Annotated in this window: 43 protein-coding genes, 6 tRNA genes and 1 riboswitch (1 of these 50 cut by a window edge); of the genes, 27 read left to right on the forward strand and 22 right to left on the reverse strand. The window is 63.3% G+C overall.

What is annotated here, in order from left to right; all coding sequences use genetic code 11:
* The first annotated feature begins 48 nt into the window (after nucleotides 1–48).
* The 10 genes from tig (at nucleotide 49) to EV674_RS06035 (ending at nucleotide 7939) form a co-directional block, all read left to right on the forward strand.
* Nucleotides 49–1359, forward strand: coding sequence for a trigger factor (gene tig / locus EV674_RS05990; RefSeq protein ID WP_119012496.1), 1311 nt, complete (start codon nucleotides 49–51; stop codon nucleotides 1357–1359).
* A 127-nt stretch (nucleotides 1360–1486) separates the two neighbouring features.
* Nucleotides 1487–2095 carry an ATP-dependent Clp endopeptidase proteolytic subunit ClpP gene (gene clpP / locus EV674_RS05995; protein ID WP_119012495.1) on the forward strand — a complete coding sequence of 203 codons (609 nt, stop codon included), beginning with the start codon at nucleotides 1487–1489 and terminating at the stop codon, nucleotides 2093–2095.
* Between the two features lie 102 nt (nucleotides 2096–2197).
* The gene (gene clpX, locus EV674_RS06000; RefSeq protein ID WP_119012494.1) at nucleotides 2198–3463 is read left to right on the forward strand and encodes an ATP-dependent Clp protease ATP-binding subunit ClpX; all 1266 of its coding nucleotides are present in this window, start codon (nucleotides 2198–2200) and stop codon (nucleotides 3461–3463) included.
* Nucleotides 3464–3584: 121 nt separating this feature from the next.
* Nucleotides 3585–6017 carry an endopeptidase La gene (lon, locus tag EV674_RS06005; protein WP_119012493.1) on the forward strand — a complete coding sequence of 811 codons (2433 nt, stop codon included), beginning with the start codon at nucleotides 3585–3587 and terminating at the stop codon, nucleotides 6015–6017.
* 82 nt (nucleotides 6018–6099) lie between these two features.
* A tRNA-Gly gene (locus tag EV674_RS06010) sits at nucleotides 6100–6175 on the forward strand.
* A 55-nt stretch (nucleotides 6176–6230) separates the two neighbouring features.
* A tRNA-Cys gene (locus EV674_RS06015) sits at nucleotides 6231–6304 on the forward strand.
* 106 nt (nucleotides 6305–6410) lie between these two features.
* Nucleotides 6411–6486 (forward strand) — tRNA-Gly (locus EV674_RS06020).
* A 95-nt stretch (nucleotides 6487–6581) separates the two neighbouring features.
* Nucleotides 6582–6674, forward strand: a tRNA-Leu gene (locus EV674_RS06025).
* A gap of 66 nt (nucleotides 6675–6740) precedes the next feature.
* On the forward strand, nucleotides 6741–7373 hold the full coding sequence (locus tag EV674_RS06030; RefSeq protein ID WP_119012492.1) for a DUF6806 family protein: 633 nt from the start codon (nucleotides 6741–6743) through the stop codon (nucleotides 7371–7373).
* 35 nt (nucleotides 7374–7408) lie between these two features.
* The gene (locus tag EV674_RS06035) at nucleotides 7409–7939 is read left to right on the forward strand and encodes a M48 metallopeptidase family protein (protein ID WP_119012491.1); all 531 of its coding nucleotides are present in this window, start codon (nucleotides 7409–7411) and stop codon (nucleotides 7937–7939) included.
* A 77-nt stretch (nucleotides 7940–8016) separates the two neighbouring features.
* On the opposite strand, the gene murI is transcribed toward EV674_RS06035, so the two are convergent.
* Nucleotides 8017–8892, reverse strand: a complete 876-nt coding sequence (gene murI, locus EV674_RS06040; protein WP_119012538.1) for a glutamate racemase — start codon at nucleotides 8890–8892, stop codon at nucleotides 8017–8019.
* 105 nt (nucleotides 8893–8997) lie between these two features.
* Nucleotides 8998–10554: a fumarate hydratase gene (locus tag EV674_RS06045; protein ID WP_119012490.1), complete on the reverse strand. Its 1557-nt coding sequence runs from the start codon at nucleotides 10552–10554 to the stop codon at nucleotides 8998–9000.
* Nucleotides 10555–10700: 146 nt separating this feature from the next.
* Here EV674_RS06045 and fumC point away from each other — a divergent pair, with 146 nt between their 5' ends.
* Nucleotides 10701–12119 (forward strand): class II fumarate hydratase, encoded by a 1419-nt coding sequence (gene fumC / locus EV674_RS06050; RefSeq protein WP_119012489.1) that lies wholly within the window; start codon nucleotides 10701–10703, stop codon nucleotides 12117–12119.
* 43 nt (nucleotides 12120–12162) lie between these two features.
* Here fumC and EV674_RS06055 read toward each other — a convergent pair whose 3' ends face one another.
* Complete coding sequence (locus EV674_RS06055) at nucleotides 12163–12975, reverse strand: alpha/beta fold hydrolase (RefSeq protein WP_119012488.1); 813 nt, start codon at nucleotides 12973–12975, stop codon at nucleotides 12163–12165.
* A gap of 62 nt (nucleotides 12976–13037) precedes the next feature.
* Nucleotides 13038–14345: an O-acetylhomoserine aminocarboxypropyltransferase gene (locus EV674_RS06060; protein ID WP_119012537.1), complete on the reverse strand. Its 1308-nt coding sequence runs from the start codon at nucleotides 14343–14345 to the stop codon at nucleotides 13038–13040.
* Between the two features lie 129 nt (nucleotides 14346–14474).
* Between EV674_RS06060 and EV674_RS06065 the strand changes: the two genes are divergently transcribed.
* From EV674_RS06065 to EV674_RS06075, 3 genes are all read left to right on the forward strand, one after another.
* The gene (locus tag EV674_RS06065) at nucleotides 14475–14930 is read left to right on the forward strand and encodes a CBS domain-containing protein (protein WP_119012536.1); all 456 of its coding nucleotides are present in this window, start codon (nucleotides 14475–14477) and stop codon (nucleotides 14928–14930) included.
* A gap of 113 nt (nucleotides 14931–15043) precedes the next feature.
* Nucleotides 15044–16138, forward strand: coding sequence for a chorismate synthase (aroC, locus tag EV674_RS06070; RefSeq protein WP_119012487.1), 1095 nt, complete (start codon nucleotides 15044–15046; stop codon nucleotides 16136–16138).
* Nucleotides 16138–17949 carry a bifunctional metallophosphatase/5'-nucleotidase gene (locus tag EV674_RS06075; protein WP_193552671.1) on the forward strand — a complete coding sequence of 604 codons (1812 nt, stop codon included), beginning with the start codon at nucleotides 16138–16140 and terminating at the stop codon, nucleotides 17947–17949. Before aroC ends, EV674_RS06075 begins: the two co-directional genes overlap by 1 nt.
* An 87-nt stretch (nucleotides 17950–18036) precedes the next feature.
* Here the strand turns inward: EV674_RS06075 and nrdR are convergent, their stop codons facing one another.
* The 3 genes from nrdR to EV674_RS06090 all read right to left on the reverse strand — a co-directional run bounded on the left by nrdR (nucleotide 18037) and on the right by EV674_RS06090 (nucleotide 20871).
* On the reverse strand, nucleotides 18037–18486 hold the full coding sequence (gene nrdR, locus EV674_RS06080; protein ID WP_119012486.1) for a transcriptional regulator NrdR: 450 nt from the start codon (nucleotides 18484–18486) through the stop codon (nucleotides 18037–18039).
* A gap of 14 nt (nucleotides 18487–18500) precedes the next feature.
* The gene (glyA, locus tag EV674_RS06085) at nucleotides 18501–19745 is read right to left on the reverse strand and encodes a serine hydroxymethyltransferase (protein WP_119012485.1); all 1245 of its coding nucleotides are present in this window, start codon (nucleotides 19743–19745) and stop codon (nucleotides 18501–18503) included.
* 36 nt (nucleotides 19746–19781) lie between these two features.
* Nucleotides 19782–19944, reverse strand: a riboswitch (ZMP/ZTP riboswitch).
* A 48-nt stretch (nucleotides 19945–19992) separates the two neighbouring features.
* Nucleotides 19993–20871, reverse strand: coding sequence for a lytic transglycosylase domain-containing protein (locus EV674_RS06090; RefSeq protein ID WP_119012484.1), 879 nt, complete (start codon nucleotides 20869–20871; stop codon nucleotides 19993–19995).
* A 470-nt stretch (nucleotides 20872–21341) separates the two neighbouring features.
* Between EV674_RS06090 and EV674_RS06095 the strand changes: the two genes are divergently transcribed.
* Both EV674_RS06095 and EV674_RS06100 read left to right on the forward strand, forming a co-directional pair.
* Nucleotides 21342–25202 carry a DUF748 domain-containing protein gene (locus EV674_RS06095; protein WP_119012483.1) on the forward strand — a complete coding sequence of 1287 codons (3861 nt, stop codon included), beginning with the start codon at nucleotides 21342–21344 and terminating at the stop codon, nucleotides 25200–25202.
* Between the two features lie 134 nt (nucleotides 25203–25336).
* Nucleotides 25337–28078: a DUF349 domain-containing protein gene (locus EV674_RS06100; RefSeq protein WP_119012482.1), complete on the forward strand. Its 2742-nt coding sequence runs from the start codon at nucleotides 25337–25339 to the stop codon at nucleotides 28076–28078.
* A gap of 161 nt (nucleotides 28079–28239) precedes the next feature.
* Here EV674_RS06100 and EV674_RS06105 read toward each other — a convergent pair.
* Both EV674_RS06105 and EV674_RS06110 read right to left on the reverse strand, forming a co-directional pair.
* Nucleotides 28240–28324: transfer RNA gene (locus tag EV674_RS06105), tRNA-Leu, on the reverse strand.
* A 107-nt stretch (nucleotides 28325–28431) separates the two neighbouring features.
* Nucleotides 28432–28516, reverse strand: a tRNA-Leu gene (locus EV674_RS06110).
* A 34-nt stretch (nucleotides 28517–28550) separates the two neighbouring features.
* Between EV674_RS06110 and rnr the strand changes: the two genes are divergently transcribed.
* The gene (gene rnr / locus EV674_RS06115) at nucleotides 28551–30830 is read left to right on the forward strand and encodes a ribonuclease R (protein ID WP_241524883.1); all 2280 of its coding nucleotides are present in this window, start codon (nucleotides 28551–28553) and stop codon (nucleotides 30828–30830) included.
* Between the two features lie 95 nt (nucleotides 30831–30925).
* On the opposite strand, the gene EV674_RS06120 is transcribed toward rnr, so the two are convergent.
* Nucleotides 30926–32509: a methyl-accepting chemotaxis protein gene (locus tag EV674_RS06120; RefSeq protein WP_119012480.1), complete on the reverse strand. Its 1584-nt coding sequence runs from the start codon at nucleotides 32507–32509 to the stop codon at nucleotides 30926–30928.
* Between the two features lie 376 nt (nucleotides 32510–32885).
* Here EV674_RS06120 and EV674_RS06125 point away from each other — a divergent pair, with 376 nt between their 5' ends.
* Nucleotides 32886–33461 (forward strand): RBBP9/YdeN family alpha/beta hydrolase, encoded by a 576-nt coding sequence (locus tag EV674_RS06125; protein WP_119012478.1) that lies wholly within the window; start codon nucleotides 32886–32888, stop codon nucleotides 33459–33461.
* 183 nt (nucleotides 33462–33644) lie between these two features.
* Here EV674_RS06125 and EV674_RS06130 read toward each other — a convergent pair whose 3' ends face one another.
* A complete protein-coding gene (locus tag EV674_RS06130) occupies nucleotides 33645–34427 on the reverse strand; it encodes a MetQ/NlpA family ABC transporter substrate-binding protein (RefSeq protein WP_119012534.1) in 783 nt (260 codons plus the stop codon).
* 82 nt (nucleotides 34428–34509) lie between these two features.
* Complete coding sequence (locus EV674_RS06135) at nucleotides 34510–35589, reverse strand: isopenicillin N synthase family dioxygenase (RefSeq protein ID WP_119012477.1); 1080 nt, start codon at nucleotides 35587–35589, stop codon at nucleotides 34510–34512.
* A 290-nt stretch (nucleotides 35590–35879) separates the two neighbouring features.
* Between EV674_RS06135 and EV674_RS06140 the strand changes: the two genes are divergently transcribed.
* The 5 genes from EV674_RS06140 (at nucleotide 35880) to EV674_RS06160 (ending at nucleotide 40423) form a co-directional block, all read left to right on the forward strand.
* Nucleotides 35880–36884 carry a sulfate ABC transporter substrate-binding protein gene (locus EV674_RS06140; RefSeq protein ID WP_119012476.1) on the forward strand — a complete coding sequence of 335 codons (1005 nt, stop codon included), beginning with the start codon at nucleotides 35880–35882 and terminating at the stop codon, nucleotides 36882–36884.
* Nucleotides 36885–36887: 3 nt separating this feature from the next.
* Entirely contained in the window at nucleotides 36888–37781 is an 894-nt protein-coding gene (gene cysT, locus EV674_RS06145; RefSeq protein WP_119012475.1) for a sulfate ABC transporter permease subunit CysT, read from the forward strand.
* Nucleotides 37778–38701 (forward strand): sulfate ABC transporter permease subunit CysW, encoded by a 924-nt coding sequence (gene cysW, locus EV674_RS06150; protein WP_119012474.1) that lies wholly within the window; start codon nucleotides 37778–37780, stop codon nucleotides 38699–38701. Before cysT ends, cysW begins: the two co-directional genes overlap by 4 nt.
* A gap of 13 nt (nucleotides 38702–38714) precedes the next feature.
* The gene (locus EV674_RS06155) at nucleotides 38715–39839 is read left to right on the forward strand and encodes a sulfate/molybdate ABC transporter ATP-binding protein (protein ID WP_119012473.1); all 1125 of its coding nucleotides are present in this window, start codon (nucleotides 38715–38717) and stop codon (nucleotides 39837–39839) included.
* Between the two features lie 62 nt (nucleotides 39840–39901).
* Nucleotides 39902–40423, forward strand: a complete 522-nt coding sequence (locus tag EV674_RS06160; protein ID WP_374761668.1) for a disulfide bond formation protein B — start codon at nucleotides 39902–39904, stop codon at nucleotides 40421–40423.
* Nucleotides 40424–40475: 52 nt separating this feature from the next.
* Here EV674_RS06160 and EV674_RS06165 read toward each other — a convergent pair whose 3' ends face one another.
* From EV674_RS06165 to EV674_RS06175, 3 genes are all read right to left on the reverse strand, one after another.
* Nucleotides 40476–41159 (reverse strand): glutathione S-transferase, encoded by a 684-nt coding sequence (locus EV674_RS06165; protein ID WP_119012471.1) that lies wholly within the window; start codon nucleotides 41157–41159, stop codon nucleotides 40476–40478.
* 96 nt (nucleotides 41160–41255) lie between these two features.
* Nucleotides 41256–42602, reverse strand: a complete 1347-nt coding sequence (gene argA, locus EV674_RS06170; RefSeq protein WP_119012470.1) for an amino-acid N-acetyltransferase — start codon at nucleotides 42600–42602, stop codon at nucleotides 41256–41258.
* Between the two features lie 87 nt (nucleotides 42603–42689).
* The gene (locus EV674_RS06175) at nucleotides 42690–43187 is read right to left on the reverse strand and encodes a hypothetical protein (protein ID WP_132750381.1); all 498 of its coding nucleotides are present in this window, start codon (nucleotides 43185–43187) and stop codon (nucleotides 42690–42692) included.
* 134 nt (nucleotides 43188–43321) lie between these two features.
* On the opposite strand from EV674_RS06175, the gene hrpA reads away from it, so the two are divergent.
* Complete coding sequence (hrpA, locus tag EV674_RS06180) at nucleotides 43322–47599, forward strand: ATP-dependent RNA helicase HrpA (protein WP_119012468.1); 4278 nt, start codon at nucleotides 43322–43324, stop codon at nucleotides 47597–47599.
* Nucleotides 47600–47705: 106 nt separating this feature from the next.
* A complete protein-coding gene (locus tag EV674_RS06185; protein WP_119012467.1) occupies nucleotides 47706–48113 on the forward strand; it encodes a hypothetical protein in 408 nt (135 codons plus the stop codon).
* 154 nt (nucleotides 48114–48267) lie between these two features.
* Here EV674_RS06185 and EV674_RS06190 read toward each other — a convergent pair whose 3' ends face one another.
* The 7 genes from EV674_RS06190 to mhpA all read right to left on the reverse strand — a co-directional run bounded on the left by EV674_RS06190 (nucleotide 48268) and on the right by mhpA (nucleotide 55835).
* Nucleotides 48268–49137: an alpha/beta fold hydrolase gene (locus tag EV674_RS06190; protein ID WP_119012466.1), complete on the reverse strand. Its 870-nt coding sequence runs from the start codon at nucleotides 49135–49137 to the stop codon at nucleotides 48268–48270.
* Between the two features lie 125 nt (nucleotides 49138–49262).
* Complete coding sequence (gene dmpG / locus EV674_RS06195; protein WP_119012465.1) at nucleotides 49263–50318, reverse strand: 4-hydroxy-2-oxovalerate aldolase; 1056 nt, start codon at nucleotides 50316–50318, stop codon at nucleotides 49263–49265.
* A gap of 10 nt (nucleotides 50319–50328) precedes the next feature.
* Entirely contained in the window at nucleotides 50329–51270 is a 942-nt protein-coding gene (locus EV674_RS06200; RefSeq protein ID WP_119012464.1) for an acetaldehyde dehydrogenase (acetylating), read from the reverse strand.
* Nucleotides 51271–51283: 13 nt separating this feature from the next.
* On the reverse strand, nucleotides 51284–52258 hold the full coding sequence (locus EV674_RS06205) for a Bug family tripartite tricarboxylate transporter substrate binding protein (protein WP_119012463.1): 975 nt from the start codon (nucleotides 52256–52258) through the stop codon (nucleotides 51284–51286).
* Between the two features lie 42 nt (nucleotides 52259–52300).
* Nucleotides 52301–53089 carry a 2-keto-4-pentenoate hydratase gene (gene mhpD / locus EV674_RS06210; protein WP_119012462.1) on the reverse strand — a complete coding sequence of 263 codons (789 nt, stop codon included), beginning with the start codon at nucleotides 53087–53089 and terminating at the stop codon, nucleotides 52301–52303.
* 31 nt (nucleotides 53090–53120) lie between these two features.
* Complete coding sequence (locus tag EV674_RS06215; RefSeq protein WP_206613233.1) at nucleotides 53121–54065, reverse strand: 3-carboxyethylcatechol 2,3-dioxygenase; 945 nt, start codon at nucleotides 54063–54065, stop codon at nucleotides 53121–53123.
* 3 nt (nucleotides 54066–54068) lie between these two features.
* Nucleotides 54069–55835 (reverse strand): bifunctional 3-(3-hydroxy-phenyl)propionate/3-hydroxycinnamic acid hydroxylase MhpA, encoded by a 1767-nt coding sequence (gene mhpA / locus EV674_RS06220; protein ID WP_119012461.1) that lies wholly within the window; start codon nucleotides 55833–55835, stop codon nucleotides 54069–54071.
* Nucleotides 55836–55983: 148 nt separating this feature from the next.
* Here mhpA and EV674_RS06225 point away from each other — a divergent pair, with 148 nt between their 5' ends.
* Both EV674_RS06225 and EV674_RS06230 read left to right on the forward strand, forming a co-directional pair.
* The gene (locus tag EV674_RS06225) at nucleotides 55984–56820 is read left to right on the forward strand and encodes a DNA-binding transcriptional regulator (protein WP_241524882.1); all 837 of its coding nucleotides are present in this window, start codon (nucleotides 55984–55986) and stop codon (nucleotides 56818–56820) included.
* 46 nt (nucleotides 56821–56866) lie between these two features.
* Nucleotides 56867–57321 carry the 5' end (the start) of a cation diffusion facilitator family transporter gene (locus EV674_RS06230; RefSeq protein WP_119012460.1) on the forward strand. Its footprint extends 517 nt past the window's final position, so the window shows 455 of its 972 coding nt (coding positions 1–455); it begins with the start codon at nucleotides 56867–56869; its stop codon lies beyond the right edge, outside the window.

Raw genomic sequence — 57321 nt, forward strand, 5'->3', positions numbered from 1 at the left:
CCGCCTCGGGGCAAGCAGGCATGTTTGACTGACAAATTAGGAAGAGCCATGGCCGTTACCGTTGAAACCCTTGAAAAGCTCGAGCGCAAGATCACGCTGAGCCTGCCCCTTTCCGTGATCCAGACCGAGGTTGATTCGCGCCTCAAGCGCCTGGCTCGCACCGTGAAAATGGACGGCTTCCGTCCTGGCAAGGTGCCCATGAATGTGGTGTCGCAGCGCTATGGCTACTCGGTGCAGTACGAAGTGCTGAACGACAAGGTCGGCGAAGCTTTTGCCAGCGCTGCCAACGAAGCCAAGCTGCGGGTGGCAGGCCAGCCGCGCATCACCGAAAAAGAAGGCGCACCTGAAGGTGAAGTCACTTTTGATGCGGTGTTTGAAGTGTTCCCCGAAGTCAAGATCGGTGATCTGAACGAAGCACAAGTTGAAAAACTCACGGCTGAAGTCAACGACAGCGCTATCGACAAGACGGTGGACATCCTGCGCAAGCAGCGCCGCAGCTTTGCCCAGCGTGCCCTTGATGCGCCCGCCCAAGATGGCGACCGCGTCACTGTGGACTTTGAAGGCAAGCTCGATGGCGAGCCTTTCCAGGGCGGCAAAGCAGAAGACTTCCAGTTTTTGGTCGGTGAAGGCCAGATGCTCAAAGAGTTTGAAGATGCTGTGCGTGGCATGAAGTCTGGCGAAAGCAAGACCTTTCCGCTGGCCTTTCCTGAGGACTACCATGGCAAGGATGTGGCTGGCAAGACAGCCGATTTCCTGGTCACGCTGAAGAAAATCGAAGCAGCCCACCTGCCTGAAGTCAACGACGCGTTGGCCAAGTCGCTGGGTATTGCTGATGGCACGGTCGAAGGCCTGCGCGCTGACATCAAGAAAAATCTGGAGCGTGAAGTCAAGTTCCGCTTGATGGCCCGCAACAAGCAAGCGGTCATGGATGCGCTGCTGACCAAGGCCGAACTGGATCTGCCCAATGCCAGCGTGCAAGCCGAAATCGAGCGCCTGCTCGAAGCTGCACGGGCTGACCTGAAGCAGCGTGGCATCAAGGATGCTGACAAGGCCGAGATTCCTGCCGACATTTTCCGTCCACAAGCAGAGCGCCGCGTGCGTCTGGGCTTGGTGGTGGCCGAGTTGGTACGCGCCAACGAGTTGCACGCCAAGCCCGAGCAACTCAAGGCCCACATCGACGAGCTGGCTGCCAGCTACGAGAAGCCTGAAGACGTGGTGCGTTGGTATTTTGGCGACCGCCAGCGTTTGGCTGAAGTCGAAGCGGTGGTCATCGAAAATAACGTGGCCGATTTCGTCCTGGGCAAAGCCCAGGTGACGGACAAGGCAGTCTCGTTTGATGAGCTGATGGGCCAGGGCTGATCCAGTGCGCTGAAGCAGTGCTCCCAGCGCTGGAGCCTGCAAGGTGAATGGCATCCCGGGGGCTTGTGCTTTGGCGCACAAGCCCCAATTCGTTTGTGGGTACAGTACCCGCCTGACAGGAGAAAACATGAGCGCACTGGAAACACAAGGCCTGGGCATGATCCCGATGGTCATCGAGCAGTCGGGCCGCGGCGAGCGGTCTTATGACATTTATTCGCGTCTTCTCAAGGAGCGCGTGATTTTCCTGGTGGGGCCCGTGAACGACCATACCGCCAATTTGGTGGTGGCGCAGTTGTTGTTCCTGGAGAGCGAGAACCCTGATAAGGATATTTCTTTCTACATCAATTCACCCGGTGGTTCGGTCAGTGCAGGCATGGCGATTTTTGACACCATGAATTTCATCAAGCCCGACGTGTCCACTCTGTGTACGGGCATGGCTGCTAGCATGGGCGCTTTCTTGTTGGCCGCTGGCGCCAAGGGCAAGCGCTTTGCATTGCCTAACTCCAAGGTCATGATCCACCAGCCTCTGGGCGGCATGCAGGGCCAAGCTACCGAGATCGAAATCCATGCCCGCGAAATCCTGAAAACCCGTGAGCAACTGAACAAGATACTCGCTGAACGCACTGGCCAGCCACTGGAAAAAATCGAGCGCGATACTGAGCGCGACTATTTTCTGACGGCGCAAGAGGCCAAAGACTACGGTCTGGTCGATCAGGTGATCGACAAGCGCGCCTGAGCGTGCATGTGCACCCTGGACGGCGTTTTTCCCTCAGGGAAAGCGCCGTTTCTATTTGGTTATCATCCCGACAACTTATTCCCGTGACAAGGCATTCTTCCCATGGCCGATAAAAAAGGCTCTTCCAGCGAAAAAACCCTTTACTGCTCTTTCTGTGGCAAAAGCCAGCATGAGGTAAAGAAGCTGATCGCCGGCCCGTCGGTTTTTATCTGCGACGAGTGTATTGATCTGTGCAACGAAGTCATCCGTGACGAATTGCCAGGCACCGAGGCGGGTCGTGATGCGCGCGGCGACCTGCCCACACCGGCTGAGATCAAAGCCAATCTGGATAACTATGTCATTGGCCAGGATATGGCCAAGCGCACTTTGTCGGTGGCCGTTTATAACCACTACAAACGGTTGCGCCATAAAGACAAAGCCCAAAAAGACGATGTGGAACTGGCCAAGAGCAATATCTTGCTGATTGGTCCCACGGGCTCCGGCAAGACACTGCTGGCGCAAACCCTGGCGCGCATGCTGGACGTGCCTTTTGTCATGGCCGATGCCACCACACTGACCGAAGCGGGCTATGTAGGTGAAGACGTAGAAAACATCGTCGCCAAGTTGCTGCAAAGCTGCAATTACGAGGTCGAGCGCGCGCAGCGCGGCATTGTCTATATCGATGAGATCGACAAGATTTCACGCAAGGCAGACAACCCATCCATTACCCGCGATGTGTCCGGCGAAGGTGTGCAGCAGGCGCTGCTCAAACTGATTGAAGGCACCATGGCCAGCGTGCCTCCGCAAGGTGGGCGCAAGCATCCTAACCAGGACTTCTTGCAGATTGACACCACCAACATCCTGTTCATTTGTGGTGGTGCGTTTGCCGGATTGGAAAAGGTCATTGAAAATCGTACGGAAGCTTCTGGTATTGGTTTTGGCGCAGCAGTCAAGAGCAAGCAGCAGCGTTCGTTGTCTGACGTTTTCTCGGAAATCGAACCTGAAGATTTGATCAAATTTGGTCTGATCCCGGAGTTGGTGGGGCGCATGCCTGTGGTGACTGCGTTGACTGAATTGAGCGAAGACGCCTTGGTGCAGATTCTGACGGAGCCAAAAAACGCCTTGGTCAAGCAATACAGCAAATTGCTGGCCATGGAGGGTGCAGAGCTCGAAATTCGTCCTGCCGCTTTGAAAGCGATTGCCCGCAAGGCACTGGCACGCAAAACGGGAGCACGTGGATTGCGCTCTATTCTGGAGCAGGCACTGATTGGCACGATGTTCGATTTGCCCACCTCCAGCAACGTCGAAAAGGTGGTGGTGGACGAGTCCACTATTGAAGAAAACAAGTCTCCGTTGCTGGTTTACCGCGAAGCAGTCAAGCAGGCTTGATAGTCCTGTTGTGGACGTTGTGCCTCTCTTGTTAATCAACCCTTACGCCAGTACAGACGTGCTGGCAGGTTGAAAATTCCTGTCTGCGGACCATATTCCATCCAGTTTCATGAGGCTTTCCATGTCCGGACATACTCCCCTACCCGCCACGCCTATCGAGTTGCCGCTGTTGCCGCTGCGCGATGTGGTTGTGTTTCCCCATATGGTCATTCCCCTGTTTGTGGGGCGGCCCAAGAGCATCAAGGCCCTTGAGTTGGCCATGGAATCTGATCGCCGGATTATGCTGGTGGCCCAGAAAGCTGCAGCCAAGGACGAGCCTTCGATTGCGGACATGTTTGATGTGGGCTGCATCTCTACCATCTTGCAAATGCTCAAGCTTCCGGATGGCACCGTCAAGGTGCTGGTGGAGGGGCAACAGCGTGCTTTGGTGCAGTCAATTGAAGATGTGCAGACGCATTTTGTGGCCACGACGGTTCCGGTAGAGCCAGAACAGGGAGATAACAAGCCCAGCGAGATTGAGGCTTTGCGTCGCGCTGTCATGCAGCAGTTTGACCAATACGTCAAACTGAACAAGAAGATTCCCCCGGAAATTCTCACTTCCATTTCCAGCATTGATGATCCGGGGCGATTGGTCGACACGATTGCTGCGCATCTGCCGCTCAAGCTGGAAAACAAACAGGCTGTCCTGGATCTGTCGGATGTGAAGCTGCGGCTGGAGAATCTGTTTGACCAGCTTGACAGGGAAGTGGATATCCTGAACGTAGATAAAAAAATCCGTGGGCGTGTCAAACGCCAAATGGAAAAAAATCAGCGCGACTTCTACCTTAACGAACAAGTCAAAGCCATCCAGAAAGAGCTGGGAGAAGGTGAGGAAGGCGCCGACATTGAGGAAATAGAGCAAAAGATCAAGCTCGCGAGAATGCCCGTCGATGCGCGCAAAAAGGCAGAGAGTGAGCTGAAGAAGCTCAAACTCATGTCCCCTATGTCAGCAGAAGCAACTGTGGTGCGCAACTATATTGATGTGCTGGTCGGGTTGCCTTGGAGCAAAAAAACCAAAATCAAGCATGATCTGGGCAATGCCGAAGTGGTACTCAATGAAGACCACTATGGTTTGGACAAAGTCAAAGACCGTATTTTGGAATATCTTGCTGTGCAACAGCGCGTGGACAAGGTGAAGGCGCCTATTTTGTGCCTTGTCGGTCCACCAGGGGTGGGTAAAACCTCTCTTGGACAGTCGATTGCCAAGGCTACGGGGCGTAAGTACGTCCGTATGGCCTTGGGTGGTATGCGTGATGAGGCGGAGATCCGTGGCCACCGCCGTACTTATATTGGCGCTATGCCAGGCAAGGTATTGCAAAGCCTGACAAAAGCAGGTGCGCGTAACCCGTTGTTCTTGTTGGATGAGATCGATAAGTTGGGTACAGACTTCCGGGGTGACCCATCCAGTGCTTTGCTGGAGGTTCTGGACCCGGAGCAAAACCACAAGTTTGGCGACCATTACGTGGAGGTCGATTTTGATCTCAGTGACGTGATGTTTGTGGCAACTTCCAACTCCATGAACATACCACCTGCGCTTCTGGATCGCATGGAGGTTATTCGTTTGTCGGGCTATACCGAAGACGAAAAGACCAGTATCGCGATGAAGTATCTGCTGCCCAAGCAGTTCAAGAACAATGGTGTGAAGTCTGAAGAGCTTGACATTACCGAATCGGCAGTGCGCGATGTGGTGCGCTATTACACCCGTGAGGCTGGCGTTCGTTCGTTGGAGCGTGAGCTTTCCAAAATCTGCCGCAAGGTGGTCAAGGGCTTGCAACTGAAAAAGCTGGAGCCGCAGGTCGTGGTGACAGCCGACAGCCTGCCGGATTATCTGGGTGTGCGCAAGTACACCTATGGCCGTGCTGAGTTGCAAAATCAGATCGGTCAGGTCGTTGGCTTGGCCTGGACGGAAGTGGGCGGTGATTTGCTCACGATCGAAGCTGCCACCATGCCTGGCAAAGGCGTCATTACCCGCACAGGTTCGCTGGGTGACGTGATGAAAGAATCGGTGGAAACTGCGCGCACTGTGGTGCGCAGCCGCGCGCGTGCGTTGGGCATCAAGAACGAAGACTTTGAAAAGAAAGATGTTCACATCCATGTGCCAGACGGTGCGACGCCCAAGGATGGGCCCAGTGCGGGTGCAGCTATGGTGACGGCTTTCGTTTCGGCGCTGACAGGTATCGCTGTGCGTGGCGATGTGGCCATGACCGGCGAAATCACCCTGCGCGGGGAAGTCACTGCTATTGGCGGGCTCAAGGAGAAGCTGCTGGCCGCATTGCGCGGTGGCATCAAGACAGTGTTGATTCCGGAAGAGAACGTCAAAGATCTGCAAGAGATACCGGATAACGTGAAAAGTGGTCTCAACATCGTTCCCGTTAAGTGGATCGACAAAGTTTTGGACATCGCCTTGGAGCGCAAGCCTGTGCCTTTGACCGCTGAAGAGGCGGCTGCTGTGGTGGTTTCTGCGGCAGTGGAGAAGGTGGAAGCCCCGCTTCTTCCAGATTCCATCAAACACTGAAGTTTTTTCTGAAAAGTGCCAAAAATTGCGTTACAATAACGTCATCGCAGCAAACGTAGTACAATACAAAGCTTCGGTAAATGCGGGAATAGCTCAGTTGGTAGAGCGCAACCTTGCCAAGGTTGAGGTCGAGAGTTCGAGACTCTTTTCCCGCTCCAAATTTTGAAAAGGGGAGCAAGTGCTTCCCTTTTCTCATGAAGAATGGTTTTCTCTGGCGCGGTAGCAAAGCGGTTATGCCCCGGATTGCAAATCCGGTTAGCCCGGTTCGACTCCGGGCCGCGCCTCCAGAATGTAAGCTCTTAAAATTTGGCAAAAATAAAAACCAGCAGTAAAATCTGGTATAATAAAAAAATTGCGAAATTGCTGATACTTAAAGTCAGTAAAAATTAAAACGCGGGAATAGCTCAGTTGGTAGAGCGCAACCTTGCCAAGGTTGAGGTCGAGAGTTCGAGACTCTTTTCCCGCTCCATTTATAAAAGGGAAGCTTAAGCTTCCCTTTTTCTTTGGGGTGACGCAGATTCAGGTCTGCCACTAAGACAGTTGCGATGCCCTTGGTTATCGAGGGCCCCGATGGTGAAATTGGTAGACACTGCGGACTTAAAATCCGCCGCTTTCCTGAAAAGGGGCGTGCCGGTTCGACCCCGGCTCGGGGCACCACAGACGCATTTCACACGGCAGCAAACTACATAAGGCGGCTTTCGCTCCCGGGGCTGCGATTCAATCATGTCAAATTACAACGCTCCTTTTGAGATTCATGTGCATGGTGAGGTGTTGCTGCGCCCCGATGCACGGTATGAGCAATTGCAAGAGGCGCTCAAGCCCCTGTGGACGTATGCAGGTGCGCGCTCGCTGGCCGATGGTGCTGCCAGTGCCTATGAAGAAGAGCCCGGCATCAAGTTCGACGCCAAAGAGCATGTGCTGAGAATGTGCTGGACGGTGCGCGGTGACGATGATTTCCGCCAGTCCTTGGATGAAATGTGCATGAGCCTCAATGAGCTGTCTGAACAAGGCGCAGCCATTGAAGTCACGTTCTACGATGCCCAGTTTGATGAAGACGAAGAAGACAGCGATGCCGAATCGCGCGATGACTTCGTCATGCTCTTTGTCGGGCCCACGCCGGCCGCCATCATGCAAGTGCAGCGCGATTTGCTGGTGCAAGACGTGGTGAACATGATGGAGCGCCACTTTGATGGCTCCGAGCTGGGTGGCGTTGTCTCCGAAATCGACAAGTTGTTTACCCAGCGTTTTGATGCCCTCGTCAACTCGCTGGAGATCGGCAAGCCGCCGCGTGGCCCTGGTGGCTCGGGTGGTGGCCACGGCGGTGGCGGTGGGCGCCGTCCGCGCCATCTGCACTGACCTTGGGCGGGCCGTACTCCAGGCCCGCAAGCACCATGCACAGTGATTTGCCCTATCTGCAAGCCTACCCCGGCACGGTGCAGGATCAGGTGCGCCGCCTGATGGGGCAGGGTAAGGCGGCGCTGGCCACGCTGTTGCAGCGCAAATACCCCCAGGCACACAGCGTGCGCACCGACAAAGCGCTGTACCAATACACCACCGCGTTGAAAACCAGCCACCTGCGCAACGCCGATGCGGTCAACAAGGTGGTGTTTGACAGCAAAATCCACGTCGTGCGCCATGCGCTGGGGCTGCATACCACGGTGTCGCGCGTACAGGGCAACCGTTTGGCGGCCAAGCACGAAATCCGCATTGCCGCGCTGTTCAAGCAGGCGCCCGAGGCATTTTTGCGCATGATCGTCGTCCATGAACTGGCCCATCTGCGCGAGCGTGAGCACAACAAAGCCTTCTACCAGCTTTGTGAGTACATGGAGCCCGCTTACCACCAGTACGAGTTTGACCTGCGCCTGTACCTGACCCATCTGGAACACTCGGGTGAGCGTTTGTGGGATGCTCAGGAGCTATGATTTTTGTAGCTGTTAGCGCCCATCGTACGGGCGTTTGAGGCCGATTTGACCTCAAATTGAGAGGTGCAGCACGGGTGTCATGTGGTGGGCAAATCTACCGTGCCACAGCACTGTGCAGGCAACTGCAGCCAGCGCGCAGCGGCCGTTTGCAGGGATACGAGCGGCCCCGTGGTCAGCAGTTGAATGCGCTCATCGTTGGGCATGGTCGGGGCTGGACTGGAGGCCGGGCTGAGGTTGCCACTGGCTTGCAGCAGGCGCCGCGTGTGCCGCGCCACAGGTTCGCCCGTAGCGATCAACTGCACCTGTGGGCCCAGCAGGTTGCGCAATGTGTCTTGTGCAAACACGTAGTGCGTGCAGCCCAGAACCAGCGTGTCTATCTCACCTGGTTCAGTGCCAAAACGGCCCATAGCGCCCGTATAGCGTGCGCACAGTGCTCTTATTTCTGTAGCGTTTGAGGGCGCCTCGGTTGGGAGGCTGGCCGTGCTGCATTCAATGGCGTGGGCCAGCCCGTCGCAGGGTTGCACGATGAATTCAGCCTGGTCTTGCAGCGACGCCAGCAGCCTGCCAAATTTGGCGCTGCCCAGCGTGCCCTGGGTACCTATCACGCCAATGCGACCGGTGCGGCTGTGCGCTATGGCTGGCTTCAGTGCGGGCTCGACGCCGATGGTCGGCATATCCGGGTAGCGCGATCGCAGTTCGTGGATGGCCGCCGCCGTGGCCGTGTTGCAAGCCACCACCAGGGCCTTGGTGTGGTGCTGCGTGTGCAGAAACTGTGCAATGGCATGCGTGCGTGCGGCCACAAAAACATCGCCGCGCTCGCCGTAGGGTGCGTAGGCCGTATCGGCCAGGTAGACAAAGCGCTCGTGCGGCAACTCGGCACGCAGCGCTTGCAACACGCTCAGCCCGCCCACGCCGCTGTCAAAAACACCAATCGGAGACGAGGCAGGCTGCATGGCAAAAGGCGACAAGAAAGTCAAAAAAGCATTTAAAAATCGGCATGGGCCCGAAAAAACCGCCCGAAGGCGGTTTCTGACAGGGCCTTGGCCAAGGCGCTGGCGTTAGGCCGCAGCCACTTCAATGCCCTTGAACTCACCCGTAGCGATGCGTTTTTGCCATTCTGCCGGGCCGGTGATGTGGGCACTGGTGCCGCCTGCATCCACGGCCACGGTGACGGGCATGTCCACCACGTCAAATTCGTAGATGGCTTCCATACCCAGGTCTTCAAAGCCCACCACCTTGGCGGTTTTGATGGCCTTGGACACCAGGTAGGCAGCGCCGCCCACCGCCATCAGGTAGGCCGATTGGTGCTTTTTGATGCTCTCGATGGCCACCGGGCCGCGCTCGGCTTTGCCAACCATGGCAATCAGGCCGGTTTGCGCCAGCATCATGTCGGTGAAGCCGTCCATGCGGGTGGCGGTGGTGGGGCCTGCGGGGCCGACAGCCTCGCCCTTGACCGGATCGACCGGGCCGACGTAGTAAATCACGCGGTTGGTGAAATCGACGGGCAGCTTCTCGCCCTTGGCCAGCATGTCCTGGATGCGCTTGTGCGCGGCATCGCGCCCCGTGAGCATCTTGCCGTTGAGCAGCAGGGTGTCGCCGGGCTTCCAGCTGGCCACTTCTTCCTTGGTGAGTGTGTCGAGGTTGACCTTTTTGCTCTTGTTGTAGTCGGGTTCCCAGTCAATCTTGGGCCACAGGTCGAGGCTGGGGGGCGTGAGGTAGACGGGGCCGGAGCCGTCCATGACAAAGTGCGCGTGGCGCGTGGCAGCGCAGTTGGGGATCATGGCCACGGGCTTGCTGGCAGCGTGCGTGGGGTACATCTTGATCTTGATGTCCAGCACCGTGGTCAGGCCGCCCAGGCCCTGGGCGCCAATGCCGAGGGCGTTGACTTTGTCAAACAGCTCCAGGCGCAGTTTTTCCACGTCATCGAGCGCGGCGCCGCTGGCGGCCTTGGCTTGCAGCTCGTACATGTCCAGGTCGTCCATCAGGCTTTCCTTGGCCATGAGCACGGCTTTTTCTGCGGTGCCGCCAATGCCGATGCCCAGCATGCCGGGTGGGCACCAGCCTGCGCCCATGGTGGGCACGGTTTTCAGCACCCAGTCCACCAGGTTGTCGCTGGGGTTCATCATGACCATCTTGGACTTGTTTTCCGAGCCGCCGCCCTTGGCTGCCACGGTGATGTCCACTTTATTGCCGGGCACGATCTCGGTAAAGATCACGGCGGGCGTGTTGTCTTTGGTGTTCTTGCGGGCAAACAGCGGATCGGCCACCACGCTGGCGCGCAGGGTGTTGTCGGGGTGGTTGTAGCCACGGCGCACGCCTTCGTTGATGGCGTCGTCCAGGCTGCCGGTAAAGCCTTCCCAGCGCACGTCCATGCCCACTTTCAGGAACACGTTGACGATGCCGGTGTCCTGGCAAATGGGGCGCTGGCCGGTGGCGCTCATTTTGCTGTTGGTCAGGATTTGCGCCATGGCATCTTTGGCCGCGGGGCTTTGTTCGCGCTCGTAGGCGCGGGCCAGGTGCGCGATGTAATCGGTGGGGTGGTAGTAGCTGATGTATTGCAGCGCGGCGGCAACGGAGTCGATCAGGTCTTGCTGGCGGATGGTCGTCGTGGTCATGGCGGGGGTGGGTCTTCCAGTGTTCTCGAAGGCTGCGATTATCTCCCGCACGGCTTGCGCCTTGCTGTCAGGGGGAGACTGCCGGGGGTATGCTGTGGCCACCTTCGCGGCCAGCGTGTTGCGGGCCGAAGGCAGGAGATGTGCCAATGACCGCCTTTTCTTCTTCCCGCGCCAGCACCGCTGCCATGCGTACCGAGCGCGATTCCATGGGCACCATTGCGGTGCCCGCCGACCGGCTCTGGGGGGCGCAAACCCAGCGTGCGCTGGGGCATTTTGCGATCTCGGGCGAGCGCATGGCGCCCGAGCTGTTGCGCGCGCTGGCGCAGGTCAAGCGCGCCTGCGCCTACGTCAACCACGCCCAGGGCACGCTGGAGACGGGCAAGGCCACCGTCATCATCGGGGCTGCCGATGAAATCATCAACGGCCAGCACCTGGAGGAGTTTCCGCTGGTCATCTGGCAGACCGGCTCGGGCACGCAAACCCACATGAACATGAACGAGGTGTTGGCCAACCGCGCCAGCGAACTGCTGGACGGGCCGCGTGGCCAGCAGCGCCTGGTGCATGCCAACGACGATGTGAACCAGAGCCAGTCGAGCAACGATGTGTTCCCGACGGCCATGCACATCGCGGCAGTCGATGCGCTGACGCGGCAGTTGTTGCCCGCCTTGCATGCGCTGCGGGCCACGCTGGCGGGCAAGGCCCAGGCGTTTGATGGCATCGTCAAAATGGGGCGCACCCATTTGCAGGACGCCACGCCGCTGACGCTGGGACAAGAGGTTTCCGGCTGGGTGGCGCAGCTGCGCCATGGCGAGCAGCATGTGCGCGCCGCCTTGCCGCATCTGTGTGAGCTGGCGCTGGGCGGCACCGCCGTGGGCACGGGCTTGAACGCACCAGCGGGCTTTGCCCAGGCCGTGGCGCAAGAGCTGGCCGACCTGACCGGGCTGCCCCTGGTCACGGCGCCCAGCAAGTTCGAGGCCCTGGCCAGTTGCGATGCGCTGGTGCATGCCCACGGCGCCCTCAAGGGTCTGGCTGCCAGCCTGATGAAGATTGCCAACGACGTGCGCTGGCTGGCCAGCGGGCCGCGCAGCGGTCTGGGCGAAATCACCATTCCGGAGAACGAACCCGGCTCGTCCATCATGCCCGGCAAGGTCAACCCCACGCAGTGCGAGGCGCTGACCATGCTGTGCTGCCAGGTGATGGGCAACGACGTAGCCATCAACATCGGCGGTGCATCGGGCAACTTTGAGCTGAACGTGTACCGGCCCATGGTGATTCACAATTTTCTGCAAAGCGTGCGCCTGCTGGCCGATGGCATGCGCAGCTTCAACGACCACTGCGCCGTGGGCATAGAGCCCCAGCGCGAACGCATCGCTGAGCTGGTAGCGCGCTCGCTGATGCTGGTGACGGCGCTGAACCCGCACATTGGCTACGACAAGGCCGCGCAGATTGCCAAAAAGGCCCACGCCGAAGGCACCAGCCTGCGCGAAGCGGCCATTGCCTCGGGCCATGTCAGCGCCGAGCAGTTTGATGCCTGGGTGGATGCCGCGCGCATGACGGGCGCATAGGCGCCAGAGCCGCCCCGGTGCGCGCTGGCTGCCTCAGGCGGCCTCAAGCCGTGGCCAGAAAATCCCGCAGCGCCATCAGCGTCTCGTCGGGCGCTTCGCTCATCTGGTTGTGGCCCGAGGGCAGGCTCACCACCTGCACCCGCTGGCCTGTGCTGCGCGCCGTGGCGATCAGGCCCTGCGCGGCCTTGGGCGGCGTCATCTGGTCTGCCGCACCCAGCGCAAACAGCACCGGGCAGGTGGTGCGCGCCATGGCCTGCTCGCCGTTGGCGTAGCTGTCGCAGGCCACAAAGCCCCGGTGGAACACGTTGACCTGCGGGTTGCTGCGCAGCACGCGCCGGCCCAGCGCCAGCCCGGCGCCATACACCCAAAAGCCTGCGCCCGAGGGCGGCGCCAGCGTGTTGCGCGAGAACACGTTGACCATGCGCAGCGCCTTCTCGGGCGTGTTCAGCGCGGCCTCGATGAGTGCGGGCGACACCTTCATCGGGTAGGCCGTGCCCACCAGCGCCAGGTGGCTGATCCGCTCTTGCAGACGGGCGGCGGCCTCCAGCGCAATCAGCGAGCCCCAGCTGTGGCCCACCAGTGCGGCGCGCTGCACGCCCGCTGCGTCCAGCAAGGCGGCGATGAAGTCGGCGGCGGCCTCGACGCTGGCCGGTGCCTCGCCGCCGCTGCGGCAGTGGCCGGGCAGGTCGATGGCCAGCACGTTCCAGCCGTGGTGGGCCAGGTAGCGGCTTTGCAGAGCCCAGACGCTGTGGTCGTTGAGCACACCGTGGATCAGCACCACCGTGGGGCGCGCGGCATCGAAAGGCTTGCCGCCGGTGTAGGCGTAGATGTTGGCGTCGTTGACTTTAAAAAACATAGCTGTATCCGCAAGGTGGGTAAGCGCTAGAGGCTGTTTTGATACAAATTTTTGGCACGGGCTCAGGCCGCTTTTTCTGCCGCTTTCAGCGCGCGTTTGAGGTCGTCGATCAGGTCGTCGGCATCTTCCAGGCCAATCGACAGGCGGATCGTGCCTTGCGAGATGCCAGCGCCTGCCAGCGCCTCGTCGCTCATGCGAAAGTGCGTGGTGCTGGCCGGGTGGATGACCAGGCTGCGGCAGTCGCCCACGTTGGCCAGGTGGCTGAAGACTTTCAGCGTTTCGATGAACTTCTTGCCCTGCTCACGGTGGCCCTTCAGGTCAAAGCTGAACACCGAGCCTGCGCCGCGCGGGAGCAGTTTTTGCGCCAGCTGGTGGCTGGGGTGCGATTCGAGCATGGGGTGGCCCACGCGCGAGACAAACGGCTGGCTGGCCAGAAACTCCACCACTTTCTGCGTATTGCGCATGTGGCGTTCCATGCGCAGCGGCAGGGTTTCGATGCCTTGCAGGATCAGCCAGGCCGTGTGCGGGCTCATGCAGGCGCCAAAGTCGCGCAGGCCCTCGCGCCGGGCGCGCAGCAAGAAGGCGCCCACCGTGCTTTCTTCGGCAAACACCATGTGGTGAAAGCCGTCGTAGGGCGCGGTCAGTTCGGCAAATTTGCCTGCGGCCTGCGGGCCTGCCCAGTCAAAACTGCCGCCATCGACCACGATGCCGCCAATCACCGTGCCGTGGCCCGACAAAAACTTGGTGGCCGAGTGGTAGACCAGATCGGCACCGAGTTCGAGCGGCTTCATCAGCCAGGGCGAGGTCAGTGTGGAGTCCACCAGCAGCGGCACCCCGGCCTCGTGGGCGATGGCCGATACGGTGGGAATGTCCAGCACATCCAGGCCGGGGTTGCCCACCGTCTCGCCAAAGAACAGTTTGGTATTGGGCCGCACGGCAGCGCGCCAGCCGTCGATGTCGCCGGGTTGGACGAAAGTGGTGTCAATGCCGAAGCGGCGCAGCGTGTAGTGCAGCAGGTTTTGCGATCCGCCATACAGCGCCGTGCTGGCCACGATGTGGCTGCCCGCGCCCATCAGCGTGCAGATGGCCAGGTGCAGCGCCGCCTGGCCGCTGGCCACGGCAATGGCGCCCACGCCGCCTTCCAGGGCCGAGACGCGCTGCTCCAGCACCGCGTTGGTGGGGTTGCTGATGCGGCTGTAGACGTGGCCGGGTCGCTCCAGGTTGAACAGCGAGGCAGCGTGGTCGCTCGATTCAAAGACGAACGAGGTGGTCAGGTGGATGGGCACGGCGCGTGCGCCGGTGGTGGGGTCGGGGGTGGCGCCTGCGTGCAGGGCCAGCGTGTCAAAGCCGGGGTCGGCGTAGCCGGGCATGGGTGTCTCCAAGGTGTAAGAACGTGTTCTCAATGCGAACGAAAATGCGCTGGCATTGTGGGCTATATTTCAACGCCATTGACACCACATACCCCCTCGGCCACTGCCGCAGCCACCACGGAGCACCACATGAAAGTCAGCGATATCCTGCGCGTCAAGGGCAGCACCCTCTACACCGCCCACCCGGATGAGCCATTGGCACAAGCCGTCAACGTGATGGCTGAAAAGGATATTGGTTCGCTGGTCATCATGGAGCATGGTGATCTGGTGGGCATGCTCACCTTCCGCGAGGTCATCCAGGCGGTGGTCAAAAACGGCGGCAGCGTGGGCACCATGCTGGTGCGCACCGCCATGGACGACCACCCGCTCACCTGCACCACCGAGACCGACATGGACGAGGTGCGCCGCATGATGCTCGACCGCCACGCCCGCTACATGCCCGTGATGGACAAGCGCATGCTCATGGGCGTGATCAGCTTCTATGACGTGGCCAAGGCCGTGGTGGACAGCCAGAATTTTGAGAACCAGATGCTCAAGGCCTACATCCGCGACTGGCCCGCCGAGGACGAAACGCCCGCCGCCTGATGCCAGGGCCTGCACCGCCAGGCCCTGAAATAATAGGCAAATTGGCCTCCAAGGCTTACAGGGTCTGCGCGAGCAGCTATAAAAATGATAGTTTTTTGGAATGATGACGCGCCATGAGCGGCAACACCTTCGGCACCCTTTTTACCGTCACCAACTTTGGTGAATCCCACGGCCCGGCCATTGGCTGCGTGATCGATGGCTGCCCGCCCGGCATGGCCTTGAGCGAGGCCGACATCCAGCACGACCTTGACCGGCGCCGCCCCGGCACCAGCCGCCACGTCACGCAGCGCAACGAACCCGATGCGGTCGAGATTCTGTCGGGCGTGTACCAGGGCAAAACCACCGGCACGCCCATTGCCCTGCTGATCCGCAACCAGGACCAGCGCAGCAAAGACTATGGCGACATCGCCGAGCGCTTTCGCCCCGGCCACGCCGACTACACCTACTTTCACAAATACGGCATCCGCGACCCGCGCGGCGGCGGGCGCTCTTCGGCGCGCCTGACAGCGCCCACGGTGGCCGCTGGCGCCGTGGCCAAAAAGTGGCTGGCTGCGCAATTTGGCATCCAACTGCGCGCCTGCATGACGCAGCTGGGCGAGCTGCCCATCCCGTTTGAAGATTGGGCGCATGTGCCCAACAACCCGTTTTTTGCCCCCGTGGCCGACGTGCAGCGCTACGAGGACTACATGGACGCGCTGCGCAAGGCCCACGACTCCTGCGGCGCGCGCATCCGCGTGCAGGCTACGGGCGTGCCAGTGGGCTGGGGCGAGCCCTTGTTCGACAAGCTCGACGCCGACATCGCCTACGCCATGATGGGCCTCAACGCCGTCAAGGGCGTGGAGATCGGCGCTGGCTTTGACAGCGTGGCCCAGCGCGGCACGGTGCATGGCGACTCGCTCACGCCGGGCGGTTTTCGCACCAACCACGCGGGCGGTGTGCTGGGCGGCATCAGCACCGGCCAGGACATTGAAGTGTCCATTGCCATCAAGCCGACCAGCTCCATCCTGAGCCCGCGCGAGTCCATCGACATCCACGGCCAGAGCGCCGAGGTCGTCACCAAAGGCCGCCACGACCCCTGCGTGGGCATCCGCGCCGCGCCCATCGCCGAGGCGCTGCTGGCGCTGGTGCTGATAGACCACGCGCTGCGCCACCGCGCCCAGTGCGGCGATGTGGTGCCGCCTGTGGCGCCCATTCCTGCGGCGCTGTGATGCCTGCGGTGGGGGCCATGCTGCGCCGCACGGCGCTGGTAGGCGCGCTGGCGCTGGCGGGCTGTGGCGGTGTGGGTGCGCCGCAGCACATCGACATCGCCCTGATCGGCTTCAACGACCTGCATGGCAACCTGGAGCCACCGCGCCAGTCCATCACCGTGCCCGGTGCGCTGCCGACCGAGCGCGTGGCCCTGCCCGCAGGCGGCATCGCCCATCTGGCGGGCGCCATTGCCACCTTGAAAGCGCGCACACCGCACCACGCGGTGGTGTCGGCGGGTGATCTGGTGGGGGCCTCGCCCATGGTGTCATCGCTGTTTCTGGACGAGCCGACCATCGAGGCCATGAACCAGATCCAGATCGACTTCAACGCCGTCGGCAACCACGAATTCGACCGCGGCTGGCGCGAGCTGCTGCGCCTGCAACACGGCGGCTGCGAAAAGTTCACGGTGCGCGAGCCCTGCCAGATCAGCCAGCCCTTTGCCGGGGCGCAGTTTGGCTTTCTGGCCGCCAACGTGCTGCGCGAGGACGGCCAGACCCTGCTGCCCGCCACCGGCCTCAAGCGCTTTACCGAAGGCGGCGCCCAAGTCACCGTGGGCTTCATCGGTATGACCCTGCGCAGTACGCCCAGCATGGTCACGCCCGCAGGCGTGGCCGGTCTGCGCTTTGCCGACGAGGCCGACACCGCCAACGCCCAGGCCGCGCAGTTGCGCGCGCAGGGTGCCGACATCATCGTCCTGGCCCTGCACGAGGGCGGCGCCACCACGGCGGGCGCTACCGGCATCACCGAGCCCAGCTGCGCGGGCCTGAGCGGCGACATCGTGCCCATTCTGGAGCGCCTGGATACCGCCATCGACGTGGTGATTTCCGGCCACACGCACCAGGCTTATGTGTGCGACTACGCCAGCGTCAATCCGCAGCGTCCGTTTTTGCTGACCAGCGCGGGCCAGTACGGCACGCTGGTCACCGACATTGCCTTGCGTTTTGACACCCGCACCCGCCGCCTGGACGGCAAAAGCGCGCGCAACGTGGTGGTGCAGAACGCGGGCTACCAGACCAGCGCAGGCTGGGTGTCGCCCAGCGCCCTGTACCCGTCTTTTGCGCCCGATGCCCAGGTGCAAAGCCTGATAGCGCGCTACCAGGACGCAGTGGCGCCGCTGGCCAACAAGCCCGTGGGCCAAATGGCTAACGCAGCCACGCGCCAGACGGCCCCTTCCGGCGAGAGCGCCCTGGGCAACCTGATTGCCGATGCCCAGCTGTGGGCCACCAGCGCTGCGCAGGCGGGTGGGGCGCAGCTGTCGTTCATGCACGCAGGCGGTATCCGCGCCGATTTGATGCCCGATGACCAGGGCCTGGTGCGCTACGGCCAGCTGTTTGCCGTGCAGCCGTTTGGCAACACGCTGGTGGTCAAGACCTACACCGGGGCGCAAATCAGGGCGCTGCTGGAGCAGCAGTTTGACCGCGCCACCAGCCCCTCGGAGCGCACGCGCGTGCTCTCGGTATCGCGCGGCTTCAGCTACCGCTACGACCTGTCGCAGCCGCCCGGCGCGCGCGTACAAGCTATCACGCTGCATGGCCAGCCGCTGCAAGACGGGCAGGACTACCGCGTCAGCATCAGCAGTTTTCTGGCCACCGGCGGCAGTGATTACAGCGTGCTGGCCCAGGGCCGCGATGTGCAAGGCGGCATGCTGGATGTGGATGCGCTGGAGGGCTACTTCCGCAGCCAAAGCCCGGTGCCCGCACCGGCCACCGACCGCATCACGCGCCTGCCAGCGTCCACCACTCTGGCCACGCCAGAGGCTGCTGGTCGTTGAATGTGCTATTAAAGTGATAGCTTCTAGCGCCCGCCATTCGGGGGCTGGAGGCCAAAAACACTGAAAAATGCAAAGGGCTGTACGGTGTTACTGCCGCACTTCGTCCACCAGCGTCTTGAAGTCGTTGATGTCTTCAAAGCTGCGGTACACGCTGGCATAGCGGATGTAGGCCACCTTGTCGAGCTTTTGCAGGGCGCGCATCACCAGCTCGCCGATGCGGCTGGAGGGCACCTCGCGCAGGCCCAGATTGAGCAGGGTTTCTTCGATGCCCTCGATGGCGGCGTCGATCTGCGCGGTGCTCACGGGGCGCTTGCGCAGCGCAATGCTGAATGAGCCCAGCAGCTTGGTGCGGGTGTATTCGGTGCGGCGGCCATCTTTTTTGACCACCACCGGAAAATTTACCTCGGGGCGCTCGTAGGTGGTAAAGCGCTTCTCGCAGGCGCTGCAGCGGCGCCGGCGGCGAATGAAGTCCCCTTCCTCAGACACCCGGGTTTCAACGACTTGCGTCTCTTGGTGGCTGCAAAAGGGGCACTTCATGGCATCAAACCGGCTTAACCGTAGACCGGAAAGCGCGCCGTCAGCGCGTTGACCTTGGCGCGCACGGCAGCGATGTGGGCTTCATCGCGCGGGTTGTCCAGCACATCGGCCACCAGGTGGGCGGTGATGCGTGCTTCTTCGTCCTTGAAGCCGCGCGTGGTCATGGCGGGGGTGCCAATGCGCACGCCGCTGGTCACCATCGGCTTTTCAGGGTCGTTGGGGATGGCGTTCTTGTTGATGGTCATGTGGGCGGCGCCCAGCACGGCCTCGGCTTCCTTGCCGGTGATGCCCTTGGCGCGCAGGTCCACCAACATGACGTGGCTTTCGGTGCGGCCGCTGACGATGCGCAGGCCGCGCTCGGTCAGGGTTTCGGCCATGATTTGCGCGTTTTTCAGCACCTGCTGCTGGTACAGCTTGAACTCGGGCTGCAGCGCTTCCTTGAAGGCCACGGCCTTGGCAGCAATCACGTGCATCAGCGGGCCGCCTTGCAGGCCGGGGAAGATGGCGCTGTTGATGGCCTTCTCGTGCTCGGCCTTCATCAGGATGATGCCGCCGCGTGGGCCGCGCAGGCTCTTGTGCGTGGTCGAAGTCACCACATCGGCGTAGGGCACGGGGTTAGGGTACACGCCCGCAGCGATCAGGCCGGCGTAGTGGGCCATGTCCACCATGAAGATGGCGCCGATTTCCTTGGCGATCTTTGCAAAGCGCTCAAAATCGATGTGCAGGCTGTAGGCCGAGGCACCCGCGACGATAAGCTTGGGGCGGTGCTCACGGGCCTTGGCTTCCATGGCGTCGTAGTCGATGGCTTCGTTGGCATCCAGGCCGTAAGAGACCACGTTGAACCACTTGCCCGACATGTTCAGCGGCATGCCGTGCGTCAGGTGACCGCCTTCGGCCAGGCTCATGCCCATGATGGTGTCGCCAGGCTTCAAGAAGGCCAGGAACACGGCCTCGTTGGCCGATGCACCGCAGTGCGGCTGCACGTTGGCCGCGTCGGCGCCAAAGATTTGCTTGACGCGGTCAATGGCCAGCTGCTCGGCCACATCGACGTATTCGCAGCCGCCGTAGTAGCGGCGGCCTGGGTAGCCTTCGGCGTACTTGTTGGTCAGCTGGGTGCCCTGGGCCCACATGACGGCGGGCGAGGCGTAGTTTTCGCTGGCGATCAGCTCGATGTGGTGCTCTTGGCGCGCGTTCTCGGATTGGATGGCGGCGAAGAGTTCGGGGTCGGTTTGCTCGACAAGAATATTGCGTTGGTACATGGTGTGGCAGTCCTGTGAACTAGAGTCCCTTGAAGCAAGGGCTGCCCAGGCGAACGGCTCGATCGCTGCAAGCCCAGGGGCTTGTAGCGGTACGCTTCCTAGTGGTTTGGTGGCAGCCCTTCAGGGCCACCGGGGGATCCACGTCAGCGCCAGCTACCCTGGAAGGGTGCAGCGCCTATCGCCAGTCGCGTACCGGGCAAGTGTAGCGTGTTGATGGGCGGGCGCGGGCACAGTCTGGTGGGGCTGCTCACAGGGCCGACAGCATCGCCACTTTTTCGATGGCTGCGGGGCCATCGGTGGCCTGTGCGGCAGCGGGCTGCACGGTGGCGGGTGCCTGCACCTGTACCGGGCCCGCTGGGTCGGTGGTTTCGCGTGCGGCCAGCAGGGGGTAGGGCGATGCGGGCAGGGCCTTGGTGCCAGCGACCTGGCGCAAGCGCGAGTGCTCTGCCAGCACCTTGGCTGCGTAGCCACCGTCATCGGGCAGGTTGGCTGCGCCCACGTAGTAGCGCAAGCCGCCTTCAACCGAACCGGCGCGGGCGATGCACTCTTGCAGCACCTTCACGCCCACGCGCAGGTTGGTCACCGGATCGAACGCGGCCAGCTTACCGCCCACGTTCTCGTATTTGTCGGTGTGGACGCGGGTCATGACCTGCATCAGGCCCTGTGCGCCTACAGCGCTTTGGGCAAAGGGGTTGAAGCGCGATTCAATGGCCATGACGGCCAGGATCAGGGTCGGATCGAGCTTGACGCGGGCGCCGGTTTCATAAGCCTCAGCCACCAGCAGGCTCACGGGTTCGGGTGCGACGCTGTATTTCTTGCTCAGCCAGTAGGCCACCTTGGCCTGCTCCTTGGGCAGGTCTTTGGGGTTGGCGGCCATGGCACGGTCGCTGGGTTCGGGCTCAGGCTCTGGCTCGCCCATCAGTGCAACCTGGCGCGCTTGCAACCAGCCTATGAGTTGCTCTTCGCCCGCCTGCCTCAGGTCAGGGCGTGCCACCAGGGTGATGGCCACAAAAGCCACAGCCAGGCCCAAAAGGGCGAAGCTGTTGTGGGTAATTTCAAGAAATCCTTCGGTTACGTCGGCAGCAAAAGTGCGTAAGCCGGAAACCATTTTTCCTGACGCTGTCATAGCTTTCCTTTCTGTGGCAGAGGCCTGAACATCGGTCGCCTTTGTGGGGCTTCGCAGCGTCAGGAGGTCTCGCCTGGATTGGTACGCCATCAAATTCGTGCCTGGCGCGCAGCGCCTGCAAACATCGAATTGACTTAGCCGGATTCGGCAGCGGGTTGAGGGTTTGTACTAGCCTGTTTTGAGGCTGGCGGATTCTAGAAGCTCATTTAATAGCAAGTCAACACTAACGATGCAATTTTTTAGACAATAAAATTATCAAGATACTGTATAAAAATACAGTTTTTGTGTTTTTTTCGCGATCAAAAAGGCGCTCAAAGTTTTTTCATCAAAAAGTCGAAATGTGGGCCGGTAAAGCGTTTTGCGCTGCGCACAGGGGGCTTGCCGCCTGTTTCGACTGCTTGCAGGCCAGCCCCGGGTTTTTGTTCCAATGTGGGCTTGCTGTGTATCGATGTATCCCGAAAAACCCCTTTATGAATCTCTCGTCTTTCCGTCAAAACCGCTGGCTGCGGCGCCTTGTCTGGCTGCTTGTGGGTGTGCTCGTGCTGTGGGCCCTGGGCTGGCTGGTGGCCGCGCCGTTGGTGCGCAGCGTGGGCGAAAAATGGGCCACGCAAAAGCTGGGCCGCCAAGTCTCTATCGGCAAGGTGGACTTTCGTCCCTGGAGCCTGGAGCTGACCATCCATGACCTGGCGATGGCCTCTGCCAGCGGCGATGTGCCCCAAGTCCAGATCCAGCGTATCTATATGAATGCAGCGTTGCAATCTTTATGGCGCCTGGCCCCTGTGGTGGATGCGCTGCAAGTCGATGCGCCCGTGGTGCGGCTGAAGCGCCTGGCCTCGGGCAGTTATGACATTGACGATGTGCTGGCCCGGTTGGCCACCACCGAACCTGCGCCACAGGGCGGGCCCGCCGGTTTTGCCCTGTACAACATCGCGGTGCAGGGCGGTGCGATGGACTTTCAGGACGATGCCGTGGGCCGCAGCCACACGCTGCGCGCGCTGTCTTTGAAGCTGCCTTTTGTCAGCAGCCTGCCATCGCAGCGCGACATCAAGGTGCTGCCGCACCTGGCGTTCCAGCTCAATGGCGATGTGTTCGAGTCGCAGGCCGAGGCCACGCCTTTTGCCGCCACACCGCAGGCCAACGCCAGCATCCACCTGGCCGACTTTGATCTTTCGCCCTACCTGGGCTATTTGCCCGAGAGTTTGCCGGTGCGGCTGCAATCGGCGGTGCTGGACGCCGATGTGCAGGTGTCGTTTGTGCAGGCGCCGGTGGCGGCGCTCAAGTTGCAAGGCCGCGTACAGGCCAAGGAGGTCAAAGTGCTGGACACCGCGCAGCGCGCGCTGCTGTCCTGGGATACGTTGCAGGTGGATGTGGCTGATTTGCAGCCCCTGGAGCGCCGCATGCGCCTGAGCGCAGTGCAATTGCAATCGCCCCGCCTGAACGCGCACCGCACCCGCGATGGGCGGCTGAATCTGGCGTTGTCCGGCCCTCCCGATTTGAAGAAAAAAACGGCTCCAGAGCCCGCTGGACGTGCGCCTGAAGCTATCAAAAAAGAAGCTCCTGCGGATTGGCAGGTGGCCGTGGAGCGCGTGGCCGTGCGCGGCGCCCAGGTCGATTGGCTGGACGAGAGCCTGCCCGCACCGGCACGCGTGGCGCTGCGCGAGCTGGCGCTGGACGCTTCGGCCATTGCGCTGCCGCTGACCCAGCCGCTGCGCTTTGCGGGCCGCACCCAGGTGTCGGGCGCTGGCGTGGAGGCGGCACCCGCGCCCGCCCGGCTGGTGTTTGAGGGCCATGCCACGCCGCAGCGGGCCCAGGTGGCGCTGGAACTGCATGACGTGCCCCTGGCGCTGGCTGCCCCCTATGGTGTGCAGTGGGTGGCGCCCCGGCTGGCGGGCACGCTCAACGCCGATCTGGGCCTGGCCTGGAACGCGCCCGCTCTGGTCGCGCAGGTGGCACGCCTCACGCTCGATGGCATCGAGCTGGCTTGTGCGCCCGCCACCGATTGCACCCCCACCGAGGCCGCCAGCCTGCCCCTGCGCGGCAAGAGCAGCCTGGCCGAACTGAAAAAATTGCAGATCGACAACGCGCAAATCCACCTGACCCAGCGCAGCGCCACGGTGGGCCGCATCGCCCTGACCCAGCCGCGCGTGCTGGTTGAGCGCACCGCCGATGGCCACTGGATGTACGAGCGGTGGCTGGCCCCTGTGCCGCCCGGCACCGCCCAGGCGGTGGGCGAGCCCCAGCAGCCGGGTACGACCAGCACCGCCAGCACATCCCGGCCCGCAGCGCACACACCTGTTGCTGTGCCCACACCGGCACCGCCTTGGTCGGTGCAACTGGCCGAGGTGGCTGTCGATGCTGGCACCGTGGCTTTCCGCGACGGTGCGCAGGCGCAGCCAGTGGCGTTCTTGCTGTCATCGCTGCAACTGCGGCTGCAAGACTTTGCCCCTTTGGCTGCGTCCGCCAAGCCTTCTGCCCTGAGTGTGTCGGCGCGCATTGGCGCCGGGCGCACTGATCCTGGGCGGCTGGAATACGACGGCACGCTGGGTCTGGCACCGTTGGCAGCGCAAGGCAGGGTGCTGGCCAGCCAGGTGCCACTGCACGCTTTCGAGCCCTACGTGGCCGATGCGCTGAATGTGGACATCCGCCGTGCCGATGGCAGCTTCAAAGGCGAGGTGCGTTATGCCGCCGCCAGCGCAGGCCCCGAGCTGAAAGTGCAGGGCGATGCCGCACTGGACGATGTGCGCGTGCGCATGCTCCGCGCTCCGTCCGATGCGCCCAGCATTGCGCTGGGTGGGGGGCGCGGCGCGGGTGCCCAGAACGATTTGTTGAACTGGAAGTCGCTGTCGCTGCGCGGTTTGCAGGTGGCGCTGGTGCCGGGCAAACCGCCCACGGTGGACGTACAAGAAACCACCTTGAGCGACTTTTTTGCCCGCATCATCATTCAGGAGAGCGGTCGCCTCAACCTGCAAGACCTGGTGAAGGGCGCTGCGCCCACAGCCGCCGGTGCTGCCAGCGCTGTGGCCGCAGGCAAGCCGGCGCCGCAGCCCACCGCCATAGCCACCGAAACTGCGGGTGCAGTGGCTGGCGTCGCCCCTGTGGCCCAGGCTGCGCCGGTGCCAGACCCGCTGGCGCCCGTCATTCGCGTTGGCCCGGTCAGCCTGACGGGGGGCAAGGTGTATTTCACCGACCACTTCATCCGCCCCAACTATTCGGCCAACTTGAGCGAGCTGGCAGGGCGGCTCAGTGCGTTTTCCTCGCTGCCACCGGCTGGCGGGGGCGCCCCCGACATGGCCGATCTGGAGCTGCGCGGGCGCGCCGAGGGCACGGCCTCGCTGGAAATCACCGGCAAGCTCAACCCCTTGGTGCAGCCGCTGGCGCTGGACATTCGGGGCCGTATGCGCGATCTGGAGCTGCCGCCGCTGTCGCCCTACACCATCAAATATGCTGGCCACGGCGTAGAGCGCGGCAAACTCAGCATGGACGTGTCGTACCGCGTGCAGCCCGATGGGCAGCTCACGGCCAGCAACAAACTGGTGCTGAACCAGCTCACCTTTGGCGAGCCTGTGCCGGGCGCGCCCGCCAGCCTGCCGGTGCGCCTGGCCGTGGCCTTGCTGGCCGACCGCAACGGTGTGATCGATGTGGACTTGCCCATCAGCGGCTCTCTGAACGATCCGGAGTTCCGTCTCGGTACGGTGATCTTCAAGGTCATTGGCAACTTGATCCTCAAAGCCGTGACTGCGCCGTTTTCTTTGCTGGCGTCGGCTTTGGGTGGCAGCGATGCACTGGACTCGGTGGCTTTTGCGCCGGGCAGTGCGCAGCTCGATGAGGGCGCGCGCCAGGGGCTGGAGAAAATTGCCCAGGCCATGCTTGAGCGGCCTGCGCTGAAGATGACCGTGGTGGGCCAGGCCAGCGCCGATACCGAGAGCGATGCCTGGCGCCGCGAGCGCCTGCAAGCGGCGCTGCTGGCACAAAAACGCCGCCTGGCTTTGCGCGCTGGCCAATCGGCAGAAGGCATCGTGGCCATAGAGCCGCAAGAGTATGTGCCACTGCTCAAAGAGGTGTACCGCCGCGCCGATGTCACCAAACGGCGCAACCTGGTGGGCATGGCCAAAGACGTGCCCCAGGCCGAGATGGAAGCGCTGTTGCTGGCCCACACTGCCGTGCCAGAAAATGCCATGCAAGACCTGGCTCTGGCACGCGCCGTGGCCGTGCGCGACCACCTGGCTGCGCGTGGCTTGCCGCTGGAGCGCCTGTTTCTGGGCGCGGCCAAGAGCGTGGGCGCAGAGCCCGACTGGAAGCCCCACGCACAGCTGGTGCTGGCCACGCGTTGAATCGGGCTGTAGGCCCATGGCCAAATCCCGGTGAAAATAGCGGTTTCGCCTGCACGCGCCAGCGCGGCGGCCCGCAGTGTGACTGCTTCTTTGTCCCCGGAATGACTCCCGGGGGCGCGTTTTCTACAGAATCCATGTTTCCTTTTTCTTCCCGCAACAAAATGTCCGACGCACCTGAAACCCATCCGGCCCCGGCCAAAACCCCCGAAGCGCACCCCCTGGACGCGCTGACCGGTGGCGCTTTCTCGGCTGCCACGGCAGGCGAGCGCGCATCGCGCATCCGCGAGTGGTTGACCACCCAACCTGCGCCCGAACAGTTGCAGGAAGTCTTCAAAGAACTCAGTGGCCGCGACAAGGGCGCAGCCCGTGCCGTGCGCGAGCGCATGGATGAACTGCGCCGCGCCAAAAACCAGGAAGCCATCGCCGCCGAGTGGGCCGACAAAGCCACGGCGCTGCTGTCGGCGGCCAAACTCAACATCGCTGACGCCCTGGCCTGGCAGCGCGACGCCGCCAAGGCGGGCGCGCCACTGTCGCGCGAGCCGCTGTCGCTGCTCAAGGTGCAATTGGCCGAGCGCGTCAAGGTGATTGAAGACCTGCAGCACCGCGTGCAGGTGCAGCGCGAGGCCGCCGTACTGCTGGCGCAGCGCATCGAGGTGCTGTCCACCAAGTCCTGGCGCGATGCCCAGGCCGCCCTGGAAATCCTGCGCGCCGATGTGCAGCATTGGCAAGACCAGGCCCAGGCGCTGGCGGGCGATGACAGCTGGGCCAGCGTCGAGGCGCGCTTTCCCCCGCTGCTGGACTCCTCGCGCACGCAACTGCTGGTGGTGTGGGATGCTTTCCAGCCCGCAGTGGCCCAGGCCGTGGCTGCCGCAGAAGATGCCAGCGCCGCGCTGCCGCCCGTGCCCGTGTGGGCCGATGAACTGCGCATTGCCCGGGGCGTGCCCGCCGAGGCCGTGGTGGCCGAGCGCACCGCCCGCGCGCCCAAAGCCAAAGTCGCGCCAGAAGTCATTGCCAAGGCCGAACACACCGTGCGCGAAGCACTGGCCAAGCTGGAGCAGGAAACCGCCCAAGGCCATGGCAAAGCCAGCGCCGGTGCCGCCGCCGCGCTGCGCGCTGTGCTCAAAGACCATGGCAAGCACCTGGATGCGGCCCTGGAACAACAAGTTCACACCGCACTGGTCGCTGCCGGTGAGCTCGAAGGCTGGCAGCGCTGGAGCGCCGACCAGGTGCGCGAAGACCTGCTGGCCAAAGCCGAAGCGCTGTTGCAGCGCCCCGAAGGCCAGGCCCTGGGTGGCCGCAAAATGCAGGAAACCCTGCGCCAGTTGCGTGAACAGTGGAAGCAGGCCGACCAAGGCGGCGCCCCCAACCATGGCCTGTGGAAAAAGTTTGACGAAGCCTGCAACGCCGCCCACAAGGTGGTTGAGGCCTGGATCGACAAAGTGCGCACCGAAGCGGCCGAGCACAAGGCGCAGCGTCTGGCGCTGATTGAAGAAGTCAAGGCCTGGGCGCAGACCCCAGCCGCCTCCGCTGACTGGAAGGCCGTGAACCGCGCCCTGCACCAGTTTGGCGACCGCTGGCGCGCCGGTGGCCACGTCGGTGAAAAAATCTTCGCTGAACTGCAGCCGCTGTGGAAGCAGGCCATTGCCGCTGCCGCTGCCCCTTTTGAGAGCGCGCAAAAAGACAGCCTGGCCCGCCGCCACGCCATGATCGACGAGGCCAACGTGCTGGGCGCCGCGCCCACCTTGCGCATTGACGCCATCAAGTCGCTGCAACAGCGCTGGCAGGCTGAGGCGCAAAGCGTGCCGCTGGAGCGCAAGCACGAGCAAAAGCTGTGGGACGCTTTCCGCAAGCCCATTGACGAAGCCTTCAACCGCAAGAGCGCCGAGCGCGAAAAGGGCGCTGCTGCCCTCAGCGAACGCGACCGTGCGGTACTCGATGCCGCCAAGGCACTGGACGCGGCCAACGCCACCGGCGATGCGCAGCAAATTCGCGCGGCGATGGCCGCTCTGGAGGCGGCACTGCGCGGCCAGGCACAGGAGCGCGCCGAGGCAGAGGCTGCGGCAAAAAATCAGTCAAATCAGGCTGTAGCGCCCGTAGACAGTGCGCAAGCAGCTACAGAAGCAGGAGCGGATTCTGCGGCCCCGGCAACTGAATCTGGCCAGGATGCACCAGCGCAAGACCAGCCGGCTGCGGCACCCAAGCCCACAGCCCGCCCGGTGGTGGCGGTGCGCGGTGATGATCGTCCCGGCATGAAAAAAGAAGCCCCTGCTGCCCCGGGCCGCCCTGGCAAGCCCGGCGACCGGCGCGATGCCCGCTCGGGCCGCGATGCAGGTCGCCCCGATGCGCGTGGCTCCCGTGACGATGCACGCAGCGGTGGACGTTTTGGCGATCGCCCTGCCTACGAAGACCGTGGCCCGCGTTTGGGCGATGCGGCTTTCCGTGCCCAGCGCGAGGCCATGGAGCATGCCCAGCAGGCCCTGAAAAAGCTGGCTGCACAAGCCCACGGCGAGGCCCTGACCCATTTGCTCACTGCCTGGGAAAAGCGCGATGCGGCCCTGCTGCCATCGGCCCAAGAACTGGGTGGCCGCGTGACGCCTGCGGTGCGCACCGCCTGGACGCAAGCGCTGGGCAAAGCGCCTTCGGGGGATATTGCACAGGCATTGTTGCGTTTGGAAATCGCCGCCGAAGTGCCCACGCCTGCGGATGAATTGTCTGCACGCCGGATGCTGCAACTGCAACTGCTCACGCGCCGCAACGATCCTGCGCCTGCGCAAACCTGGGGGCAAGATACGGCCACCGTGCTGGCAGGTGCCAGCGATGCGGCCAGCGCCCGGCGTCTGCAAAATGCGCTGAAAGCGTTGTTGCGCAAGCAGTAAGCAAGACAAGACCGGGGGTATTCCCCCGGCGGGGCACTTTGGTGGTGTATGCCGCCAAAGTGCGATGGGCCACCGCTGGATTGGTACAGGGTGGCTTGTTGCGCTTGTTTTGGCAGAGCAAAACAAAAAGGCCGTTGCATGTGCAACGGCCTTTTAAATTTTGGTGCCCAGAAGAGGACTCGAACCTCCACGATGTTACTCGCTAGTACCTGAAACTAGTGCGTCTACCAATTCCGCCATCTGGGCATCTCAGGAAAGATTTGAATTATACAGCAATAAAAGCACTCTTTTGGAAGAGTTTATTGAATTGAAAACAAAAAAGCCGCTGTGGTGCAGCGGCTTCTCGTTAAACTTGGTGCCCAGGAGAGGACTCGAACCTCCACGATGTTACTCGCTAGTACCTGAAACTAGTGCGTCTACCAATTCCGCCACCTGGGCATTTCAGGAAAGAATAAGATTGTATATTAAAAAAATGAGTTCCAAAACAAGTCCTGCACATTTTGCAGATGAAATAGAGGGCACCGTACAAGGCCACCGCGATGGGCATGGTTTTGTCATCCGTGACGATGGCCAAGGCGATATCTTTTTGCCCCCCAACGAAATGCGTGCTGTGCTGCACAAAGACCGTGTGCGCGTGCGCATCGTGCGCCAGGATCGGCGCGGTCGGCCAGAAGGGCGCGTGGTGGAAATCATCGAGCGCCCGGTACAGCCCCTGATTGGCCGTTTGCTGCAAGAAAGTGGCGTCTGGCTGGTGGCTCCTGAAGACAAGCGCTATGGCCAGGATGTGCTCATCCCCGCCAGTGCGCTGGGTGTGGCCAAGCCGGGGCAGGTGGTCGTGGTGCAGCTGACCGAGCCGCCTGCGTTGTTTGGCCAGCCCGTGGGCCGCATCACCGAGGTGCTGGGTGAGATAGACGACCCCGGTATGGAAATTGAAATCGCGGTGCGCAAGTACGGTGTGCCGCACGAGTTCTCCGAGGCCTGCCTGGCCCTGACCAAGACGTTGCCCGACCATGTGCGCGCGCAAGACAAAAAGCAGCGCGTGGATTTGACCGATGTGCCCCTGGTCACCATCGACGGCGAAGACGCCCGTGACTTTGACGATGCGGTGTATTGCGAGCCTGCCAAGGTCGGGCGCGGCAAGGGCTGGCGCTTGCTGGTGGCCATCGCCGATGTCAGCCACTATGTGCAAACCGGCAGCGCCATCGATATTGACGCCTACGACCGCGCCACCAGCGTGTATTTTCCGCGCCGCGTCATCCCCATGCTGCCGGAAAAGCTCAGCAACGGCTTGTGCTCGCTCAACCCGGAAGTCGAGCGCCTGTGCATGGTCTGCGACATGCTGGTCACCGCCAAGGGCGTGGTGCATGCCTACCAGTTTTACCCCGCCGTGATGCGCAGCCATGCGCGCCTGACCTACACCGAAGTGGCAGCGATTTTGGCCAACACCCGGGGCCCCGAGGCTGCCAAGCGCAAAGAGCGCTTGCCTGAGCTGCTGAATTTGCATGACGTGTACCGTGCGCTGCTGCTGGAGCGGCGTGCGCGTGGTGCGGTGGATTTTGAAACCACCGAGACCCAGATCGTTTGCGACGACAACGGGCGCATCGAAAAGATCGTGCCGCGCACCCGCAACGACGCGCACAAGCTGATCGAAGAGGCCATGCTGGCGGCCAACGTGTGCAGCGCCGACTTTATTGCGCAGGGCAAACAGCATGGCCTGTACCGTGTGCACGAAGGCCCCACACCAGAAAAACAGGAGATATTGCGCAGCTATCTCAAGGCCATGGCCGTGGGCATGTCCATCAGCGAGAATCCCCAGCCGTCCGAATTCCAGGCCATTGCTGAGGCCACCAAAGACCGTCCTGACGCGCAGCAAATCCACACCATGCTGCTGCGCTCCATGCAGCAGGCGATTTACACGCCAGCCAACAGCGGCCACTTTGGCTTGGCGTTTGAGGCTTACACGCACTTCACCAGCCCCATCCGCCGCTATCCGGATTTGCTGGTACACCGCGTCATCAAGGCGATTCTGGGCAAAACCAAGTACCAGCTGCCCGCCTTGCCGGTGCCCGGCGAGGCACATGCCAAGCTGGCCAAGCGCCTGGCCGCCCGGGTGGCGCCCCCTGCCGCGCCGGGCGAGAAACCCCGCAAAAAAGAAACTGGCGCTGCCCTGAAGGAAACCCAGTCCTGGGAAGCCGCCGGTCTGCATTGCAGTGCCAACGAGCGCCGCGCCGACGAGGCCAGCCGCGACGTGGAAGCCTGGCTCAAGTGCAAATACATGCGCGACCATCTGGGCGAGGAGTATTCCGGCGTGGTCAGCGCTGTGACCAGCTTTGGTCTGTTCGTCACGCTGGACGCCATGTATGTCGAAGGGCTGGTACACATCACCGAGCTGGGCGGCGAGTACTTCAAGTTCGACGAGGCACGCCAGGAGCTGCGCGGTGAGCGCAGCGGCATCCGCTATTCGATTGGTACGCGGGTACAGGTGCAGGTGAGCCGGGTGGATCTGGACGGGCGCCGCATCGACTTTGCGCTGCTCACTGAAGGCGCGTTGCAGCCCTCCCGATCGCAGCAAAAAGAGCACAAGGGCGCTCGTGCGGAGGGAAAATCCAAGGACAAGCGCCCCGCACCCGAGAAAACCAAGTTGCCGATGGCCCGTGAGAAATCGGCACCGCCGCAGCAAGAAAAGCGTTCTGCGCGCGGCAAGGCTTCCAAGCAGAAGGCCGCCTTGCTCAACACGTCCCCCAAGCGGTAAGGGGGCTGCGGTGGCCTGCGGGCCACCAACGCAGTGACAAAAAAGGGAGGTGCTTTTGTGCACCTCCCTTTTTTTGCGCCTGACTGGCGCAGTCGTTATGCAGGTAAAGCGCGGCGCGTCTCTACAGTGAATGCCTGCACCAGATCGGACAGCTGGCGTGCCTGCGCTTGCAAGTTGACAACCGCTGTAGCGCTTTCTCCGACCAAGGCGCCGTTTTGTTGCGTCATCTGATCGAGCTGCGCCACGGCCACATTGATTTGCGAGATGCCGTCGCTTTGCTCGGCAGCGGCAGTGCTGATCTCGCCAATGATGCTGCTGACGCGCTGCACACCTTGCACGATCTCGTCCATCGTGGTGCCCGCATTGGCCACCAGTTGGCTGCCGGAGTTCACTTTTTCCACGCTGGCCTGGATCAGCCCTTTGATCTCTTTGGCTGCTTCGGCGCTGCGCCCGGCCAGGCTGCGCACTTCGGTGGCTACCACGGCAAAGCCCCGGCCCTGTTCGCCCGCACGGGCGGCCTCGACAGCGGCGTTGAGCGCCAGGATGTTGGTCTGGAAGGCAATGCCATCAATCACGCCGATGATGTCGGCGATTTTGGCGCTACGCTGGTGTATCTCCTGCATGGTGCTGACCACTTGCTGCATCACTTCGCCGCCCTTGGTGGCGGTGCTGGCCGCATCGGTGGACAACTGGCTGGCCTGGCGTGCGGCGTCGGCGCTTTGGCGCACGGTGGCTGTCAGTTCTTCCATGCTGGAGGCGGTTTGCTCCAGGCTGCTGGCGGTTTGCTCGGTGCGGGCGCCCAGGTGCTGGTTGCCGTTGGCAATGTCACCACCGGTATCGTGCAACTGCGCAATGCTGTTGCGCACCGCGCAGACCAGCGTATGAAAGCGCTGCTGCATATCGCGCACCGCTGCCATCACGCTGGTGGTGTCGCCAGGCTGGGTGCGGATGGCAACGGTCAGGTCGCCTTGCTGCATGGCTTGCACTACGGCGCGCACTTCACTGGGTTCAGCGCCCAGCTCGCTGCCAATGCTGCGCGTGACCATGGTGGTGGTGGCCATGCCTATCAGCACGGCCAGCAGTGTGATGACCAGCATCACGCTGCTGAATTGTTTGGCCTCGTGGTTGGCTGTGGAGTTGTTGGCGATGATGCGTTTTTCTTCAAAGTCGATCAGCTGGTTGATGGCGGCCAGCCACTGCTCGTATTGGGGCTTGGCCTGGGCCCAGAGCAGTGCCTCGGCGCCTGTGCGGTCGCCTGCCTGCACCAGCGCCAGCACTTTTTGCGTGGTGTCCACGGTGCGCGCTTCGATCTCCTGAATGGCCTTGACCATCGGAGCCACCTCTGCCGGAACGGCACCGGAGGTGCTCAGGGCCTTTTGCATTTGTTTGCCGGACTCGGCATAAAAATCGGCCAGCCGGACAATGGCTTGCACCTCTTTGTCGCGCAGCTGCGGGGTGGGCGCCAATACGGCATCGCGCACGGCAATGGAGCGGTCGTGCGCCGAACCCCGGAAGTTGATGGCCGCGCGCTGGATCACAGCGTTTTGCGTGGAGTTGGCGCTCAAGGCTGCGTCAATCCCCTGGGCGATATAGACGCTGAAGATGGACATCCCCAACAAAATGGCGATGACCAAGCCAAAGCCGGCCATCAGGCGGTGGCTGATTTTCCATGTGTTCATAAATAGACTGTCCTTTGAAATCGTGTACCCAGAGTGGCGCGCAGCCGGTGTCGGCACACCCACTGGCCTGCCATGGCGCAGTGTTTGCCGTTTTTTCATTTGCTTACGTACAAGTGTCGCCCATCATGCGCCTTGGGTGCCTGGGTTGCATGCGCGCACAGGCGAAGATGAGTGGCTTTCGGGGGCTATCGGGCCTGCGATCGGTGCCGCACCCACGCGCTGGCTGGTCGGCAGCGCAGCGGTGGTTTTTCAAAGATGATTTTGTGATGAAGTAACAACGATATATTCGTTTGGGTTTTAAAGGCTGGATCGCAAAATCCCGTCATCACAACCAAGGAGTGGCTGCATGGCGCCCCCCAGTTCCATTCAGACTCACATGACGGGCACTTCTTTCATCATCGTGCCCGGCTGGCGCGACTCGGGCCCGGGCCATTGGCAAAGTCTGTGGGCCGAGCGACTGGCACAGGCCACCCGCGTGGTGCAGGACGACTGGATCACGCCCACGCGCACCGCCTGGGTGGGGCAGCTTGAAAAAACGGTGCTGGCCGCGCCCTGTCCCGTGGTGCTGGTAGCGCACAGCCTGGGGTGCATTGCCTGTACACACATGGGGCCCGAGGCGGCTGCGCGCGTGCGCGGTGCCTTGTTGGTGGCGCCCGCCGACCCCGAGCGCCGCGCCATCCTGAGCGACTTTGCCCCGGTGCCCCACGCGGCGCTGCCTTACCGCAGCATCGTGGTGGCCAGCAGCAACGATCCGTATTGCCCCATCCGCCTGGCCGGTGCCTATGCCCGTGCCTGGGGCAGTGAGTTTGTGCGCCTGCAAAACGCGGGCCACATCAACATCGATTCGGGCCACGGCGAGTGGCCGCTGGGCCTGGCGCTGTTGCAGTCGCTCACGCACGAGATGGACTGGGCAGGGCAGGCGCCTGCCCAGACGGCCCTGTCTGCGGGGTGATTACTCATTTTTTGATAGCTGCTGGCGCCCATTGCACGGGCGCTAGAGCCATATTGATTCATCAATTGGATGCGGTGCCCGGCATTCTGGCCTGCGCCGGGGCTGGGCGGTGCGCACGCCCAGCGCCTGGAACAGGCCCGTGCCCCAGCACGGCAACAGGGCCTGTCGTATGCCCGGGGGCGCTTAAAAAACCGGCACCACAGCGCCTTGGAAGCGCTCTTCAATGAAGCGTTTGACCTCTGGGGTCTTCAAGGCTTGCAGCACTTTGGCCAGGGCCGGGTGGTTGCGGTTGTCTTCGCGGGCCACCACGATGTTGGCGTAGGGCGACTGGCTGCCTTCAATCAGCAGCGCGTCACGCCCCGGCTTGAGATTGGCTTGCAGTGCGTAGTTGGTGTTGATCAGTGCCAAGTCCACGTCGCCCAGCACCCGGGGCAGCAGCGCACCGTCCAGCTCCCTGAATTGCAGCTTTTTCGGGTTGGCCACGATGTCGCGCGCTGTGGCCAGAATGTTGTCGGGGTTCTTCAGCGTGACCAGGCCATGGCGGTGCAACAGCAGCAGCGCCCGCGCACCGTTGGACGGGTCGCCCGGAATGGCCACGGTGGCGCCTTCGGGTAAATCCGCGATGCGCTGGTGCTTGCGCGAGTAAGCCCCAAAAGGCTCGACGTGGATGGCTGCAATGGCGACCAGCCGGGTGCCGTTGCTCTTGTTGAAACTGTCCAGATAGGGCTGGTGCTGGAAGTAGTTGGCGTCGATGTCTTTCTGGGCCACGGCCTGGTTTTCCTGGTGGCCGTTGGTGAAGACGCGCACTTTCAGCTCAATGCCTTCGCGTGCCAGTTGGGGTTTGATGAATTCCAGAATCTCCGCGTGCGGCACGGCTTCTGCGCCAATCGAGACGGTCTGTGGCGCCGACTGGGCCAGCGCGCCCGGCGTGGCCAGTGCCAGAGGGGCCAGAGCGGTCAGGGCCATGAACCAGCGGCGTGTGGAAGAGGAGGGGGTGGTCATAGGGAGGGCTTTCGTGATTGAGGAAGGGGCGGAGGGGTAATGGCTGTCAGGCGTAAGCGGCGGGGGCGGCATTCGGGGCGATGCCGTGCGCAGCCAGAACATCCGCGTGGTGGCGCAGGGCCACGTCGGGGTGTGAGCGCAGCCGCCCCTTGAGCAGGTTGCGGCCGGTGTGAGAGATCAGGGGGTTTTGCGGGTCGCGGTCCACGCCGTGCGCCTGGGCTGCCAGCGCGGGCGGCAGGGGCAACAGGGGCAGCTCGGCATCGAGTTGCGGGCTGAGAAAAAACGCCACCGACAGGCGATCGGCATCCTGGGGTGGGCTGACCACGCGGTGGATATTGGCGCGCAGGTAGCCACCCGATTGCACTTCCAGCACCTCGCCCAGGTTGATGACCAGCGTGCCCGGCAGGGGCGGTACGTCGATCCAGCGCTCGTGCGCAGCGTTGCGATCGAGCACTTGCAGGCCCGCGCGCTCATGCTGTAGCAGCAAAGTCAGGCAGCCGCCGTCTTTGTGCGCGCCTACGCCTTGCTGGGAGGTGTCCTGGCTGCGGCCAGGGTAGCGGATCACCTTCAGGTGCTGCACGGGGGCGTGGGCAAAGGCCGCGTCGAAGCAGTTTTCTGGCTGCCCCAGGGCCAGTGCCAGAGCGCGCAGCAGGTCGCGCCCGGCATGGGTCAGCGTGTCTTGCCATTGCAGCAAGGTGGTTTTGAACTGCGGCAGGCTGTCAGGCCACTGGTTGGGGCCTTGCAGGCGCAGCCACGAAGGCAGGCCCGGCGTTGGGGCAATGGCTTCGCGCTCGGCACCAATATCGATTTGCTCACGCCAGTCGCGCTCGCCCCGGGTGATTTCGTCTCCGGCCCGGGTGTAGCCCCGAAAGTGGGGCGAGTTCACCATGCGCAGCGCCTCTTTTTGTGCCGCTGGCAGGGCAAAGAAGTCGCGCGTGGCGTTGAACACGGCGTCCACCTGACCGGGGGCGGCGCCGTAGCCGCTGAGGTAGAAGAAACCGACACCGTGGGCCACATCGCGCAGGCGCTGCACAAAGGTGGCCCGGTGCTGGGCATCGCCCTGGGTGAAGTCGGTGAGGTTCAGCACGGGCAGTGCGGTATGGGCGGCGGCATCGGGGGCGGACATGGGGTAGGCTCCTTGGGCAAAGTGGTGCAAAGCGGGGACAACGCAGCACAGCGCGCCCGGTGGCAAGACCTGCAAACTGCGCTGTCTGCCGGTGCAGTATTGCCAGCACGCCTGGCTTGCCCAACGAAGCTTTTCAAGGAACCAAGTGCGAAAAATGCAGCCACCGAAGTGCCGGTAGTGGCACTTCTATATTCTTTTTAATTAATAAATTAAGAAAAATATATTCTTTTGAGTTTTAAAGAGCGGTACCCACAATCGGCACCATCTCACGCTTTTTGGGCCACCCTCGTATGACCTCCCTGAAACTCAAATCCCTTTTGTTGACTGCGGCGCTGGCGGTCAGTGGTGTGGTGTCGGCACAAACGACGCTGCTCAACGCCTCGTACGACGTGGCGCGCGAGTTTTACAAAGACTACAACCCGGCCTTTGTGGCGCACTACAAAAAGACCACCGGCAAGGATGTGAAGATTGACCAGGCCCATGGCGGCTCCAGCGCCCAGGCCCGCGCGGTGAACGATGGCCTGGCCGCCGATGTGGTCACGATGAACACCACCACCGACATTGAGTTTCTGGCCGCCAACGGCGTGGTCGCCAAAGACTGGGCGAAGAAGTTTCCGCACGATGCCTCGCCCACCACCTCGACCATGCTGTTCCTGGTGCGCAACGGCAACCCGAAAAACATCAAGGACTGGGAGGACCTGGTCAAGCCCGGCGTGCAGGTGATCGTGGTCAACCCCAAAACCGGCGGCAATGGCCGCTACGCCTATCTGGCTGCCTGGGGCAGCGTGCGCGAAAAAGGCGGCACCGATGCCCAGGCGGCCGAGTTTGTCGGCAAGCTCTACAAAAATGTGCCCGTGCTGGGCAAGGGCGGGCGTGACGCCACGGCCATCTTCCTGCAACGCAACATTGGCGATGTGCTCATCACCTTTGAATCCGAAGTGCTGTCCATTGACCGCGAGTTTGGCCAGGGCAAGGTCGACGCGGTCTATCCATCTACCAGCATCGTGGCCGAGAACCCGGTGGCCGTGGTCGAGCGCACCGTGGCCAAGAAGGGCACCGGCGAGTTGGCCAAGGCATACCTTGACTACCTGTATTCCGACGAAGCGCAGGAAATTGCCGCCAAACACGCGCTGCGCCCCCGTTCCGAAGCGGTGCTGAAAAAGCATGCCGCCCTCTTCAAGCCACTCAAGCAGTTCACCGTGGCCAAGTATTTCGGCTCGCTGGGTGAGGCCCAAAAGGCCCACTTCAACGACGGCGGCCAGTTCGACAAGCTCTACACGCCGGGCGCCAAGTAAGCCATGCACGCTGCCACGTCTTCCACGCCGCTGGCGGCGGCGGGTGCTGCTGCGCCGCGCCGTGCGTCTGGCAAAGCCAAACGGGTGCTGCCCGGTTTTGGGCTGACGCTGGGTTACACGCTCTTTTACTTGAGCATCATCGTGCTGATTCCGCTGTCGGCGCTGCTGTTCAAGACCTTCACGCTGACCTGGCCGCAGTTCTGGGAGGCCATCAGCTCGCCGCGCGTGGTGGCGTCGTACCAGCTCACGTTTGGCGCCTCGCTGCTGGCGGCGCTGGTCAACCTGGTGTTTGGCCTGTTGATTGCCTGGGTGCTGGTGCGCTACCAGTTTCCGGGCAAGAAAATCGTCGATGCGTTGGTGGATTTGCCTTTTGCGCTGCCCACGGCGGTGGCCGGTATCTCGCTGACGGCGCTGCTGGCGGGCAACGGCTGGGTGGGCCAGTACCTGGAGTCGCTGGGCATACAGCTGGCCTTCAAGCCCGCGGGCATTGTGATTGCGCTGATTTTTATCGGCCTGCCGTTTGTGGTGCGCACCGTGCAGCCCGTGCTGGAAGACACCGAAAAAGAACTCGAAGAAGCCGCCACCAGCCTGGGCGCCAGCCGCTGGCAGATTTTTTACAAGGTGATTCTGCCCAGCATCACGCCCGCACTCATGACCGGCTTTGCCATGGCCTTTGCCCGTGCGGTGGGTGAGTACGGCTCGGTCATCTTCATCGCGGGCAACATGCCCATGATTTCCGAGATCACGCCGCTCATCATCATCGGCAAGCTGGAGCAGTACGACTACGCCGGCGCCACGGCGGTGGCCGTGGTGATGCTGGTGATTTCGTTCGTGCTGCTGCTGGTCATCAATGCTTTGCAAGCCTGGCAGCGCCGCCACGCAGGAGCCCCCGCATGAGTGCCCCCACCAAAGTTTTGCGCGCCAAGGCGGGCACCACCGAAGCGGCCTGGGTGCGCTACACGCTCATTGGCGTGGCGCTGGCCTTTGTGCTGCTGTTTCTGGTGCTGCCGCTGGCGGCGGTGTTTACCGAGGCGCTGCGCAAAGGGCTGGGCGCCTATCTGGAGGGCCTGCGCGAGCCCGATGCCTGGTCGGCCATTCGCCTGACCTTGATCGCCGCCGCCATTGCCGTGCCGCTGAACCTGGTGTTTGGCGTGGCAGCGGCCTGGTGCATTGCCAAATACGAGTTCAAGGGCAAAGCGTTTTTGACCACGCTGATCGACCTGCCGTTTTCCATCTCGCCGGTGGTGGCGGGGCTGATGTATGTGCTGGTGTTTGGCGCCCAAGGCTGGTTGGGCCCCTGGCTGCAAGCCAACGACATCAAGGTCATTTTTGCCGTGCCGGGCATTGTGCTGGCCACCGTGTTTGTCACCTTCCCGTTCATTGCCCGCGAGCTGATTCCGCTGATGCAGGCCCAGGGCAACGACGAAGAGCAGGCCGCCATCGTGCTGGGCGCCACCGGCTGGCAAACCTTCTGGCATGTGACGCTGCCCAACATCAAATGGGGCCTGTTGTACGGCGTGATTTTGTGCAACGCCCGGGCCATGGGCGAGTTTGGTGCCGTGTCGGTGGTGTCGGGCCATATCCGGGGCCAGACCAACACGCTGCCCCTGCACGTCGAGATTTTGTACAACGAGTACCAGTCGGTGGCGGCGTTTGCAGCGGCCTCGCTGCTGGCGCTGCTGGCGCTGGTCACTCTGGTCATCAAGTCGGTGGCCGAATGGCGCAACGAGCAGGCCCTGAAAGCCGCTGCCGAGCTGCCGCCGGAGCGACCGGTTTCAAGCGAAATGACCCTCCAGCCCGCATCTGGCAAGCGTTGAAAGCTATCAAATCATGAGCATTGAAATCCGCAACATCAGCAAGCAGTTCGGCACGTTTCAGGCGCTGCGCGACGTGAGCCTGGACATCGCATCGGGCGAACTCATCGCGCTGCTGGGGCCATCGGGCTGCGGCAAGACCACGCTGCTGCGCATCATTGCCGGGCTGGAGACGCCCGATGTGGGCACCATCCACTTCAGCGGCGAGGACACCACCGACGTGCATGTGCGTGAGCGCGGCGTGGGCTTTGTCTTCCAGCACTACGCGCTGTTCCGGCACATGACGGTGTTTGAGAACGTGGCCTTTGGCCTGCGCGTCAAGCCCCGCAGCGAGCGCCCCAGCGAGGCGCAGATCAAGCAAAAAGTGACCGACCTGCTCAAACTGGTGCAGCTGGACTGGATTGCCGACCGCTTTCCCTCGCAGCTCTCGGGTGGCCAGCGCCAGCGCATTGCCCTGGCGCGCGCGCTGGCCGTGGAGCCCAAGGTGCTGCTGCTGGACGAGCCCTTCGGCGCGCTGGACGCCAAAGTGCGCAAAGAACTGCGCCGCTGGCTGCGCCGCCTGCACGATGAGCTGCACGTGACCAGCATCTTCGTCACCCACGACCAGGAAGAGGCGCTGGAGGTGGCCGACCGGGTGGTGGTGATCAACCAGGGCAAGATCGAGCAAAGCGGCTCACCGCAAGAGGTGTGGGAGCACCCGGCCAGCCCGTTTGTCTATGGTTTTTTGGGCGATGTGAACCTGTTCCATGGCCGCGCCCACGAGGGGCTGGTGCATCTGGAAGGCATGGAGCTGGATTCGCCCGAGCACAGTGCCGCACAAAACGCCAAAGCCTTTGCCTACGTGCGCCCGCACGACCTGGATGTGCAGCGCTACTCCACTGGCGCGGCGCTGGATGCTGCCGGGCGCCCGCGCGGCATCGTGGCGCAGCTGAGCCGGGCCATTGTGGTCGGGCCGATTGCGCGGCTGGAACTAATTCCGGTGGATGACCCCAAACCAGCCGACAATTCGGCGCCCGAGGCCTTGATTGAAGCGCAGATACCCGCGCAGCAATTCAAGGAAATGGGTTTGCGCGAAGGCGAAACCTTGGTGGTCACGCCGCGCCGCGCCCGGGTATTTTTAGACCACGCCGCTGGTATCTGACGCCATCCATCCTTGGGTGTCTGCGCAGCCGCCGGTGGCCTTGAAAGACACATATGGGATGGATGGATCGTGTGGCCAGCGCACCGCGCCGCGTGCTGGCTTTGGTGAGCGTAACTTGCGTGGGCATGTTGGCTTTTGGGCTGTATTTGCAGCATTTCCAGGGCCTGGAGCCTTGCCCCATGTGCATCGTGCAGCGGTATGCTCTTATTTTGGTAGCTGTATGCGCAGGACTGGCAAGCCTTAGAGGCCAAAAAGGCTGGTGGATGTCATGGACAGGGTTGGCCGTGTTGTTCAGCGGATTTGGTGCCTTCACCGCCGCGCGCCAAAGCTGGCTGCAATGGTTTCCGCCCGAAGTATCGATGTGTGGCCGCGACTTCTTCGGCATGATCGAAAACTACCCCATCCGCCGCGCCATCCCCATGATTTTCAAAGGCTCGGGCGACTGCACCGCCATTGACTGGACGTTTCTGGGCGGCTCGATTGCCAACTGGTCGTTCGTCTGGTTTGCGGCGTTTGCCATCGGTCTGCTGTGGCTGCTGGTGCGTGGCGCGCGCGGGCAGCGCGGTGGGCTGAGCATGGCCTGAGTTTCTGGCTATTCACCCACGATCAAGGCGCCCACGGGGCGCCTTGTTTTTTTCAAACCCCTTCAGGGTGCGGAAACGGCACTCCCTCGGCACCCTCCACCCAGGCGGGCAGCTTGTGCATCACGCTGTGGAACAGTGGGCTGGATTGCCACTGCGCCAGCCAGGCTTGCAGGCGGGGCCAGGGCTGGCCTTCCCACCAGCCCGCATCTATGCCCGCAAACTGCCGCACGAAGGGGGCGATGGCCATGTCTGCCAGCGCCGTATGTGTGCCAAACAAAAACGGCTGCCTGGTCAGTCGTTCTTCCAGCACCTGTAGCCAGGCCATGGCCTGTGCGCGGGCCAGGGTGGGGTCGGTATCGGGGTAGCGGTTGGGGTATTTGCAGCGGTCCAGCGCGTGCTTGAAGGGGCCATCGCACTGGGAAATCAGCGCCAGCATGTCGGCCAGCGTGCCTTCGGTGGGGGCCAGCCAGGCTTCGGGGTCGTGCCGTGCCAATGCCCAAAGCATGATGTCCAGGCTGTGCTCCAGCACCTGGCCGGGGGCGCCACCGGGCGTGGGCGGCAGCACCAGCACGGGCACCGTGCTTTGGGGCGATGCGTGCAGCAGGCTGGGTGGCTTGTTCCGCAGCACCACCTCGCGCAGTTCGCACTCCTGACCGCTGGCGGCCAGCGCCAAGCGCGCCCGCATGGCATAGGGGCAGCGGCGAAACGAATACAGAACGGGCAGGGCACTGCGCATGGTGGGGTGGTTGCGTTGTTGGCCTTTGCCAGGTTGTGACGGTTGTGGCTGGTTTGGGCTGGGCTTTGCTGGCTTTGGCCCGCGCGGTGACAGAAATTACAGCTTCTTCACCAGCACCTGGCTGCGCCGGTCCCAGTTGTATTTGCGCTTGCGTGCCTCGGGCAGCCAGTCGGGGTCCACAGGCTGGAAGCCGCGCTTGATAAACCAGTGCATGGTGCGCGTGGTCAGCACAAAAATGCTGCTCAGCCCCAGGGTGCGAGCGCGCTGCTCGATGCGCTTGAGCAGCTTTTCTCCATCGCCGGTGCCCTGGCTTTGCGGCGATACGGTGACGGCGGCCATCTCGGCGGTTTTGGCTTCGGGGTAGGGGTAAAGCGCGGCACAGCCAAAGATCACGCCGTCATGCTCGATGATGGTGTAGCTCTCGATGTCGCGCTCGATTTCGGTGCGGTCGCGTTTGACCAGCGTGCCGTCTTTTTCAAACGGCTCAATCAGTTGCAGGATGCCGCCCACATCGTCGATGGTTGCCTCGCGCAGTTCTTCGAGCTTCTCGTCGATCACCATGGTGCCGATGCCGTCGTGTACATACACCTCCAGCAGCAGCGAGCCGTCCAGCGCAAACGGGATGATGTGGCTGCGCTCCACGCCCGCCTTGCAGGCCTTGACGCAGTGCTGCAAATAAAAACCCGTGTCGGTGGGGTGTTGTGCGGTGGGCAGCTGGGCCAGCAGGGCCTCGGCGCTGGCCAGGGGCAGCTCGGTGTCGATGGGGTTGTCTTCGCTGGCGGGCTCACCGGGCTGCACGCGGATGCCGGGCACCTCGGTCAGAAAAATCAGCTTGTCGGCCTTGAGCGCCATCGCCACCGAGGTGGCCACCTCTTCCATGGTCAGGTTGAAGGCTTCTCCCGTGGGGGAGAAACCCAGTGGCGACAGCAGCACCAGCGCACCCATGTCCAGCGTGCGCTGGATGCCCGCCACATCGACCTTGCGCACCAGACCCGAATGCTGGAAGTCCACGCCATCGACGATGCCCACGGGCCGTGCGGTGAGGAAGTTGCCCGAGATCACGCGCACCGTGGCACCTGCCATGGGGGTGTTGGGCAGGCCCTGGCTGAACGCGGCCTCAATCTCGTAGCGCAGCTGGCCTGCGGCCTCTTGCGCGCAATCGAGCGCCACCGAGTCGGTGACGCGGATGCCGTGCGAGTATTTGGCGGCATGCCCTTTGGCAGCCAGCTGCTCGTTCACCTGCGGGCGAAAACCATGCACCAGCACGATGCGCACCCCCATGGCCTGGATCAGCGCCAGGTCTTGGGCGATGTTTTGCAGCTTGCCCGCCGCGATGCCTTCGCCCGTGAGGCCAATCACAAACGTCTGGTTGCGAAACTTGTGGATGTAAGGCGCCACAGAGCGGAACCAGGGGACGAAGGTGAAGTTGAAGACAGCAGACATGGGGCAGGGCAGGGCGTGGGGCGGTGGGGCAAATAACGTGAGGAGCGAATGATAAGTGCCCTCAGAACCGTGTCCGCACACAGGTTTTCATGGCGTGTTGGGTTGCAATTGCGCTGCGATGCGGTCACGCCAGTGCTCTGCGTCCTCCCTGCGGTCAAAACCGGACAGGTGCATGGGGCGCTCGCCCCGCACGGCCAGGCGCACCACGTAGTAGGGGCCGTCTTCAGAGGCCCGCTCCAGAACGTCTGGTGGTGCAAAACGGCCAAAGTCGATGGGCGTCTGGCGTGCGCCCCAGGGCCAGCGTGACGTGCGCAGTACCCGGCGCCGCCTGGTGTCGAATTGCAGTACCAGCACCCGCCCCAGTGCCAATGCCATGAACAGCAGCCCCATGGCGCTGCCCGCCAGCACACACGCCGCCGCCAGCAGCAGGTGCCACCAGGGCGTATCCAGGCTGGCGTGCAGCACAAACGGCACCGGGATCAGAAACATGCCCAGGCCCAGCACCCCTGCAAAAAGCCGCATGGCCACTGAAATGTGCTCCGCGTAGCGCAGCCCTTCGGGGCCTTCAACAAAGCCGCTGGCCATGGGTTTGTGTCGGAAGGAGGTGGAACATGCAGTGATTGTGTGGGGAATCCCTGCCTTGGCGGTGCAGGATGGCAGCAATGCAAAGCACCCCGGCAGCCCGTAGGCCAGGGCGGCGCTACGGATAATGCGGGCCTATGCCTTCTTCAGATTCGCGTTTGCCCGATTCCTCCCGCGCGCCCACACCGACACCCGCCCCGCCGCCCGCGCCCCTGCGCATCCAGTTTCCAGAGTCCTTGCCCGTGTCGGGCAGGCGCCAGGAGATCATGGAGGCCATCACCCAGCACCAGGTCATCATCGTCTGCGGTGAAACCGGCTCGGGCAAGACCACGCAGCTGCCCAAAATCGCCCTGGCCCTGGGCCGGGGCAAGTGCAACGCCAAGCCGGGCCAGAAAGGCCAGCTCATCGGCCACACCCAGCCCCGGCGCATTGCCGCCAGCAGCGTGGCCAAGCGCATCGCCGAAGAGCTGAACACGCCGCTGGGTGATGTGGTGGGCTACAAGGTGCGCTTCCAAGACCGCCTGAGTCGCGATGCCTCGGTCAAGCTGATGACCGACGGCATTTTGCTGGCCGAGACGCAGACCGACCCGCTGCTGAAAGCCTACGACACCATCATCATTGACGAGGCCCACGAGCGCAGCCTGAACATCGATTTTTTGCTGGGCTATATCCGGCAAATCCTGCCGCGCCGGCCCGATCTGAAGGTCATCGTCACCTCGGCCACCATCGATGCCGACCGCTTTGCCCGCCACTTTGCCAGCCTGCGCCCGGCGCCAGCCCGCGCCGGGGCCCAGGGCGAGGCCCCCGGCCATGAACTGGTGCCCGCGCCGGTCATCATGGTGTCGGGGCGCACCTTTCCGGTGGAGCAGCGCTGGCGTCCGTTTGAAGAAAGCCGCGATTACGGCCTGAACGACGCCATTGCCGATGGCGTGGACGAACTGTGGCAGGGCAACGCCAGCGGCGACATCCTGATCTTCCTGCCCGGCGAGCGCGAAATCCGCGAAGCCGCCGACCACCTGCGCAAGCACCTGGCCCACCACGCCGTCACCCGCAGCGCCGAGGTGCTGCCGCTGTTTGCCCGCCTGAGCCAGGCCGAGCAAGACCGCATTTTTGACGGCCACACCGGGCGGCGCATCATTTTGGCCACCAACGTGGCCGAAACCTCGCTCACTGTGCCAGGCATCCGATACGTCATTGACGCAGGCACGGCGCGCGTCAAGCGCTACAGTTTGCGTAGCAAAGTAGAGCAGCTGCTGGTCGAGCCCATCAGCCAGGCGGCGGCCAACCAGCGCGCCGGGCGTTGTGGCCGCGTGGCCAACGGCATCTGCATTCGGCTGTACGACGAGCAGGATTTTGCGGGTCGCCCGCGCTTTACCGACCCGGAAATTTTGCGCAGCTCGCTGGCCGGGGTCATCCTGCGCATGAAGTCGCTGCACCTGGGCGTGGTGGAAGACTTTCCGTTCATCGACGCGCCCTCGGGCCGCGCCATTGCCGACGGCTACCAACTGCTCAACGAGCTGGGCGCGGTGGACGACAAGAACGAGCTGACGCCCATGGGCCGGGAGCTGTCCAAGCTGCCGCTGGACCCGCGCGTGGGCCGCATGATTCTGGAAGCGCGCGCGCGCGGCGCCCTGAACGAGGTGCTGGTGATTGCCAGCGCCCTGAGCCTGCAAGATGTGCGCGACCGCCCCATGGACGCGCAGCAGCAGGCCGACCAGCAGCACGCCAAGTTCGATGACGACAAGAGCGAGTTCAGCGGCTACCTGACGCTGTGGAAATGGCTGCAAGAGGCGCGCGGCGGTGCCATGCCCACCCTGGCCTCGGCGCGCGTGCAGCAGCAGCAAGCCCAGGCGCGGCGCAAGGGCGGGGCCGCGCAGCAGGCGTTTTTGCCGGTGGCGCAGCGCTCGGTGGTGGCGGCGGTGCAGCCTGCACCGGCCACAGCCAAAACGCCTGCGGGCCAGGCCGGCGCCGCTGGCCAGGTCGCGCCGGGGCGCCCGCCCGTTTCCGCTGTGACCGCCGTTTCCGCCGTGGCCAGCGCGGCAGCCGTGCCCACGCACAAACTCAGCAACCGCCAGTACGAGCAACTGCTGCGGCAGAACTTCATCAACGTGCGCCGCGTGCGCGAGTGGCGCGATGTCCACAGCCAGCTCCTGACGGTGGTGGCCGAGCACGGCTGGGCGCTCAACCCGCAGCCCGCCAGCTATGAGCAACTGCACCTGTCCATGCTGGCCGGGCTGCTGGGCAACATCGGCTTCAAGCCCGAAGAGGAAGACGTGTACCTGGGCGCGCGCGGCATCAAGTTCCACCGCCACCCGGGCGCGCACCTGCGCAAAAAACCGGGGCGCTGGATTGTCTGCGCCGAGCTGGTGGAAACCACGCGCCTGTTTGGCCGGGGCATGGCCGCCATCGAACCGCAATGGCTGGAAGAAGTCGGCGCGCACCTGTTGAAGAAGCAACTGCTCGATCCGCACTGGGAGAAAAAAGCCGCCGAGGTGGTGGCCCTGGAGCGCGCCACGCTGTACGGCCTGGTGGTGTACAGCGGGCGGCGCATGGGCTACGACAAGGTCGATCCGCACGCCGCGCGCGAGATGTTCATCCGCCAGGCGCTGGTGGCGGGCGATGTGCTGCCCGATTGGCACCAGCGCCTGCCGTTTCTGGCGGCCAACGAAAAGCTCATCGCCAAGGTCGAAGAGCTGGAGCACAAATCGCGCCGCCAGGACGTGCTGGTGGACGAAGAACTGATTTTTGCCTTCTACGACCAGCAGGTGCCGCAAGACATTTGCAATGGCCGCCATTTTGAGCAGTGGTACCGCACCGAGAGCAAGGCGCGCCCGGACTTGCTCAAGCTCACGCGCGATGAGCTGATGCGCCACGAGGCCGCTGGCATCACCACCAGCGCGTTTCCACGCATGGTGCGCCTCGGGGGCGTGGACTGCGCGGCCAGCTACCTGCACCAGCCCGGCGATCCGCGCGACGGCCTGACGGTGACGGTGCCGCTGTTCGTGCTGAACCAGGTGCAGGAAGAGCGCTGCGAATGGCTGGTGCCGGGCATGCTGAAAGACAAAATCCAGGCGCTGCTCAAAAGCCTGCACCAGCGCCCGCGCAGCCGCTTTGTGCCCCTGCCCGACAGTGCTGCGCGGCTGGCCGCGCTGCTGGGCACGCCCGACCGCATCGGCCACACCGGGTTGGTCGATGCGCTGCTCAAGCAGGTGCGCGATGAAACCTCGCTGGACGTCAAGCGCGCCGATTTCAAGCTGGACATGGTGCCGCCGCATTTGTTCATGAACTTCCGTGTGGTGGATGAGCACGGGCGCCAGCTGGGCCACGGGCGCAACCTGGGCGCGCTCAAGGCCGAACTGGGCGCCAAGGCGCGCGGGGCCTTCCAGGCGCTGGCGGGGCTGAAACTGGGCGCCAATGTGCAGGCGGCGCAGCAGGCCACCGCTGCGCCCGACGCGGCTGACCATTCAAAGCCAAATCAGCCTCTGGCGCCTGCAGGGCGTGCGCAAGCAGCTACTAAATCAGGAGCAAAAACGCCGCCGTCCACTGCCACCGCCGCCATGCCCGCCGACCAGCGCTACACCGCCTGGACGTTTGGCGAGCTGCCCGAGCTGATGGAAATCGGCAAAGGCGCTCAGACGCTGATTGGCTTTCCGGCGCTGATTGACGCGGGCGATGCCGTCACCATCGAAGTGTTCGACGAGCCCGACGTGGCCGCCGCCAAACACCGCGCGGGCCTGCGCCGCCTGTGCGCGCTGCACATCAAGGATGCGCTCAAGTACCTGGAAAAAAACATCCCCGACCTGCAAAAAATGGCCGTGGCCTACATGCCGCTGGGCACCCAAGAAGAGCTGCGCCAGCAGATTCTGGACGTGGCCATGGACCGCGCCTTTTTGCTCGACCCGCTGCCGACCAACGCACAAGACTTCGAGCGCCGCGTGCAGGAAGGGCGTGGCCGCCTGACGCTGATTGCCAACGAGGTGGCGCGCCTGGCCGCCACCATCTTGACCGAGTACGCCGTGGCCGCGCGCAAGATCAAAGACACCAAAAGCGCCCCCGACGCCACGGCAGACGCGCTGGCGCAGTTGCAGCGCCTGGTGCCGAAAAACTTCCTCACCGCCGCCCCCTGGCCGCAGCTGGCGCACTTTGCCCGCTACCTGAAAGCCATCACCGCGCGGCTGGACAAACTGCGCGCCGACCCCGCCCGCGACGCCGCAAAGCTGGCCGAACTGCGCCCGCAAGAGCAGCGCTACTGGCGCCTGGTGGCCGAGCGCAAAGGCCAGGTGGACGCCCGCATGCAGGAGCTGCGCTGGCTGCTGGAGGAGCTGCGCGTGAGCTTCTTCGCCCAAGAGCTGCGCACGCCCCAGCCCGTGAGCACCAAGCGCCTGGACAAGCTGTGGGGGCAGATCAACAGTTGAGGGGGTTGCATCGCCGTGGCAGTGCAACGCAGGTGCGTAGATGCTTCCAAATAAAAGTTATTCTCATCTATACTGCCCTGGAACTTGACTGCAATGGCCCGTCCCCATGTCCACTTCCAGCCCTTTTGCCGATACTTTGCCTGCCGAGCACGTTGCCGTGTGCCGCACGTATGCGGCGGTGCAAGAGCGTTGCAGCCGCCTGATTGCGCAGCAGCAGGCTGAAATAGCGCATTTGCAGGCGCAGGTGGTTCGCCTGCGGGCGGCTGCCATCGTGCGGGTGTCGGCGCTGGCATTTGTCCGTGCCGACCTTGCGCTGCTGTCTGGCACGCTGGCGCGGTGGCAGGCCAGCATGGCGGCGGCAGACAGCGTGATTTGCCAGACGGGTTGCCTCAGTCACGGTGCCTATTGGCGTGACAACGAGCAATGCCGGCGCACCGGCAAAGCCTGCACCGTACCGGATGCGCCAGTGACCACGCATCTGACAGAAAAAACAGGCTCTGACCCTTGCCAGTAAAGCGCGAGCAGCTATCAAAATAAATAAAAAAAACCCGCCGAGGCGGGTGGGGGTGCAGCCGGTGGGGTAGCCCACAGGCGCACCGCTGGCTCTGGCATGGGCGCTGGGGCCGGGCGCGTACCCGGCACGGCCAGCGCGCCCAGTGCGTTGGCGCTCAGTGCGCCAAAAAGTCCAGCACCATGCGGTTGAACTTGTCGGCGTGCTCCCACTGCGCCCAGTGGCCGCAGCGGCTGAACACGTGCAGCTCGGCGTTGGGCAGGCCCCACACCAGGCGCAGGCCCACGTCCAGGGGCACAAAGCGGTCGTCGCGGCCCCAGATGACCAGCGTCTGCGCCGTGACTTCGCCCAGGCGGTGGCCGTAATCGGGGAACTGCTTGGGGTTGGCCGTGCTGCTTTTGACGAAATTTTCCAGGTGGTCGCGGCGCGCCAGCATGTTGTCCAGGCGCGCTTGGTACAGCGCGTCGGTCAGGCTGCTGGCGTCGTAGACAAACACATTCATCATGCGCTTGAGGTTCTCGATGCTGGGGTCGCGGTAGAGCGCGCCAATCAGCTTGATGCCCTCGGTGGGCATGGGCACAAACTGGCTGGGGCCGCCGGTGCCGCCGCCCATCAGGATCAGCTTGCCCACGCGGGTGGGGTGGGCCAGTGCAAAGGCCACGGTGCTGTGCGCGCCCATGGAGTTGCCGATGATGTGGACTTTGTCCAGACCGATGGCGTCCATCAGGCCCTTCAGCGCGCGGGCGTTCAGGTCGGAGCGCGAGCCGGTGTTGACGATGGGGTCGCTTTTGCTCCAGCCGGGGCAGTCCAGCAGGATGACGCGGTAGCCCGCCGCCACCAGGGGCTCGATGTTGCGGTTGAAGTTGGCCCAGCCGCTGGCGCCGGGGCCCGAGCCGTGCAGCATGACCACGGTTTCGGCGCCTTGGCCGATGTCGTTGTAGTGCAGTTGCAGGTTCAGGTCGCCTTCCTGGATGCGGACAAATCGGCTGGTGGCGGCTTCGGTCAGGGCGGGGGTGGAGTCGGTCATGGTGTGTGTCGGGTGGGTGGTGCTATTAAATAAATAGCTGGTAGCGCTTGCTGCGCAAGGGCTGGAGGCTATTTTGGCCTGAACTGAAGGGCTGGGTGCGCGTTGGCGTACGCCAGCCCCGGCAATCAGCCTGCCTCGCTCATCACGGGCATGGCGTGTATGCGCTCGTGCTCCTGGGCCTTGAGCAAGTCCAGGGCCACGTCCACGATCATGTCCTCCTGACCGCCCACCATGCGCCGCTTGCCCAGCTCCACCAGAATGTCCACGGCTTTGAGACCGTATTTCTGGGCCGCCACTTCGCTGTGGCGCAGGAAGCTGCTGTACACCCCGGCGTAGCCCAGCGCCAGTGTCTCGCGGTCCACGCGCACGGGGCGGTCTTGCAGCGGGCGCACGATGTCGTCGGCGGCGTCCATCAGCCGGTACAGGTCGGTGCCGTGGTTCCAGCCCATGCGGTCGGCGGCGGCAATGAACACTTCCAGCGGCGCATTGCCCGCGCCCGCGCCCATACCCGCCAGGCTGGCGTCCACGCGGTCGCAGCCTTCTTCCACGGCCACGATGGAGTTGGCCACGCCCAGGCTCAGGTTGTGGTGGGCGTGCATGCCGGTTTGCGTCTCGGGCTTGAGCACGTCCTTGAAGGCACGGAAGCGATCGCGCACGTCGTTCATGGACAGCGCGCCGCCCGAATCGACCACGTAGCACACGGTGGCGCCGTAGCTTTCCATGAGCTTGGCCTGCTGGGCCAGGCCCTGGGGCGTTTGCATGTGGCTCATCATCAGAAAGCCCACGGCTTCCATGCCCAGGTGGCGGGCGTATTCGATGTGCTGGCGGCTGATGTCGGCTTCGGTGCAGTGGGTGGCCACGCGCACGATGCGCGCGCCCGCGTCGTAGGCGGCTTTGAGGTCGTGCACGGTGCCGATACCGGGCAGCAGCAGCGTGGCGATTTTGGCGTGCTGGACCACGCTGGCCACGGCCTCGATCCACTCCACGTCGGTGTGGGCGCCAAAGCCGTAGTTGAAGCTGCCGCCTTGCAGACCGTCGCCGTGGGCCACTTCGATGGAGTCGACCTTGGCATCGTCCAGCGCCTTGGCAATTTGCTTGGCCTGCGCCACGCTGTACTGGTGGCGGATGGCGTGGCTGCCGTCGCGCAGGGTCACGTCGGAAATGTAGATTTTCTTGTCCATGGTGCGCTCCTCAGGCGGTGGCTGCGGCCAGCATGCGCTGGGCCATGTGCTCGGCGGTGCGCAGGCCCGCGCTGGTCATGATGTCCAGGTTGCCGGCGTAGGCGGGCAGGTAGTGGGCTGCGCCCTCGACTTCCAGGAAGATCGAGGTCTTGAGGCCGCTCAGGTTCTTGCCCACGCCAGGAATGTGCAGGCCCTCCAGGCGGTCGAACTGCACTTTTTGCTTCAGGCGGTAGCCGGGCACGTAGGCCTGCACGTCGGCGGCCATGCGCTCTACCGAGGCGGCAATGGCGGCTTCGTCGGCCAGGTCGGACAGCGTATAGACCGTGTCGCGCATGATCAGCGGCGGCTCGGCCGGGTTGAGCACGATGATGGCTTTGCCCTTGGCAGCGCCGCCCACCACTTCGATGGCCTTGGAGGTGGTTTCGGTGAACTCGTCGATGTTGGCGCGTGTGCCAGGGCCTGCGCTTTTGCTGGAGATGCTGGCCACGATTTCGCCGTAGTGCACCTTGGCCACGCGCGAGACGGCTGCCACCATGGGGATGGTGGCCTGGCCGCCGCAGGTGACCATGTTGACGTTGGGCGCGTCCAGGTGGGCCTGGCCGTTGACCACGGGGATGCAGTACGGGCCGATGGCCGCAGGCGTGAGGTCGATCATGCGGATGCCGGGTTTGAGTGCGCGCAGCAAGGCGTCGTTCTGCACATGGGCACTGGCGCTGGTGGCGTCGAACACGAAGTCGATGTCTTTGAACACGTCCATGCGCGTCAGGCCCTGCACGCCTTCGTGCGTGGTGGCAACGCCCATGCGGGCGGCGCGCGCTAAGCCGTCGGAAGCCGGGTCGATGCCCACCATGGCGCCCATTTCGATGTGCTGGCCGTGGCGCAGAATCTTGATCATCAAGTCCGTGCCAATGTTGCCGCTGCCAATGATGGCAGCCTTGAGTTTGCGGGTCATGCTGGGGGTACTTTCAGTCCACAGAGGCGCCGCTGGCCTTGATCAGCGGTGCCCAGCGGGCCACTTCGGATTGCATGAAGCTGCCAAATTGCGCGGGCGACGAGGGGAAGGGCTGCATGCCTTGCTCCGAGAATCGCTTGAGGATTTCCGGGTCTTTCAGCGCCTTCAAGAAGGCGTCGTTCAGCTTGGCCACGACGGGCTCGGGCGTACCGGCTTTGGCCACGGCACCAAACCACACGCCTGCATCCACGCCCTTGATGCCCAGCTCGGCCAGCGTGGGCACATCGGGCAATTGTGGCGAGCGCTTGGCAGCGGCAATAGCCAGGGGCTTGAGCTTTTTGCCAGCGATCAGCGGCGCGGTGGTGATGACGGGGTCGAACATCATGTCCACCTGGCCTGCCATCACGTCTTGCAGCGCAGGGGCCGAGCCTTTGTAGGCCACATGGTTGTATTCGCCGCCGGTCTGGCCCCGGAACAATTCGCCCAGCAGGTGGCCGATGGAGCCAATGCCCTGCGAGGCAAAGTTCATGCCGCCTTTGCGGGTTTTGGCCTGCTGCACCAGGTCGTTGACGCTGTTGACCGGGCTGTTGGCGGGCACCACCAGCACCAGCGGCGAGGCGATCAGCGAACTGATGGGCGTGAAGTCTTTCAGCGGGTCGTAAGAGAACTTGCGAAACAGGTTCTGGTTGATGGCAAACATTTCTGTCGCGCCCACGAACACGGTGTGGCCGTCGGCAGCAGCTTGCTTGACCTGGGTGGCTGCAATTTGGCCGCCGCCACCGGGTTTGTTGTCCACGATGACCGATTGGCCCAGGGTGTCACCCATTTTTTGCGCCAGGGCGCGGGCAATGGTGTCGGTGATGCCGCCCGCAGGGAAGGGCACCACCATGGTCACGGGGCGGGTGGGAAAAGCGGGGGCCTGGGCGTGGGCCAGTCCGGCCAAAGCGGTGGCGGACAGGGCGGCAATAACGGTACGGCGAAGCAGCATGGGTGTCTCTTGGTGTGAATGGGGTGGGAGAAAAAGAAAAAATCAGGAGCCAAAGCGCGCGCGCACCGTGCCTACGCCGCTGATGCGCGCTTCGATGTGGTCGCCCGGCTGAACGGGGGCCATGGGGCCGAGGGCGCCGGTCAGCACCAGATCGCCCGCGCGCAGGGGCTGGCCTAGCGAGGCCATCTTGCGTGCCAGCCAGACGGCGGCATTGAGCGGGTGGCCCAGGCAGGCGGCGCCGTTGCCGCTGGAGACGGGCTGGCCGTTGCTGGTCATGGTCATTTCGACCAGCTTGAGGTCGAGGCCATGGAGCTTGGTGGGCACACCGCCCAGCACCACCAGACCGCTGGAGGCGTTGTCGGCCACGGTGTCGATGAACTGGATGTTCCAGTGGGCGATGCGGCTGCCCACGATCTCGATGGCGGGCAGCACATAGGCGGTGGCGTTGATGACGTCGATCAGCGTGGCGTCGTCCAGGTCGAGGTCACGCTCCAGCACCAGCGCCACTTCGGCTTCCACTTTGGGTTGCAGGGTGCGCGATGCCGGAATGATTTCGTCGTCGCCAAAAATCATGTCCGACAGCAGCGTGCCAAAGTCGGGCTGGTCTACGCCCAGTTGCTTTTGCACGGCCAGCGAGGTCAGGCCGATCTTGCGCCCCACGATGCGCCGACCCTGCTCCACGGCATGGCGCACGTTGGCCAATTGCACGGCGTAGGCGGTTTCGTTGTTCGGGATCTCGGTGCGCAGCGGGGCGATGGGCGTGCCGCTGGCCTCTGCACGGCGCAGCCGTTCGGCCCAGGCGTTGATCTGCATTTGTTCCGGGGTGCTCATAGACGGGGTTCCTTGGAGAAAAAAATCGCCATCATGCGGTCTGCATGAACAGCACACCGTAGCCCGCAATCAGCTCGGGCACGGCCTGGTAATGGTGCAAGGTGCAGCGCAGGGGGGCTTGGGGCAGGGCGGCGCGCGCCACCAGCCAGGTTTTGGATTCATGGGCCGACAGACCGGCTTCCTGCTCGATGGAGTCTTCCGTCCACTGCACCAGGGCGTCGAGCTGACCGTGCTCCAGCGCATCCATGTAGCGTTTGTCCCAGTCGGGGTTGAGCGGCTTCATGGAAGAGTCGCCAGCGGCCAGTGCCATGCCGGCGTCCATCACGCGCTGGGTTTTGGCAGCGCGCTCGGCCTGCGTGGGTTCGCGCTTGATGGTGATGCGCTCGCGGATGGCCGGGTCGGGGTGGGCCAGCGTGGGCACGGGCGGCTCGTGCGAGAGGCCGCCCGAGCCAATCAAGAGCGTGCGCTGCGGCAGGCCGTCCAGAAAATGACCAATGGCCTGGCCCAGTTGGCGGCAGCGGCGCAGGCGTGCAATGCCGGGCTGCGCCACGGCGTTCAGAAAAATCGGCACCACTGGCGGTGTGTCCAGCCCGCCCCACAAAAATTGCAGCGCTTGCGAGAAACCGTGGTCCACCTGCATGCGCCGCGACAGGGCGATGTCGAAGTCATCGTCCATCAGCCGCGTGGCCAGGGCCAGTGCGGCGTCGGTGGCCACGTTGAGTTCGCCCGGTGGCGTGAGGTAGTCGCCCACCGAAGTGGCGGCGCTGCCGATGCAGAACGGTGGCATCAGCTCGTTGAAAAAGCCGTTGTAGTGGTCGGGGCCGACCAGCACGATCAGCTCGGGGTCAAACGCCAGCACCTGCTGGCGCGCTTGCGCCACGGCGGCGTTGAGCGACTGCTCCACCTCGGCACTGATGGGGTTGAGCCCCAGCAGCGGCGAGTGCGACATGCCCAGAAAAGCGCGGGGTGCGGTCATGGCTCAGGCCTCCAGCGGCGCGGCCAGCAGGCGTGCCAGCGCGGCGGTGGTGGCATCCACGCCCTGGGGCGCGCAGATGGCGGCCACAAAGCGGTCGGGGCGCAAAAACACCACCGATTGGCTTTGCTGGCTGAACCAGTCCTTGATGCGGCCCTGCGCATCGCCCAGCGTGATGACGCCGGGGCGCAGCGCATCGCGGTAAGCCATTTGCACCTGTGGCTTGACGCAGATGAACTTCACGCCCATGCGCTGCCAGAAGGCGATGCTGCGCGCGCTCATGTTGAAGGTGGGGTCAGTGCCCCAGGCCAGCACGGCAAAGTTCAGGCCGATGGCGTCGTCCAGCAGCAGGGTTTCACCGGCTTCGGTGGTCACGCGCGGCTGGATGAACATGCGGCCCACGGGCGAGGGCTGGGGTGCTTCCAGCCCGTTGAGCACGCGGCCAATGAAGGATTCTTTTTTCTCGGCCATCAGGCCCAGCAGGCGGCCCATAGGGGTGTCGCCCGAGCGGCGCAGCAGGCCACCCATCAGCGGGCGCGATTCGCTGCGCTCGGGCGGCACGACGATGCCACGCTCGTAGCGGGGCATGGGCTTGAAGCGCATCTCGGCAAAGTACTGCTTGACCGGGGGCACGGCGTTGAGCGCCAGCATCAGCTTGTCGCGCACCTGGCCGACCAGCGGGTTCTCGGGGGCGAAGATGTCACCGGCCACTTCCGACAGGTGGATCATGGAGCGGGCGTGGTCGCGGCGCTCTTGGCCGTAGCTGTCGAGCATGGCTTCGCCGCACTTGCCTTGCACCACCATGGCCAGCTTCCAGGCCAGGTTGCAGGCATCGCGCATACCGCTGTTGTAGCCCTGGCCTTGCCACACCGGCATGATGTGCGCGGCATCGCCGGCCAGCAGCACGCGGTTGACGCGGAAGGTGGCGGCCAGGCGGGCGTTGTGGGTGTACACACGCTTGCGGATGTAATCGACCTTGTCCGGATCGGGCACCACCTTGCGCATGAGCTTAGCCATGTTCTCGGGCTTGGACAGTTCTTCTTCCGTCTCGCCCGGCATCACCATGAACTCAAAGCGGCGGATGCCGTGGGGCAGTGCAGCCGAGACGTAAGGGCGCTCGGGGTCGCAGCACATGTCGATGTGCGGTGTGCCCAGCGGGTCGTTGCGCACGTCCACCACGATCCATTGGTTGGCTTTGGTGCGGCCTTCGTAGGCCACGCCCAGCGTGCGCCGGATGATGCTGTTGCCCCCGTCGCAGGCGGCCACATAGCGGGCGCGCACGGTACGGGTCTGGCCTTTGCCGCTTTCCAGTTGCAGCGTCACGCCGTCGGCATCCTGGGTGATGCCGGTCACGCCGTGGTCAAACAAGGTGTCGACATGGGCAAAGCGCTTGAGGCCCTGGTAGAGGATGTTGTCCACCTGCGGCTGGATGAAGGCGTTGCGCCGCGACCAGCCGAACTCGTCGGTGCGCGGCTCAATCGATGCAAAGCACTGGCCGTCGGCGGTAAAAAAGCGCATCCAGTGGTCGGGCGTGATGTGCGCTGCCACCTCGTCGGCCAGCCCGGCAGTCTGGATGGTGCGCAGGGCCTCGTCGTCAATGCCGATGGCGCGGGGGTAGTCAATGATCTCTTCGAGCTTTTCAATCACCAGCGTTTTGACGCCAGCTACGCCCAGGGTGTTGGCAATGGTCAGCCCGACCGGGCCTGCACCGACGATCACGATGTCGGCATCAAAGTCCGCCGTGGCGGCCTTGGGAGAGGTGTTGGTGTCCATGGGTGTAGCTTTGGAGTGATTGCGACGGGGGGTGAAAAATGAATTTTGTTTGCGTTAGATCAAGCGGTAAACTGAGTGCATCCAGTGCACATAAAGCTCAGGGAAATCCCTTACTCTGCCGTTGAACCTCACTTGCACCGAGCGCCCCGTGCCCACACGCCCCCCACCACCGCCCTCTTTGCTGTCTGCCGCATCGGCTGCCCCGCCTTACAAGGACGTGCGCAGCCTGGCCCGGGGCCTGGACGTGCTCAAGGCCCTCAACCGGGCGCCGGGCGGTCAGGCCAGCACCACCGATCTGGCCAAGGCCTGTGGCGTACACCGCACCACCGTCAAGCGCCTGCTGGAGACGCTGCGCGCTGAGGGCTTTGTGCGCCATGGCGAGCGCGATGGCCAGTACTACCTGACGTTTGAAGTGCGCCGCCTCAGTGAAGGCTTTGAAGACGATGCCTGGATTGACCAGGTGGCCGCCCCGTTGATGAAGGCGTCTGTGCGCGAACTGCTGTGGCCCTGTGACCTGGGTACGCTGGAGTCGGGCTTCATGGTGGTGCGCGAGTCCACCCACCGCTGGAGCCTGCTGTCACAGCACCGCGCCATGATTGGAGAAAAAATGCCGCTGTTGGTCACGGCCCTGGGGCGCGCCTATCTGGCCGCTTGCTCGGATGCCGAGCGTCAAGCCCTGATCGCTTTGCTGGCGCAGCGCAACGACTGGCTGGGCGAGATGGCCCGTGACCAGTGCGCGGTACAGCGCCTGGTGGATGAAACCCGTGCGCGCGGCTACGCCACCAACGAGGGCGAATGGATACGCGAGGCCGAGTTTGCCGCTGTGGCCGTGCCGGTGTATTGCGCCAAGCGCTTGTTGGCGGTGCTGAATATGGTGTTTCCCAAAGCCGCAGTCGCGCCCCATGAACTGCAGGAGCGCTACGTTCCTGCCTTGCAGCGGCTGGCTGCTTCTATCGGCAGTGGCAGCCGATCCTGGCTGGAGTAGGGCCCGTGCCCCGCACCTGGTTGATCACCCCCTTTAATGGCCCCCCATGAAACGCACTGACTTTGTCGAAGACTCCGAAGACACCCCCTACACCCTGCAAGAGCGCGCTGCGGCCGCTTCGCGCAGTACCTGGGTCAGTGTGTGGGTCAACGTGGTGTTGTCCACCTTGCAGATTGTGGTGGGCGTGCTGTCCAAGTCGCAGGGGCTGATTGCCGACGGCATCCATTCGCTGTCGGATCTGGTGGCCGATTTTGTCGTGCTGCTGGCCAACCGGCACAGCCAGAAAGACGCTGATGCCAACCACCCCTACGGCCACCAGCGCTTTGAAACCGCTGCCTCGCTGGTGCTGGGCCTCCTGCTGCTGGCGGTGGGTGTGGGCATGGTGTGGTCGGCGGTGCTCAAGCTTGAAAACCCCGCCAGCGTGGCCCAGGTGCATGCCGTGGCCCTGTGGGTGGCGGGCGCGGCGCTGGTGGGCAAAGAGCTGCTGTTTCGCTACATGCT

The sequence above is a fragment of the Simplicispira metamorpha genome, from assembly GCF_004341365.1.
Taxonomy (GTDB): domain Bacteria; phylum Pseudomonadota; class Gammaproteobacteria; order Burkholderiales; family Burkholderiaceae_C; genus Simplicispira; species Simplicispira metamorpha.

Excerpts from the sequence above, each read along its gene's own strand:
- tig (WP_119012496.1), top strand. The coding sequence starts at position 49 with ATGGCCGTTACCGTTGAAACCCTTGAAAAGCTCGAGCGCAAGATCACG.
- clpP (WP_119012495.1), top strand. The coding sequence starts at position 1,487 with ATGAGCGCACTGGAAACACAAGGCCTGGGCATGATCCCGATGGTCATC.
- clpX (WP_119012494.1), top strand. The coding sequence starts at position 2,198 with ATGGCCGATAAAAAAGGCTCTTCCAGCGAAAAAACCCTTTACTGCTCT.
- lon (WP_119012493.1), top strand. The coding sequence starts at position 3,585 with ATGTCCGGACATACTCCCCTACCCGCCACGCCTATCGAGTTGCCGCTG.
- EV674_RS06030 (WP_119012492.1), top strand. The coding sequence starts at position 6,741 with ATGTCAAATTACAACGCTCCTTTTGAGATTCATGTGCATGGTGAGGTG.
- EV674_RS06035 (WP_119012491.1), top strand. The coding sequence starts at position 7,409 with ATGCACAGTGATTTGCCCTATCTGCAAGCCTACCCCGGCACGGTGCAG.
- murI (WP_119012538.1), bottom strand. The coding sequence starts at position 8,892 with ATGCAGCCTGCCTCGTCTCCGATTGGTGTTTTTGACAGCGGCGTGGGC.
- EV674_RS06045 (WP_119012490.1), bottom strand. The coding sequence starts at position 10,554 with ATGACCACGACGACCATCCGCCAGCAAGACCTGATCGACTCCGTTGCC.
- fumC (WP_119012489.1), top strand. The coding sequence starts at position 10,701 with ATGACCGCCTTTTCTTCTTCCCGCGCCAGCACCGCTGCCATGCGTACC.
- EV674_RS06055 (WP_119012488.1), bottom strand. The coding sequence starts at position 12,975 with ATGTTTTTTAAAGTCAACGACGCCAACATCTACGCCTACACCGGCGGC.
- EV674_RS06060 (WP_119012537.1), bottom strand. The coding sequence starts at position 14,345 with ATGCCCGGCTACGCCGACCCCGGCTTTGACACGCTGGCCCTGCACGCA.
- EV674_RS06065 (WP_119012536.1), top strand. The coding sequence starts at position 14,475 with ATGAAAGTCAGCGATATCCTGCGCGTCAAGGGCAGCACCCTCTACACC.
- aroC (WP_119012487.1), top strand. The coding sequence starts at position 15,044 with ATGAGCGGCAACACCTTCGGCACCCTTTTTACCGTCACCAACTTTGGT.
- EV674_RS06075 (WP_193552671.1), top strand. The coding sequence starts at position 16,138 with ATGCCTGCGGTGGGGGCCATGCTGCGCCGCACGGCGCTGGTAGGCGCG.
- nrdR (WP_119012486.1), bottom strand. The coding sequence starts at position 18,486 with ATGAAGTGCCCCTTTTGCAGCCACCAAGAGACGCAAGTCGTTGAAACC.
- glyA (WP_119012485.1), bottom strand. The coding sequence starts at position 19,745 with ATGTACCAACGCAATATTCTTGTCGAGCAAACCGACCCCGAACTCTTC.
- EV674_RS06090 (WP_119012484.1), bottom strand. The coding sequence starts at position 20,871 with ATGACAGCGTCAGGAAAAATGGTTTCCGGCTTACGCACTTTTGCTGCC.
- EV674_RS06095 (WP_119012483.1), top strand. The coding sequence starts at position 21,342 with ATGAATCTCTCGTCTTTCCGTCAAAACCGCTGGCTGCGGCGCCTTGTC.
- EV674_RS06100 (WP_119012482.1), top strand. The coding sequence starts at position 25,337 with ATGTTTCCTTTTTCTTCCCGCAACAAAATGTCCGACGCACCTGAAACC.
- rnr (WP_241524883.1), top strand. The coding sequence starts at position 28,551 with ATGAGTTCCAAAACAAGTCCTGCACATTTTGCAGATGAAATAGAGGGC.
- EV674_RS06120 (WP_119012480.1), bottom strand. The coding sequence starts at position 32,509 with ATGAACACATGGAAAATCAGCCACCGCCTGATGGCCGGCTTTGGCTTG.
- EV674_RS06125 (WP_119012478.1), top strand. The coding sequence starts at position 32,886 with ATGACGGGCACTTCTTTCATCATCGTGCCCGGCTGGCGCGACTCGGGC.
- EV674_RS06130 (WP_119012534.1), bottom strand. The coding sequence starts at position 34,427 with ATGGCCCTGACCGCTCTGGCCCCTCTGGCACTGGCCACGCCGGGCGCG.
- EV674_RS06135 (WP_119012477.1), bottom strand. The coding sequence starts at position 35,589 with ATGTCCGCCCCCGATGCCGCCGCCCATACCGCACTGCCCGTGCTGAAC.
- EV674_RS06140 (WP_119012476.1), top strand. The coding sequence starts at position 35,880 with ATGACCTCCCTGAAACTCAAATCCCTTTTGTTGACTGCGGCGCTGGCG.
- cysT (WP_119012475.1), top strand. The coding sequence starts at position 36,888 with ATGCACGCTGCCACGTCTTCCACGCCGCTGGCGGCGGCGGGTGCTGCT.
- cysW (WP_119012474.1), top strand. The coding sequence starts at position 37,778 with ATGAGTGCCCCCACCAAAGTTTTGCGCGCCAAGGCGGGCACCACCGAA.
- EV674_RS06155 (WP_119012473.1), top strand. The coding sequence starts at position 38,715 with ATGAGCATTGAAATCCGCAACATCAGCAAGCAGTTCGGCACGTTTCAG.
- EV674_RS06160 (WP_374761668.1), top strand. The coding sequence starts at position 39,902 with ATGGATCGTGTGGCCAGCGCACCGCGCCGCGTGCTGGCTTTGGTGAGC.
- EV674_RS06165 (WP_119012471.1), bottom strand. The coding sequence starts at position 41,159 with ATGCGCAGTGCCCTGCCCGTTCTGTATTCGTTTCGCCGCTGCCCCTAT.
- argA (WP_119012470.1), bottom strand. The coding sequence starts at position 42,602 with ATGTCTGCTGTCTTCAACTTCACCTTCGTCCCCTGGTTCCGCTCTGTG.
- EV674_RS06175 (WP_132750381.1), bottom strand. The coding sequence starts at position 43,187 with ATGGCCAGCGGCTTTGTTGAAGGCCCCGAAGGGCTGCGCTACGCGGAG.
- hrpA (WP_119012468.1), top strand. The coding sequence starts at position 43,322 with ATGCCTTCTTCAGATTCGCGTTTGCCCGATTCCTCCCGCGCGCCCACA.
- EV674_RS06185 (WP_119012467.1), top strand. The coding sequence starts at position 47,706 with ATGTCCACTTCCAGCCCTTTTGCCGATACTTTGCCTGCCGAGCACGTT.
- EV674_RS06190 (WP_119012466.1), bottom strand. The coding sequence starts at position 49,137 with ATGACCGACTCCACCCCCGCCCTGACCGAAGCCGCCACCAGCCGATTT.
- dmpG (WP_119012465.1), bottom strand. The coding sequence starts at position 50,318 with ATGGACAAGAAAATCTACATTTCCGACGTGACCCTGCGCGACGGCAGC.
- EV674_RS06200 (WP_119012464.1), bottom strand. The coding sequence starts at position 51,270 with ATGACCCGCAAACTCAAGGCTGCCATCATTGGCAGCGGCAACATTGGC.
- EV674_RS06205 (WP_119012463.1), bottom strand. The coding sequence starts at position 52,258 with ATGCTGCTTCGCCGTACCGTTATTGCCGCCCTGTCCGCCACCGCTTTG.
- mhpD (WP_119012462.1), bottom strand. The coding sequence starts at position 53,089 with ATGAGCACCCCGGAACAAATGCAGATCAACGCCTGGGCCGAACGGCTG.
- EV674_RS06215 (WP_206613233.1), bottom strand. The coding sequence starts at position 54,065 with ATGACCGCACCCCGCGCTTTTCTGGGCATGTCGCACTCGCCGCTGCTG.
- mhpA (WP_119012461.1), bottom strand. The coding sequence starts at position 55,835 with ATGGACACCAACACCTCTCCCAAGGCCGCCACGGCGGACTTTGATGCC.